The organism is Longimicrobium sp., from assembly GCF_048594345.1.
In the GTDB taxonomy this organism is placed as follows: Bacteria; Gemmatimonadota; Gemmatimonadetes; order Longimicrobiales; family Longimicrobiaceae; genus Longimicrobium.
Genome location: NZ_JBMDXM010000047.1, coordinates 1 through 41,591, shown reverse-complemented (window position 1 = coordinate 41,591; position 41,591 = coordinate 1). Strand labels below are relative to the sequence as shown.

Below are 41,591 nucleotides of genomic sequence, written 5' to 3'. Positions count from 1 at the left end.
TGCCGTACCAGGTGTCGACCAGCAACCCCGAGGCGCCGCTGTTCGTGGGGCCGTACGAGGAACGGCTGGAGAAGGTGCTGAGCCGCTACCCCGACCGGCAGGCGGCGCTGCTTCCCGCGCTGCACCTTGCCCACGAGCTGCGCGGCTTCCTGTCCCCGCAGACCATGGACGAGGTGGCGGCCAAGCTGCAGCTGCCGCCCGCGTACGTGCGGGGCGTGGCCAGCTTTTACACCATGTACAACCTGGCCCCGGTGGGGAAGTACCTCATCCAGGTGTGCACCAACATCTCGTGCAACCTGTGCGGGGGCGACGCGGTGCTGGAATCGTTCCTCAAGCACACGGGGACGGAGCCGGGCGAGATGAGCGCCAACGGGCTGTGGACGGTGATGGAAGTGGAGTGCCTGGGCGCCTGTGGATTTCCCACGGCGGTCCAGATCAACGAGCGATACTACGAGAACGTGCGGCCGGACGACGTGCCCGCGATTCTCGAGCGGCTGACCTGAGGGCGCCATGGCGTATCCGTATCGTCACGACAGCGAAGTCCGCCTGCTTTCCGAGCACTTTGGCAATCCGCGGGCGCGGACGCTGGAGGGCTGGCTGGAACTGGGCGGCTACCAGGCCCTGCGCAAGACGCTGGGGATGGACCGCGCCGAGGTGGTCAACGTCGTAAAGGCCAGCGGCCTGCGCGGCCGCGGCGGCGCGGGCTTCCCCACGGGGATGAAGTGGAGCTTCATGCCCAAGAAGGAGCCGGGCAAGCCGCACTTCCTGGTCTGCAACGCCGACGAGAGCGAGCCCGGGACCTTCAAGGACCGCGAGCTGATGCGCTGGACGCCGCACGCCCTGATCGAGGGCTGCCTGGTGGGCGCGTACGCCATCCACGCCGAGCACGCCTACATCTACATCCGCGGCGAGTTCTTCGAGGCGGCGCAGATCATGGCGCGGGCGATCGAAGAAGCGTACGCCGCGGGGTACATCGGCAAGAACATCTTCGGCAGCGGCATCGACCTCGACATCACGCTGCACATCGGGGCGGGCGCGTACATCTGCGGCGAGGAGACGGGGCTGCTCAACTCGCTGGAAGGCCGCCGCGGCGAGCCGCGCGTAAAGCCGCCCTATCCGGCCATCGCGGGCGCGTTCCGCTTTCCCACGGCCGTGAACAACGTGGAGTCGCTGATCGCGGCCGCGCAGGTGGTGCAGAACGGTGCCGAGTGGTACCGGCAGTGGGGTACGGAGAAGTCGGTCGGCACCAAGCTGTTCTGCGTTTCCGGGCACGTGGCGCGACCCGGCAACTACGAGGTGCCGCTGGGCTTCAACTTCAAGGAGTTCATCTACGACATCTGTGGAGGAACTCCGTCCGGCAAGGCGATCAAGGCGGTGATCCCCGGCGGCTCGTCGGTGCCCATCCTGACGGCCGACGAGCTGGACATCGGGATGGACTACGAGTCGATGGCGGCGGCGGGGACCATGCTGGGCTGCGGGTCGGTGATCGTGATGGACGAGGGGACCAACGTCGTCAAGCAGGTGCGGCGGATGGTGGACTTCTACGCCCACGAGAGCTGCGGCCAGTGCACGCCCTGCCGCGAGGGAACGGCGTGGAGCGCCCGGATCCTCAAGCGCATCGAGATGGGTCGCGGTACGCCGGACGACCTTGAGACGCTGCTGGACATCAGCGACAAGATGACGGGCAAGACCATCTGCGTGCTGAGCGACGCGGCGGCGGCCCCCATTGTTTCCAGCATCCAGAAGTTCCGCGGCGACTACCTGGCCCTCATGGAGGCCGGGGACTTCGCCATGGCCGGCGCGCGCTGACGCGCGTACCGGAACGCATCCGAGAAAGACGGCCATGGCCGACGAAACGACTGCCGCGGTAGAGACCGCCACCGTCACCATCGACGGGATGGCGCTGAGCGTGCCCAAGGGAACGCGCCTGCTGGACGCCTGCGCCCAGGCCGGCGTGGACGTTCCCCACTACTGCTACCACCCGGGGATGAGCGCCCCCGCCCAGTGCCGCATGTGCCTGGTGGAGGTGGAAAAGAGCCCCAAGCTGGTGCCCGCCTGCGTGGGCACGGTGACCGACGGCATGGTGGTGAACACCGGGAGCGAGGCCGCGCTCAAGGCCCGCGAGGGCGTGCTTGAGTTCTACCTGGTGAACCACCCGCTGGACTGCCCCGTCTGCGACCAGAGCGGCGAGTGCAAGCTCCAGGACTACGTGGCGGCCGAGGGGCCGGCCATGGGGCGCACCAAGGAGCCCAAGCGGGTGCTGGGCCGCGACGACTTTGGCGGCGACGTGCTGTTCTACGCCGACCGCTGCGTGATGTGCACCCGGTGCGTGCGCTTCATGCGCGAGGTCGCGCAGGACGAGCGGCTGACGGTGGTGCAGCGCGGCCACCGCGCGGTGATCGACACCTTCTTCGACGAGGGGCTCACGGGAAGCCTGTGGGCCGACAACATCGTCGACATCTGCCCGGTGGGCGCGCTGGTCAGCAAGGACTTTCTGCACAAGGCGCGCGCCTGGGACCTGGACCGCACGCCGTCGGTCTGCCCCAACTGCACGCAGGGGTGCAACATCCGGCTGGAGACGCGCGACAACCAGGTGATGCGCATCAAGCCGCGCCCCAACCCCGAGGTGAACTCGCACTGGATGTGCGACTTCGGGCGGCTGAACTACCAGTGGATCAACCGGGTGGACCGTGTCGAGGCGCCGCTGGTGCGCGACGCCGGCGGCCGCCACGTGCCCATGTCGTGGAGCGACGCGCTGCTTCGGCTGGCGGACGCGCTGCGCGGCCATTCGGGTGGCGCGCACGCGGTGGTCAGCCCCTTCGCGGCGAACGAGGACATCGGCGCGCTGCGGCGGGTGATGGAGGCGATCGGCGGCGGCGGCGGCGTGTTCCGCTGCGAGCAGGGGGAGCAGGTGGTGCTTCCCGGCTTCCCCGACCTGGCGCTGCGGACGGACCGCGCGGCCAACGTCGCCGGTGCGGAATTGTTCGGCTTCGCCCGCACGGGCGGGGCGGACGGCAAGGGCGGGCTTGAGGCGGCGGCGGCGCACACGGGCGTCCTCTTTGTCCTGGGCGACGAGCTGGCCGACGCGCCGGCGGACTTTGGCGCCAACGCGTCGCTGTTCGTCTACGTGGGGCAGCAGCTGAGCCCCGCGGCGCGCAACGCCCACTTTGTCCTGCCGTCGACCACGTTCGCGGAGATGGAAGGGACGTTCACCAACGTGCAGCGCCGCGTGCAGCGCTTCTGGCCGGCGCTGCGGGCGCCGGGGATGTCGCGCCCGGCGTGGCAGATCCTGGGCGTGCTGCTGGCCGGAATCGGCGACGCGGGCGCGCCGGGGACGGCGGCCGACGCCTTCATGGGGCTGGCGGCGGTGCGGCCGGAGTTTGGCCTGCTGTCCTGGGGCGACCTGGGCGCGCAGGGCGCCGCGCTCCCCGAAGCGGTGGGGCAGGCGGGGGACTGAGGGACGGAAGTGCGAGAGTGCGAAAGTAACGGCACGGCACGGCGCTTTCGCGGACGGATAGAGGAGCCAGGAACTACGAGCGTGGCGCGAGCCGCGCTTTCCATCCACGCGGGCCAAACGGACCGGGCGCGAGATGCAAGCAGGAGATGCGGTAGGAAACCTGAGGGAGCTGTCGGCGAACGCCTACCTGTGGACGTCCGTCGTAAAGCTGCTGATCGTCTTCGTGGCGGTGCTGGTGATCGTGGCCATGCTCACGCTGCTGGAGCGCAAGATCAGCGCGTGGATGCAGGACCGCATCGGCCCCAACCGCGTGGGCCCCGGCGGTCTGCTGCAGCCCGCGGCCGACGGGCTCAAGAACATCCTCAAGGAAGAAAGCAACCCGGGCGAGGCGCACGCGGTGTTCTTTACCCTGGCGCCCATGCTGTCCATCATCCCGGCGATGGTGACGTTCGCGGTGATCCCGTTCGCGGCGCCGCTCCCCACGCCGTGGGGGGTGATGCCCATGATGATCGCCGACCTGCCGGTGGGGATCCTGTTCCTGATGGCGTTCAGCTCGCTGGGCGTGTACGGCATCGTGATGGCGGGGTGGGCCAGCAGCAACAAGTACGCGCTGCTGGGCGGGCTGCGGGCCGGCGCGCAGATGATCAGCTACGAGATCTCGCTGGGCCTGTCGCTGATGTCCATCTTTTTCCTGGTGGGCAACGTGGGGCTGGACGAGGTGGTGTACACGCAGCAGAAGATGAACCTGTGGTTCGCGCTGCCGCTTTCGGCCTCGTTCTTCTTCTTCTGGATCAGCGCGTTCGCCGAGACCAACCGCCTGCCGTTCGACCTGCCCGAGGCGGAGAGCGAGCTGGTGACCGGGTACCACACCGAGTACAGCGCGATGAAGTTCAGCATGTTCTTTATCGCCGAGTACTCGCACGTGCTCACGCAGAGCATGCTGCTGGCCACGCTGTTCCTGGGCGGCTGGGACATTCCGGGGCTGGGCCGCGACGACATGCTGGGCTTTGTGGACGGCACCTGGGTGGGCACGCAGCCGGCGGTGTGGGTGACCCTGCTCACGCTGGTGGCGTTCGGGCTCAAGACCTTCTTCTTCATCATGGTCTTCATGCTGGTGCGCTGGACCGTGCCCCGGTTCCGCTACGACCAGGTGATGGACCTGGGTTGGAAGATCATGCTCCCCGTGGCCCTGGGGGTGGTGGTGGTGACGGCGGCCACGGTGCTGGCGCTGGACTCGATGGGCGCCCCGTTCGTGGAGATTCGCCCCAACGGCAGCCGAGGCTACTTTACCCTGGCGGGCGGCCTGGTGCTTACGGCGGTGAACGGGGTGATGCTGTTCGTGGTGCTGTGGCTGATGGACAAGGGCAACACGCTCGAAGGCACCGGCTCGATGGAAGACAAGCGCACGGTCGCCCGTGAGCGCGCCCGCAAGCGCGCCGAGGCCATGCGCGTCGCGCTGACCACCCCGCGCGCGGGGGCAAGGTAAGGATCATGGCGGCCAACGTCGTAGTGATGAAGCGCCCGGTACGGAAGTCCTCGTACATCCGGGCCACGCTCAAGGGGATGGCGCTCACCTTCCGGCACATGGCGAAAAGCGCCGGTGACCGCAGCGACGTCACCATCCAGTACCCCGAGCAGAAAAAGCAGCTGAGCCCGCGCTGGCGGGGCACGCACGTAATGGAGACGCACGACGACGGACGTCCCAAGTGCGTGGCCTGCGGCCTGTGCCCCACCATCTGTCCGGCCAACTGCATCAAGCTGGTGCCGGGCGAGGACGACCAGGGGAACCGCTACCCCATCGTCTACGAGATCGACGAGTTCCGCTGCATCTTCTGCGGGATGTGCCAGGAAGTGTGCCCGGTCGAGGCGATCCACGTGGGCAACCACTACGAGAACGCCGAGTACACGCGCAACAACTTCGTGTACGACCTGGACCGGCTGATGAAGCAGACGCACGCCAGCACGCTGCTGTGGGACCCGGCGGATCCGGCGGGGGAGTAGGTGAACGGGTGGCGGGGTGAACGGGTGTGGTGGTGTGATGGTGTGATGGTGTGATGGTGTGATGGTGTGATGGTGTGGCGAGACTGACCTCGTCCGGGCGACATACTGTCATTTCGAGGAAGCGCCGCGCCGGACCCGGCGGACTCGCATCTCACCCGGTGCGCGACTGAGGAATCTGCTCTCGGTCTGCTGCTGGCTGGCTGAGACACCGAAGGGCCGCGGCAACGTTGTCCGCGAAGGCGGACAGCGTGAGGTTGTTGCCGCGATTTCAATCGCTCTCGCGAGCCTGGCGGCTCCGGAGTGATGCACGACGGAGGAAGCAGTGCCTGCGGGGGAGTCTGTGCCACCGTAAGGACTTCGTGTTTTCGGCGCCGGACCAACGGCGCCCGGCGGGCCGGCTGCAAGGCCCCAAACGACGATCGAACCGCGATCGAATGGTAACCCAGGTCCTGTTCTTCATCTTCGCGGCGTGCGCCGGCGGCAGCGCGCTGGCCATGATCACGCGCAAGAGCCCGGTGGCCAGCGCCATGTGGCTCATCGGCACCTTCTTTTCGCTGGCCGCCATCTACACCCTGCTGGGTGCCTTCTTCATCGGCATCATCCAGATCCTGGTGTACGCGGGCGCCATCATGGTGCTGTTCCTGTTCGTCATCATGCTGCTCAACCTGGGCAACGACCTGGAGGCCGACATCCGCGGCACGGGGTGGAAGGTGATGGCGGGCGGCGGCGGGCTGGTGATGCTGGCGCTGCTGGCGCGCGTGTTCGCCGGCGACATGCCCATGCCGCTGGGGAATGAGGCGGGCGCCGCGGCGCTGGCCGCCAACCAGGCGCAGAACGGCACGGTGGGCATTATCGCCATGCCGCTGTACCAGGAGTTCGTGGTGCCGCTGCAGGCCACCGCCATCCTGCTGCTGATCGCGGTGGTGGGCGCCGTGATGCTGGCCAAGAGAAAGGTGTAAGGGGCCATGGAAAGCGTGCCGCTTCAGTACACGCTGGGCCTGAGCGCCCTGCTGTTCAGCATCGGCGTGGCGGGGGTCATCGTCCGCCGCAACGCCATCATCCTGTTCATGTGCATCGAGCTCATGCTCAACGCCGTGAACCTGGCGTTCGTGGCCCTTAGCCCCAGCGCCGGGGTGAACGGCCAGGTGTTCGTGTTCTTCGTGATCGCCGTCGCCGCCGCCGAGGCCGCGGTGGGGCTGGCCATCATCATCGCGGTCTTCCGGCACAGCGAGTCGGTGGACGTAAAGAACTTCAGCCTGCTCAGGTGGTAGGGGTGATGCTCCTCCTTCAAGCCGCCGAACACGGGGCCCCGGCCGCCGCGCACGGTGCGGCCGCGGCCTCGCACGGCGCCGCCGAAGCGGCCGCCCACGGCGCCGCCTTTCACCCGGTGATGCCCTGGCTGATCCTGGGCCTGCCGCTGCTCGGCTTTCTGATCAACGGCCTGGCCGCCCTGCTGGCCGCGCGCCGCGCGCTGCCCAAGGTGCCGCCGGTGGGCGATCCGTACTGGGACACGCACGGGCACGACGCGCACGCCGTTCACGCCGCCCCGGCCCTGGCGCACGCCCACGCGGGCGCGCCCAGCGAGCAGGAAGGCCTGGACGTCGGCGTCCGCCCCAATCCCGTGGACGCCGCCGCGGCCGACCACGCCCACGACGCGCATCACCACGGCTCGCACAACGCGCACGCCCACGACGCGCACGGGCACGACGCCCATGGCCATGACGCGCACGACGCGCACGACCATCCGTCGGGGCCCAAGCCGTGGACGCACACGCTGCCGTCGCTGGTGGCGCCGGGCGCCATCCTGGGCGCGTTCATCATCGCGGTGATGAACTGGCTGGCCATGCGGGGGACGGGGAGCTTCCCCGTGTCGCGCGGGTGGAGCTGGATGCCCGCGGGCGAGCTGCAGGTGGACTTCAGCCTGCTGCTGGACCCGCTGTCGATGGTGATGACGCTCATCATCACCGGCGTGGGCTTCCTGATCCACATCTTCTCCATCGGCTACATGAAGGAGGATCCCGGGTACCCGCGCTTCATGGCGTACCTGAACCTCTTCGTGTTCTTCATGCTCATCCTGGTCCTGGGCGCTTCCTATCCCGTGATGTTCGTGGGCTGGGAGGGCGTGGGCCTGTGCAGCTATCTGCTGATCGGTTTCTGGTTCAAGGAAAAGGCGAACGCCGACGCGGGGAAGAAGGCGTTCATCGTCAACCGCATCGGCGACTTCGGGTTCCTGATCGCCATGTTCCTGCTGTTCACCCACGCCGGCACGCTGGACTTTGGCGGCGTGACGGAGTGGGCCGTGGCGGAGGGCACCAGCCCGTACGGCGGCCTGTTTGGCGGGGCGGTGGTCACGGCGATCTGCCTGTTCTTCTTTCTGGGCGCGGCCGGCAAGAGCGCGCAGCTGCCGCTGTACGTCTGGCTGCCGGACGCCATGGCCGGCCCCACGCCGGTTTCCGCGCTGATCCACGCGGCGACGATGGTTACGGCGGGCGTCTACCTGGTCGTCCGCTCGTCGGTGCTTTTCGCCATGGCGCCGGTGGCGTCGCTGGTGGTCGCCATCGTGGGAACGCTGACGGCGTTGTTCGCGGCCAGCATCGGCCTGAAGCAGTGGGACATCAAGAAGGTGCTGGCCTACAGCACCGTGTCGCAGCTGGGCTTCATGTTCGCGGCGGTGGGGATGGGCGCGTACGCGGCGGGCGTCTTTCACCTGATGACGCACGCCTTCTTCAAGGCCTGCCTGTTCCTGGGCTCGGGCGCGGTGATCCATTCCATGCACCACGCCTTCCACGCCACGCACAACACCGCCGACGCGCAGGACATGCGCAACATGGGCGGGCTGCGCAAGCCGCTGTTCTGGACCTTTGTCACCATGGCGGTGGCCACGCTGGCCATCGCGGGCGTGCCGCCGTTCGCCGGGTTCTTTTCCAAGGACGAGATCATCGGCGCGGCGTGGCTGGGGATGGAGGGGCACAACCCGCTGGCGCAGGGGCTGGCCAGCGTGGGGATCGACCCGTGGTTCTGGATGCTGGCCATCGGCGTGATCCTTACGCTGACGGCGTTCATGACGGCCTTTTACATGGGCCGCATGATGATCTACACCTTCTTTGGCCAGTTCCGCGGCAGCGAGACGGAGCGCCAGCACCTGCACCAGGGTGACTGGACGCTGACGATGCCGCTGATCGTGCTGGCCGTGCTGTCGACCATCGGCGGCCTGCTGAACGTGGAAAAGGCGGTGTTCGACCACGTGCCGGTGATCGGGCCCCTGTTCAACGCCATCGCCATCGGCGGCGACGCGGCGCTGCACCACTGGCTGCACCCGGTGATCTCGGGCGCCGAAGAGGTGATGCGCAACAACGTGGCCGAGGCCGGCGAGGCCACGCACGCGGCGTGGCCCATCTTCCTGGCCATCGTGATCGGCCTGGGCGGCCTGGCGCTGGCACACCTGCGGGTGTCGCCGCGCAACAAGCGGCTGCGCACCGCCGACCAGGAGCCGGCGTACCGCGGCACCCTGCAGAAGTGGCTGTACAACAAGTGGTTCGTGGACGAGCTGTACGACCTGTTCGTGGTGCGCACGGTGAACGTGGCGTCGCGGGCGCAGTGGGGCTTTGACCGGATCATCGACGGCACGGTCGACTTCTTTGGCCGCATGGCGCAGGCGCTGGGGCTGTGGACCGGCCGGGCGCAGACGGGACAGCTGAACACCTACGCCTTCCTGCTGGTGGTGGGCGCGCTGGTGGTGCTGGGCAGCTTCGTGGCCTTCTGACCGCACAACGCAAATGCAGAGCTTCTATCAGAGCCACGGCATCCTTACGCTGCTGATCGTCCTTCCCCTGCTGGGCGCCGTGGCGGCGTACCTGTCGGGCGAGCGCAACGCCAAGCACGTGGCGCTGTGGGTGGGCGTGGCGGAGTTCGTGATCTCCATCCCCCTGTTCGTGTTCTTCGACCCGCGGGCCACCTGCAGCGTGGGGCTGCGGGGGGGCACGTCGGTGCCCATGAGCAACTGCGTGAGTGTGTCGTGGTTCCCCGACTGGGGGATCCGCTACCAGCTGGCGATGGACGGCATCAGCCTGTTCATGGTGCTGCTGACCACGCTGCTGCTGCCGCTGATGGTGCTGGGCTCGTGGACGTACATCCGCGAGCGCGAGCGCGGCTTCTACGCCAGCCTGCTGGCGCTTACCAGCGGCGTGGTGGGCGTGTTCGTGGCCGTGGACATGTTCCTGTTCTACGTGTTCTGGGAGATGATGCTGATCCCCATGTACTTCCTGATCGGCCTGTGGGGCGGCAAGGAACGGGTGTACGCGGCGGTCAAGTTCTTCCTGTACACGGCCGTGGGCTCGCTGCTCATGCTGGTGGCCATCCTGTACCTGTGGTACAAGGCCCAGGCGGGCGGGCCGGTGGCGATGGGCGGCGCGGCCACCTTCAGCTACTTCGACTTCCTGCAGCTGCAGCTTACGGGGCGCGAGCAGTTCTTCCTGTTCCTGGCCTTTGCGCTGGCGTTCGCGGTGAAGGTGCCCATGTTCCCGTTCCACACCTGGCTGCCGCACGCGCACGTGCAGGCGCCCACGGCGGGTTCGGTGATCCTGGCGGGCGTGCTGCTCAAGATGGGCACCTACGGCTTCATCCGCTTTGCCCTGCCGCTGTTCCCCAACGCGGCCAGCGACAGCCGCACGGTCACCTGGGCCATGGTGCTGGGGATCATCGGCATCCTGTACGCGGCCATGGTGGCGGCGGTGCAGCCGAATGCAAAGAAGCTGGTGGCGTACACCTCGGTGGCGCACCTGGGCTTCGTGATCCTGGGCATCTTCGCCTTCAACCTGGTGGGGCTGCAGGGCGCGCTGCTGGTGATGATCGGCCACGGCCTGTCCACGCCCATGCTGTTCTTTCTGCTGGGCATGCTGTACGAGCGGCGCCACAGCTACGAGATCGACGACTTTGGCGGGCTGGCGGCGTCGATCCCCGTCTTTGCCACGCTGCTGGTGTTCGCGGCCATGGCCAGCATCGGGCTGCCGGGGACGGCGGGGTTCGCCTCGGAGTTCCTGGTGCTGGTAGGGGCCTTTCTGTCCCGTCCGTGGATGGCGCTGGTGGCCGCGCTGGGGGTGATCTTTGCCGCGTACTACATGCTGCCCATGGTGCAGCGGATGCTCTTCAACCCGCTGTCGCGGGCGGAGAACCGCGGCATCCCCGACCTGAACGCGCGTGAGATCGGCCTGCTGGCCCCGCTGGTGATCCTCATCATCCTGCTGGGCTTTTACCCCAAGCCGGTGCTGGACCGCATGGAGCCGGCGGCGGCGCGCGTGCTGGAGCTGAGCCGGACGTCGCGCCTGGCCCCCGAGTTTGGCCCCGGCGGCCCGGTGGCCGCCGCGTCCGACAACCGATAAGGACCCCCGACCGATGGATCGTACGCTGGAGCTGGTAAGCAGCCAGGGCGACTACCTCTGGGCGCTGCTTCCCGAGATCGTCCTTACCCTGGGCGCCATGGCGGTGCTGCTGGGCGACGTGCTGCAGAAGGGAAGCGCGTCGCGCCCCTCGGCCCGCTGGGTGCCCTGGGCGTCCATCGTGGTGCTGGTGGCCACGTTCATCGCCAACCTTCCGCTGGTGGCGATGACGATGGGGGCGGATCCGCTGCGCGACGTGGAGAACGGGATGGTGGCGGTGGACGCGTTCCGCGGCCTGACCAACTGCCTGTTCCTGCTGTCGGGGGTGATGACCATCCTCATCTCCATCGGCTACCTGGACCGCCGGGGGATCAACCGCGGCGAGTTCTACGCGCTGGTGCTGTTCGCGGTGCTGGGGATGATGCTGATGGCCGGCGCCAGCGACCTGATGATGATCTTCATCGGGCTGGAGGTGATGTCGGTGGCCATCTACGTGCTGGTGGGCTTCGACCGGCTGGACCCGCGCAGCACGGAAGGCGCGCTCAAGTACTTTCTGCTGGGTGCCTTCAGCAGCGCGTTCTTTCTGTACGGCATCGCGCTGGTGTTCGGCGCCACGGGCACCACCAACATCCGCACCTTCTTTCCGCTCCTGCTTTCCGGCGAGCGGCACGACACCATGCTGCTGGCCGGCATGGCGCTGGTGCTGATCGGGTTCGGCTTCAAGGTGGCGGCCATCCCCTTCCACATGTGGACGCCCGACGCGTACGAGGGCGCGCCCACGCCGGTGACGGCGCTGATGGCGACGGGCGTAAAGGCGGCGGCGTTCGCCTCGCTGATCCGCGTGTTCCTGGTGGGCTTTGGCGGCAACTTTGGCGACTGGGCGCGGCCGGTGTACCTGCTGGCGGCCATCACCATGGTGGCGGGGAACCTGCTGGCGCTTACGCAGGGCTCGCTCAAGCGCATGCTGGCGTACTCGTCCATCGCGCACGCCGGCTACCTGCTGGCGGCGGTGCTGGCGGGGTTCACGGGCGGCACCTCGGCGTTCCTGTTCTACCTCCTCATCTACACGCTGATGACGGCGGGCGCGTTCGGCATCGTGATCGCCAACGCGCGGGGAGCGGAGGAGCGGGTCACGCTCGAGGACTACGCCGGGCTCGCTTCGCAAAAGCCGTGGCTGGCGGGGATGCTTTCCATCTTCCTGCTGTCGCTGGCGGGCTTTCCGCTTACGGCGGGGTTCCTGGGCAAGCTGTACATCCTGCGGGCCCTGGTGCGGATGAACGTGCCGTCGCTGGCGGTGGTGCTGGTGCTGGCCTCGCTGGTGTCGTACTTCTACTACCTGCGGGTGATCGTGGTGATGTACATGCGCCCGGCCCGCGGCCCCGACGAGCACGCCGAGGCGCGGCTTTCGCGCCCGGCGTTCGCGGGGGTGGCCACGGCGGCGGTGCTGGTGGTGCTGCTGTTCTTTGTCAGCGGCATGAAGTTTGGGCGCGACCGCGACCCCAGCGAGGCCGGGGACACGCGGTGGAGCGTGATCGGCCTGGCCGAGCGGGGCGAGCGGTCGCTGTTCGCCTGGGCGCAGCAGGGGCTGGTTCAGCCGCAAGGGCAGGCCGCCGAGGTGCAGGCGCAGCGCTGACGGCGGGCGCTGGCGGGGGGTAGATGGACGGAAGGACGGCCCGGCGCGCTCGCCGGGCTTTTCCGTTTGCACGAGGATTGCACGATGGCTTCAATGGACGGCGGAACGGACGAAAGGGTGACGGGGATGGCGGACCACGACGAGGGGCCGAGGGACGAGGAAAAGGGCAAGAAGCCGCTGGTGACGCCGCGTCGCGCCGCCGCCGGCCTGGGCGCGGCCGCGGCCGCCGCATACGCCATGTACGTGTTTGGCGCGCGGCGCGCGCGGCGGCGTCCGGTGACGGAGCTGCCCAACGCGCTGGGGCTTCCCATCCAGTACCAGAAGTGGGGCGACGTCCACTACGCCTACTACGTGCGCGAGGGCACGGGACGGCCGGTGGTGTTCCTGCACTCCATCAACGCCGTGGCCAGCGCGCACGAGATGCGGCCGCTGGTGCGCGCCTTTCGCAAGCACTCGGAGCGGCCGATCTACGCCCTGGAGTGGATCGGGTTTGGCCACAGCGACCGGCCGGAGCTGGCGTACGATCCGGGGCTGATGGAAGACCAGCTGCAGCACTTTCTGGAGCGCGTGGTGCGCCCCGCCGGTGGCGCCGACGTGATCGGCCTGTCGCTGGGCGCGGCGTACGCGGCCGAGGTGGCGCGGCGGCGGCCGGACCTGGTGCACGCGCTGGCGGCCATCGAGCCCACGGGGCTGGGCAAGGACCCGCCCGCCATCCCCCGCATCTGGTCGCGGCTGCTGTTCACGCTTCCCGGCGTGCAGCGCGCCTTTTACGACCGGCTTACGACGCCCGAGGCGCTGTACCGGTTCGCGGAGGAGAACCTGTTCACCCCGGAGTTCGGGGTGCCCGAGGAGTTTGTGGAGTTCGGGGCGGAGACGTCGCGGATGGACGGCGCGGCGTTCCCGCTTGACGATTTTCTGAGCGGCCGCATGTTCCCGCGCGACGCGGGCGACACCTTCCGCCGCCTGCGGCAGCCGGTGCTGGTGGTGCACGGCACGGTGGAAAGCCGCCGCCAGGAAAGCTACGACCGCCTGCCTGAGCTGGACGGCCGCCTCAACGTGCAGGTGGTGGGGCTCCCCACCGGCGGGCTGCCCCACTGGGAGCGCGCCGCCGAGGTGTGGGAGCGCGTCCGCGACTTTCTGGAGGGCGACGGGCCACGCGCCTGACGCCCGCTCGCCCGAGATCTCGATCTTTTTTCCTGGCTCACACAGTTCGGAGTGCAACCATGCCGAAGCCGATCCTGCGCCGTTTGTTGCCCGTGTTTCTGCCGGCCGCCTGCCTGGTGCTGGCGGCGTGTCCGGGGCGTGGCGGCGGCGGTGAGCGCGGGGCCGTGAAGATGGATACGGCCAACACGCAGTGGGAGGACGGGATGTCGGCGCAGCAGGTGGAAACTGAGGCCAAGGCGCTCTCGCCCGAGGAAGCGGCGCGCATGGGGATCATCGTGGACACCACGATCCACCTGGAGCAGCTGGACTCGCGCGACACGGCGTCCGGCGGCGGCGCGGCGCCCACTCCGGCCCCGGCCACGAGCGGCGCCACCGCACCGGACAGCGTGCCCTCCGCCACCGCCGCTCCGCCCGCCGGCGCGCAGCCGCAGAAGGCGCCGTAGGCCCTCACCCGCTCGCCTAGGCTCGCACCCTCTCCCGCAAGCGGGAGAGGGTGTAAACGTCTCAACGACTCGCGGTGTGTTTCCTCGGCTCCATCCTCTCCGCAGCCCCCCGGCGTGTGATCCTGAGGCCCGGGCAACACCGAAGTCTGTTCTCGCGCAGCAGGTCGGCAGGGTCGAAGGATCTACGTGCCGCGTGCTCGAACCGGGACGCGGCAGCCCACCTCGCCCCTGCGGCAACGGCGTAGCCGGACAAAGCCTGTTCGGGTGATGCGCGGCGTGGTCTGCCCACCCGCGACACAACCGCGGATCCGCTGGCTGACGCGCGTCCGCCCTCCAAGAGCGAATGAAATTCGCCGCTGGAAAGGCGCGAAGTCCGCCTGCGCGGACTGTGGCCGCGAGTGCGTAGGCGCGACTCAAAGCCACGAGAACTCCAACGGTAGATTTCTCAGTCGCGCGCCGGGGTCGAGGCATCGGCGGGTGCGGCGCGGCGCTCCTTCGAAATGACAGTTCTTCGCGTGGGGCGGGATCACCGATGCACACCGCCACACCATCACACCATCACACCATCACACCATCACACCATCACACCATCACACCATCACACCATTTCTCTCGCACTCCCGCACTCCCCCCAAACGCGATCGCCGCCGGAGAGTCCGTCTCTCCCGCGGCGATCATGGTTACGAATGCTCCCGCCGGGGCGGGGGGTGCGGCTCAGGCCGCCACGCTCAGGCGACCTCCGCGGGGGCCATCACGCCCAGCACGCGCTCCATGGCCATGGTGTGGCTGCAGGTGTGGTGGTGCTTGAAGTAATCGCAGTCGCAATGCCAGTGGCCTTCCTGAAACCCCACGTTGTGGTTGCCGTTGCGCCCGTCGAACTCCACTTCCAGCTTCTGGAAGTGAATGCGCTCCGGTTCCGAGGCGTAGTCCTTGGCCTTCTGGATCTTGTTGATCATCCCGGAATCGAGCATGTCACCCTCCTGCGAAGACGGGAAACGAAAAACGCCCGTGCAGCATGCGTGCTGCAAGGGCGTTCCGAATGCGGAGCGTCGCGGGCGGGGTCCCGAACGAGGTTACAAATCTTCAAGAGCCCAACCTCCTTTCCAGACCGCCGGGCACGGAGCAGTCCGCCTGTCGGACTGCCCGTTTGCGCGGCTCCACGTTCGGAAGCTATGCGTGGTGAACGGGTCGCGCAACACCCTTGTCGCGGGCGCGTCACCGGTTCGCATCGCACGCAAGATCGATGCTCTCCGGGAAGTGGTGGATCGCCATCGAGCAGGTGGGGGAAGATCCTGTATCCCATTGCCGGAACGAGTTTTGCGCCGTGTGGCGGCTTGGGGACGGGATGAGGAAATTGCTCGCAGGCACCTGATCAGGAGAGGGACGATGTCCGACCTCAAGACCACGCACCAGCACCCCGGCGGCGTCACCAGCGGCGACACGCCCGAGGGCACGCAGGGCGAGAACAACTCGGGCGCGGAGTTTGGCGCCAGCGACCGCGCCACCCGCGGCACCGACCGCGACCTGGACACCAGCGGCGAATCCAAAAACCAGGGCCACGGCCACCCGCGCGAGGAGCGGGGAGACAGCTAGGTCCACCCGCGGCCGGCGTTCGGCGACCTGACGCCATCGGTGGAGGCCGTGGCCTGATAATGAAACTGCAGAAGCCCCGTTCCGGTGCCGCTCACGCGTCGCCGAACGGGGCTTCTCCCTTGCCTGTTTCTCCCGCTTCGCATCGCCGATTTCAGCCTCGTGCGCACCTCGTGCGAATCGTATCAAACCGCATAAATACCGAAACCGAATGGGTGTTGAGGTGTATCATCGCTGGCGGAAAACGGTGCACATCCTTGATCGGGAGCGGCGACGATGGCGATGATCGAGATCGACGTGGAGGCGGCGGGTGGCGTGGAGGCGGGACGGCTGGAACGGTGCCTGGGGCTTGAGGTGGAGTGCATCGCCCCCGGCCAGTACCTGGTCACCGGTGGCGACGAACCGCACTGGGTGGACCTGCGCGAGCGCCTGCTCACCCGGTGCGATTGCGGGGACCACCTGTGGCGCGAACGGATCTGCAAACACATTCTCGCGGCGATGCTGCGCGAGGGTGACGAGCGCGTGATCCGCGAAGTGGGCGGGCTGGTGAATACGCTCCGTGATCTGCTGGCCCGTAACGATCCGCCAAAGCGCCGGCGCAAGCGGAAGGGCGAGGAGTCCGCTGCTGCGGCGCTGGATACGGCAGGGGCATCTGGCGGCTGACGTTTTCAACGTCATGGCGCTTTCCCGCCGTGCCGGGAACGTACCAGGCCAAGGCCCACGCACCGGCCGAGCCCGCCACGGCGGAAGTCCGATCATCCACCGTCACCGGTGCTCCGTCACGCCCACCTGGCGGCAGTACGCGAGCACCGGGCAGATGCTGCACTTCGGCAGGCGGCCCGTGCACACGTGCTTGCCGAAGGGGACCAGCAGCCGGTTGATCTCCACCCAGTAGCGCTTCGGAAGCACCTCCATCAGCGCGGCCATCGTCGCCTCGGGCGTGGGCGCGGCCACGTAGCCCCAGCGGTTGGTGACGCGGTGCACGTGGATGTCCACGCCGATCCGTGCCTCATCGCACGCCACGCCCATCACCAGGTTGGTGCACTTGGGGCCGACGCCGCGAAAGGAGAGCATCAGCGCCTCGTCGCATCCCAGCTCGCCGCCGTGCTCCGCCACCAGCCGCTCCGCGATCTCGTGGATCTGCCCCGCTTTGCCGTAGTGAAAGGCGCAGGTGCGGATGAGCGCGTCGATCTCGTCCACGCTCATCCGCGCGACCCCGGCGGGCGTGGAGGCGTGCGCGAAAAGGTTGATGGCGGTGGGGAGCATCACCTCGTCCGTGGTGCGGATGGAGATGATGCACGCCACCAGTTGCTGGAACGGCGTGCGGAAGCCGCGGTCCGCCAGCTCGAACATCGCCGCCTTGGGAAACGGCTCCACCGCCTTGCGGATGCGCCGGATGACGGCATTAATGTCGAACGGGAGCTTGTCGTCAGGCACGTATGGCCGGGGCCGAAGTGCGCGGAGTGAACTGCGTCGGGACAGGTTACGGTGGTAGTGGGGCGAGGGACAAGAGGATCGAGCCGCTACGACCGGACCTGTCCGGGAGCGAGTAAGCTCGCCGCAACAAAAGCGGAAGCCCCGCAAACTGCGCGGGGCTTCGCGTGGTCAGGGGTCGGAGCGCCGGTAGGCGCCCTCTATTCCCTATTCCCTGTTCCCTATTCCCTGGCCCTCAGTCCGGCCGGGTGCCGCCGACGGCGGGATCGCCCTTGCTCTCGCCGCCGCGCTCGTGGATGACGGCGTTGCCGCTGTCGGGGCGCTGCTCGCTGGGCGAGTTGACGATGCGCTGCCGGTCCTCGGGAACACCGGCCACCTTTTGGCCGTGGCCGCCGGGGCGCTTGTCGTCTTCTTCCATCCCGGGCGCGGAAAAGGCGGGTCCGCCGTTCGGCCCGTCTTCAAAGCCGCCTTCGGCGAACATCTGCTCGCCGAGCGGGTCGTCGTTCTCGATCTCTTCCGGGTCGAACGCCGGATCCTGGTTACGCTTGGGCATGTGCAACTTCCCTTCGGGTTGTGAGTAGGTGCTGCGAAATCATCGCCGCGGCAGCCGCGGCCGGATGGTGTGCTCCACGTCGTAGCCGCGCTGGCGCGCCCACTCGCGCAGGGCGCGGTCGCCGCCGCGGCCGTACAGCGGGCTCTGGCGGGGCGGTACGCCGCGTTGCTGGGCGTCGTACCCGCGCGGCGGTCCGAAATCGCGCTCGTAGCCGGGGCGCCGGTAGTCACCGCCGTATCCACGGGCGGTGTTGCCGCGGTAGTACTCGTGGTCGTAGCGCTGGTAGTCCGCCTCCAGCCCGTACGACCATTGGCGCGGCGTGTCCTGGTAGGGAACGAGGCCCATGAGCGGGTCCCATCCCGCCCAGCGCATCATGGGATCCCAGCCCAATGGCGTGAACGCCCCCGGTCCGCGGCCCATCATCCCCGGCTCGCGACCGTACGCCACGTCCTCGTTCCAGCCGCGGTCGTATCCACCGCGCATCCCCGCGTCGTAGCGTCCTCCGCGGCCAGGCGCCTCGCGGCGCGCGCCGTACTCGCGTCCGTAGCCGCGGCCCTCCATCCACCCGCGGTCGTAGCGGTTGCCTGCCATGGCCTCCTCCTTTCGGCATCGCGTTCCAGACCCTCCGTAGCAAGCTCCGTGCGTGCGCGGGGGGTACGACGGTTGCACAGACGTTTGCCACGGCCACTCTTCAGGCCGCGGCGGGTGGTGCAACGGAGGTCGGTGGCCGTGACGATCACAACGGTGGTGACGATGGCGATAACGATGGCGGTGCTGCTGGGCGCAAGCTGGCTGGCGGCGAACTACCTGTGGAGCCTGCCCTACGCGCCGGAGTGCCCCACCTGTAAACGCATGACCTCCCAAACCACGCGCACCAGCCACGTAGACCGCCTGCTCGCGCGCGCATCCTCCGTGAGCGTTCGCCACTGCCTCCGCTGCGGCTGGTCCGGCCGGATGCGGTGGCGCCTGGCGGCGGAGCGGGTAACGCGGAAGTAGGGCTGCGCGACCCTTGGGCCCTCTCCCCCGACCGGCCTTTCGCTCGTTCCTTGCGACGGCGGTCGACCCCTCCCCCAACTTCGGGGGAGGGGTTGTTTGCGCGTACGGCTGTCGTTGTGGCGAATCCCGAAATTGCGAGGGGAGAGGGCGTTGGCGCGTACGGACGTCGAGGTAGCGACTGTTATGGGGATGGTCCGGGCGCGCGCTTCGAGACAGAGTGGGTTGGGCGGGAGGGTGTGAGGGCTGCGCGACCCGCGGGCCCTCACCCCCGACCGGCCGTTTGCTCGTTCCTCGCAACGGCGGTCGACCCCTCCCCCAACTTCGGGGGAGGGGTTGTTTGCGCGCACGGCTGTCGTCGTGGCGGATCCCCAAATTGCGAGCGGGAGAGGGCGTTGGCGCGTACGGCTTGCGTCGCGGCGAATCCCCAAATATCGCGGGAGAAAGGTCATTCGCGCGCACAGTCGTTGAGGAAACGACCAACCCCTCCCCCGAAGTTGGGGGAGGGGTCGCCGCGAGCCGCGAGGAACGAGCGGCGAAGTCGGCGGGGGAGAGGGCCCCCGAGGGTCGCGCCACACTTACCTTTCACCCGTCACCCGCCACCCGCCACCCGTTCACCCGTTCACCCGTTCACCCGTTCACCCGTTCACCCGTTCACCCCGCCACCCGTTGCCAACTTGCGGCCCGTCGAACCCCGGTCTATGTTCTCCCACCAGCCGAAATCGCCTATTTGCAGCCTTTGGAGCCCGTTGTCCATGAGCAGGAACGCCGCGCTTTCCGATACCGGACAGGCATACGTAGAACGCCGCCGCACGCGCATCTGCGCGGGGCTGCAGCGCCCGGCGACGGTGGTGGCGGCGGACGCGGAGCCCCTGTCGGCCGAGCGGCTGGAGTTCATCCGCCGCGAAGCCGAAGAGCTGTACTGGAACGAGCTTTCCTGGGAAGAGCTGACCGACGAGGAGCTCATCCCCGGCGGCCACCTGACCGAGATGGTGTTCCCCGCCGTCCTTGCCTACATCGAGGGGCTACTGGTGGAACGCGTGCCGGCCGATGCGCTGGCCCCCGCGCGGCCGCATCCGGACGCGGTGGAGGAGATCCTCGTCTTTCTGGGTGAGCGCTTTGCCGAGGCGTCGGCGGAGATCGAGGCCGGCGCCGACTCGCAACAACTGGTGTGGGCGCGCCACATGACGGCGCGGCTGATCGATCTGGCGCTGTACCGGCTGTACGGCCTGACCCCGGCCGAGCAGGAGCGGCTGGAAGCCGCGGCCTGACCGCGGCGCCCCGGTGCGCCTTCCCCGCATCTCCCTCCGTGGCGGCGCCCGCCCGGGCCATCGGTACCTGGCCGGCGCCCCCCTGCTGATCGCCCATCGCGGCGGATCGCTTCTCGCCCCCGAAAATACGCTCTTCGCCTTTCGGCGCGCCCTGGACTGGTGGCGCGCCGACCTGCTGGAGATCGACGTCCATCCCACCCGCGACGGCGACTGTGTGGTCATCCACGATGGCACCGTCGATCGTACGACCGATGGCCTAGGCCCCGTCGCCAGTTTCACCGTCGACGAGCTGCGGCGGCTGGACGCGGGGTATCGCTTCACCCCGGACGGCGGCGCCACGCACCCCTTCCGCGGCCGCGGCATCCATCTCTCCACCCTGCACGAAGTTCTCGAAGCGCTTCCCGACGCGCGGGTGAACGTGGAGGTCAAGGACGGCCGCGCGCAGCAGGCGGTGCGCCGGACCATCCAGGACGCCAGGGCCGAGCACCGCGTGCTGGTGGCCGCGGGGGACAGCCGCAACCGCGCCCTCTTCCACGACTATCCAGGGCCCACCAGCGCCGGCGCGCAGGACCTGTACGCCTTTTACGCGCTGCACCTTACGGGGACCACGCGGATGTACCGTCCGCCGGTGGATGCCTTCCAGATGCCGGAACGCAGCGGCGGGAGGCAGGTGCTCAACCCGAAGTGGGTGGCGCAGGCGCACGCGCACAACGTGGCCATCCACGTCTGGACGGTGGATGAGGAGGCGGACATGCGGCGGCTGCTGGACTGGGGGGTGGACGGCATCATCAGCGACCGGCCGGACCGGCTGGCGCGGGTCCTTCACCAGCGCGTGGGCCGCCCGCTGCCGCCCGGCCCGCCGGCGGACGAGGTGCAGCCGTGGCTGGAACGGTTGTTGCGGCCCTGACGCCGCCTTGCGGGAGGGGTGGATGACGATGTCCGCCGCCCGCTTGTTCCGTTCGGCACACTCCGGCTCAACACTGGGAGGATCGATGGCCCGCTACGACCAGGATCGCGGACGCGCAGGCGCGTGGCCCCCGTACGCCCGTGACTTTGGCCGCGGTCCCGCCCCGCGCGGCGGCCCGTATGGCGGCGACTTTCGCCCGCACACCGGGTTTGGCGGCGGCGGGCCGGAGGTGACGTACGGACGCGGCGCCGAGCCGTACGGCGGCGGCCTTCCGGACGACTTTGACGGCGGCGAATGGGAGACGGGGCCGGTATACGGGCCCGCGCGCTACGGCCTGGGCCCCTACCACCACCGCCTTCGCACCCGCCGCCGCCCGGACGAGGAGGTGCGCAAGGACGTGGAGGACGCGCTGTTCTACGACACCTGGGTGGACGCGGAATCCATCGCGGTGGAGGTAAAGGAGGGCGTGGTGACGCTCAAGGGCGAGCTTCCCGACTACCACGAGGTTCGCTACGCCACCGACGACACCTGGGACGTGGAAGGGGTGCGCGGCGTGCACTGCCAGCTCACGGTGAACCCCGGCAAGCGCCCGCCGGTGGATGGCGTGCCCCGGGGACAGGGCGGCAACAGCCGGTCCGCCTGACCCATTGCTCGCCGCCCACCCGGGCGGCGAGTTTGCTTGGGGATGGGGATGGATTCGATCCGCTGCGACAGGGTGGGTGCGGGATGGTGAGCCGCCCCCCTCCCCAGCCCTCCCCCACAAACTGCGTGGGGGAGGGAGCACGGCGGAGAGCCCATCGCGCGGGATCGAAGTTGATCCCTCTCCCGCGTGCGGGAGAGGGTGCGAGCCTGAGCGAGCGGGTGAGGGCCCCCGCGGGCGCAGTTCGATGCCGCTCGTTCCGCTATCGAAGTTCTCCCCTCTCCGTGAGGAACGAACGGGGAGGGGCCGGGGGAGGGGCACCCCGGCGGGCGCAGTTCGATGCCTTTCGACGAGCGTCGTCGCGCCCCGGCCCGCGCGCACAAACGAACACCGCGCCCCGCGTGTCCATCCATCCACGCGCCGTTGATCCCCCCTCATGCCCCCACGCCCGCAGCGCCCCACCTTCATCGACCGCTTCCGCGGCAGCCTGGACGCGCTGGGGGTGCGAGGGACGGATGCGCACGTGCTGGTGGCGGTGTCGGGGGGATGCGATTCCACCTCGCTGCTCCACCTGCTGCGCTTTGCGGCGGATGACGCGGGATTGCGGGTGGCGGCGGCGCACTTTGACCATGGAATGCGGGCGGGAAGCGAAGGCGACGCGGCGTGGGTGCGCGGCGTCTGCGGCGCGTGGGGCGTGCCGCTGATCGTGGAGCGGGCGGAGACGGCGCCGCGCACGGAGGAGGAGGCGCGCGACGCGCGCTACGCATTCCTCCGCCGCGCGCAGGCGGAGACGAGTGCCACGCACCTGGCTACCGCGCACCACGCGGACGACCAGGCGGAAACCGTGCTCTTTCGCGTCCTGCGGGGCACCGGGCTTTCCGGGCTGGCGGGGATTCCGCCGGCGGGAGAGGGTGGGCTGGTACGGCCGCTGCTGCCGTTCTGGCGCGCGGAGATCGTGCGGTACGCTCGGGCGGCGGGGCTGGCGTGGCGGGAGGATGCCACCAACGCGCGGGTAGACCCGGCGCGAAACCGCATCCGCCTGCGGCTGCTTCCCCAGATCGAGCGGCACCTCGCGCCCGGAGCGCGGCGCAGCCTGGCGCGGCTGGCCGAGCTGGCGCGCGACGACGCGGCGGCGTGGGACGCGGTGCTGGCGCCGTCGCTGGACACGGTGCTGCGCGAGGAAGACGGCGCGCTAGTGCTTGTCCGCGAACGCCTTGCGGATTATGATTGGCGGGTTGCCGCGCGGGTGCTGCGGGTGGCGCTGCGCCGGGTGGGCGCCACCCCCGACCGGGCGGGAACCCGCATGGCGCTTGAGTTTATCAGCCATGCACCCAGCGGCCGGACCTTCACGCTCCCCGGCGGCGTACGCATCACCACCGAGTTTGGCACGGCGCGCCTGGAGCGCGCCGCCGGCCCGGCGCCCCACGCGCCGCCGGACCAATCGCTGGTGATCGGGCGCGCGGAACCGGGTGAAGCGAGCTTCCGCATTGGCGGGGTGGAGTGGACCGCCCGCTGGCGCGTGGAAGGGGAGGTCGGGGTGGACGACGAGCGGACGATGCGCATGGCCATCGACCGCGTGCGCTTTCCGCTCACGCTGCGGGCGCGCCTTCCGGGCGACCGGGTGCGCACCCGCGCGGGCACTCGCCCGCTCAAAAAGCTGCTGGGCGAGGCGCGCGTGCCGCTGCGAGTACGCGGCACGCTCCCCGTGCTGGCGGATGCCGAAGGCACCGTGCTGTGGGTGCCCGGCGTGGCCCGCGCGGAGGGAACCGCCCCCGCGCCGGGAGAGCCGTCCATTACCCTTTCCGTGCATTGATGCCGACCACCGCAGAGACCCTGGCCCGCACCGGCGGGCAGCCCCTCTCGCGCATCCTCTTCAGCGAGGAGCAGATCGCCGCGCGCGTGGCCGAGCTTGGCGAGCAGATCGCCCGCGACATCCCCGAGGGCGAGGACATCCTGGTGCTGGGGCTGCTCAAGGGATCCTTCATCTTTCTCAGCGACCTGGTGCGCGAGATCCGGCGCCCCATCGAGGTCGACTTTCTGATCGCCTCCAGCTACGGCGACGGAACGGAGTCGTCGGGCGAGGTAAAGCTGCTGTACGCCCGGCAGGCCAGCATCGAGGGCAAGCACGTCATCCTGGTGGAAGACATCGTCGACAGCGGAACCACGCTCAACCGGCTGATCCCCATCCTGGAAAAGCGGAACCCCAAGTCGCTGGACATCTGCGCGCTGCTGCACAAGCACATCGCGAAGGACGTGGTAAAGGACGCGCGCTGGGTGGGGTTCGACTGCCCCCAGGAGTTCGTGATCGGGTACGGGCTGGACCATTCCGAGAAGTACCGCAACCTTCCGTTCGTGGGCGTGATCGAGCCCTGACCGGCGTTCGCGGTTCGACCTAATCTTGACGCGGGCCCCCCAGCCCGCGGGCAGAAGGAAGTCCATGGCAGACGAAGAAAAGGGTGGCACGCCCAAGCCCCAGCCGCCGCGCATGGGGAAGGTGACGCGTACCGCGGGGTTCTGGCTGCTGCTGGTGATGGTGAGCATCCTGGCCGTCCAGGTGACCAGCAGCCGCGCCCAGCCGGTGCGCGAGATCGACTATTCCGACTTTCGCGCCCAGGTGGCCTCCCGCAACGTGCAGGAGGTGACCATCATCAACGGCGTAAAGATCACGGGACGCGTAAAGACGCCGTGGCGCAACGAGCAGCGCAAGCTGACCGTTCACGCGTTCAGCACGCGCGCGCCCGACGGTCTGGAAGAAGAGATGGTCAAGCAGCTGGAGGCCTCTGGCGTCCGCATCAAGGCCAAGGAGCCGCAGGTGGGCTGGGGCGAGGTGCTGGTGCGCGCGCTTCCCTGGCTGCTCATCATCGGCCTGTGGGTGTTCTTTTTCCGGCAGATGCAGGCCAGCGGCAACAAGGCCTTTCAGTTTGGCAAGAGCAAGGCGCGGCTGCTGACCGGCGACACCCCCAAGGTGACGTTCGACGACGTGGCCGGCGCCGAAGAGGCCAAGGCCGAGCTGCAGGAGATCGTCGAGTTCCTCAAGGACCCCAAGAAGTTCGGCCGGCTGGGCGGGCGCATCCCCAAGGGCGCGCTGCTGGTGGGCCCCCCGGGCACCGGCAAGACGCTGCTGGCGCGCGCCGTGGCGGGCGAGGCGGGGCGGCCGTTCTTCAGCATGTCGGGCTCCGACTTCGTGGAGATGTTCGTGGGCGTGGGCGCCAGCCGCGTGCGCGACCTGTTCGAGCAGGGCAAGAGCCACGCGCCCTGCATCATCTTCATCGACGAGATCGACGCGGTGGGGCGCCACCGCGGCGCCGGGCTGGGCGGCGGGCACGACGAGCGCGAGCAGACGCTCAACCAGCTTCTCGTCGAGATGGACGGGTTCGAGGGCAACGACGGGGTGATCCTGATCGCCGCCACTAACCGGCCGGACGTGCTGGACCCTGCGCTGCTGCGCCCCGGCCGCTTTGACCGGCAGATCGTGGTGGATGCGCCGGACCTGCGCGGCCGCGAGGGGATCCTCAAGGTGCACACTCGCAAGATCCCGCTGGCCGAGGACGTGAAGATCACCGTGCTGGCCCGCGGCACGCCCGGTATGGCCGGCGCCGACCTGGCCAACCTGGTGAACGAGGCGGCGCTGCTGGCCGCCCGTCGGGGGCGCGACAAGGTCTACATGACCGACCTCGAGGAGGCCAAGGACAAGGTGATGCTGGGCGCCGAGCGCCGCTCCTTCGTGATGAAGGAGGAGGAGCGCAGGCTTACGGCGTACCACGAGGCCGGCCACGCCGTCTGCGCGATGACCGTCCCGGGGAACGACCCGCTGCACAAGGTGACCATCGTGCCCCGCGGGCGGGCGCTGGGGCTGGCGTTCACGCTTCCCGAGGACGACCGCGTTTCCATCACCCGGCAGCAGGTTGAGGCCAAGCTGGTGATGACGTACGGCGGCCGCGCGGCCGAGGAGCTGGTGTTTGGCCGCGACCGGGTGACCACGGGCGCCAGCAGCGACATTTCGCAGGCCACCAGCCTGGCGCGCCGCTACGTGACGCAGTGGGGCCTGTCCGACGCGGTGGGACCCGTGGCGATCGCGGAAAGCGAGCAAGAGGTCTTCCTTGGCCGCGACCTGGGGCACCGCCGCGAGGTGTCGGAAAAGACGGCGGAGCTGGTGGACGCCGAGGTGGCGCGCGTGTTGAACGAGGCGCTGGTGCGCGCCCGCGACACCCTGCGCGAGCAGGAGCCGCTGCTGCACGCGGTGGCCACCAACCTGCTGGAGCGCGAGACGCTCTCCCGCGAAGAGGTGGACCTGCTGATGGCGGGCCAGGCGCTGCCCCCCATCAAGTCGGTGGAGATCGGACCGCCCGCGATCGAAGAGGTCGCGACGCCCGCCCCCGAGCGGGTAAAGCCGCCCACACCGGAGCTGAAGCCGCGGCTGGCGTAAGGGGGTACGAGGGTACGAAGGTACGGGGTACGACGGTACGTACTTCGGTGCATGCGGGGCGCGAGGGTGAGCGATGGCTTGCCTTCGCGCTTTTGCTTGCGATAGCATCCATAGCCTCTGCACCGGGCAGCACGGCCGGGCTCGAGCCGCGGCCTCTCCAGAAACTCCACGGGCACCATCTCTCCGCTTTCCTCCTTCCGGATGACCCGCACCGACCCCGCCGTTGCTTCGCCGTCGGCTCCGCCGGCGGGGCGCGCCGCGTTCGACGCGTTTCTCTCCTACAGCCACTCGGCGGATGGGCAGCTGGCGCCGCGGGTGCAGGAGGGGCTGCAGCGGCTGGCGCGCCACCCGCTGCGTCCCCGCGCCCTGCGCGTGTTCCGCGACAAGACGGGGCTTGCCGCCACCCCCGAGCTGTGGCCCGACATCCAGCGCGCGCTGGACCAGTCGCGCTACTTCATCCTCATGGCGTCTCCGCAGGCGGCGGCTTCGGAATGGGTGGGAAAGGAGATCGACCACTGGCTCACCCGGTCGCCCGCGGCTGCGCGGGGGGACGCGGCCAAGCGCATCCTGATCGTCCAGACCGAGGGGGAAATCCATTGGGATGATGAGACGGACGCGTTCAACGCGACGCTCAGCACGGCCCTTCCCGCGCGCCTGCACGGCGGCGTGTTCCCGACAGAGCCGCTGTGGGTGGACCTGCGTGACGCCCGCTCGCGCGAGGACCTTTCCCTGCGCAACGCCTACTTTCGCGGCAAGGTTGCGGACCTGGCGGCGCCGATTCACGGAAAAAGCAAGGACGAGCTGATCGGCGAAGACGTGCGCATCGCGCGCCGCAACGTGCGGGTGGCCTGGGCGGTGGCGGTTCTGCTGCTGGTGCTCGCCACCACCGCGTCGTGGATGGCCCTTCAGGCGGTGCGGCAGCGCGACCGTGCCCGCTCGCGCGAGTGGGCGGCGCGCGCCGTGGCGATGCTGGACGTCGATCCGCGCCAGAGCCTGCGGCTGGCCGTGGAGGCGGTGGGGATCGACCGCACGCCCGAGGCGGTGGCGGCCCTCCGCGAATCGTTGATCCACTCCACCCTTCGCGCCGAGCTGGTGCCGGATTCGGGCGGCATCATCCTTTCCGGCGCCCTTTCTCCCGACGGTGCGCGGGTGCTTGCCGCGGTGCAAGCGAAGAACGGGGGGCGGTATCTGCAGCTGTGGGACGCCGCTTCAGGCCGGCCCGGATGCCGGATCGGCGGCGCGGAGGAGGGTGGCTTTACCGCGGGGGGCGAGCACGTGGTGACGGCCTCCGGTCCGCCGGTGGACGTGCGTACCTGCCAGCCGGACGCGGCTCATCCGCGTGAGGTGGCGCCCGGGGATGCGCCGGTTCGGGTGGTGGGCGAGTGGTGGCGGGCGCAGGAGGTCCGCGACGCACGGAGCGGCGCCCTGCTGGTGGCCATGCCGGAGGGGGCGGATCCCCTCGCGGGGGCGGTCCTCAGCCCGGGAGGCGGGTGGCTGGTAACCTGGGCGGACAAGGCCGCGTACGGCGGAAGCGGGGGTGGGCTCACGGACGTGGCGGAGAAGTTCGCCCGGGTGTGGCGTCTGGAGAAGCCCGGGCTTCCCGTCATCCTTTCCGGACATCTGCGTGCCGTCAACGCGGCGGTGTTCAGCCCCGGCCCCACCCTGGTCGTTACGGGCAGCGACGATCGCACCGCCCGCGTGTGGTCGCCGACGGGCGACGAACTCGCCGTGCTGCGGGGACACGCCGCGGCGGTGCGGCGGGTGGCCATAAGCCGCGACGGCGCACGCGTGCTGACCGTGGCGGCGGACGGACGGGCGCGGGTGTGGGAGCCGGGGATGCGCAACGCGGATGTTTCCGTTTCTCCCGGCGACCTGTTCCGCTTGCGCTACGGGGCCCCCCTCCCCGAACTGCAGGGAGGCGAGCAGCCCAGGGGCATGCCCGTGCGAAGCCGGGACGGAACGCTGCTGGTGGCGCGGCTGGGACCGGCGCGGCTGGGCGTGTGGGATGCCGCGGGCCGCCGCGTTGGCGGGGCGGACCTGGCGCCGCTGGTTTCGCACCCGTCCGCGGGATTGACCGAAGACCTGGAGGCGCGCCTCACGTCCGACGGGCTGCACCTGCTGGTACCGCCGGGGGACCGTGGTGCGGCGGCGGGTGGTCCGGCGACCCTGGTCGTCCAGACCACCACGGGCCGTGTCGTGGGCCGGTACGACCACCGGGCGGGAACCGAGTACACCGCGGCCTACAGTCCGGACGGAAAGCAGGTTGCCACGGGCGGCGACGGCGGCACGGTGGTGCTGTTCGACGTGGCGGTGCCTGCTCGCGGCAGGGTGCTGGCGGCGGGCGATGCGCGGGTCTTTCACGTGGCGTTCAGCCCCGACGGCTCCCGCCTGGTCACCGCGAGCCGTGACGCGGCGGTCCGGGTGTGGAACGTGCGCACGGGAGCCATGGAGCTGGAGCTGTTCGGCCACGAGGCGGGCGTGCTCCGCGCGTTCTTCTCCCCCGACGGGGCGCTGGTGGTCAGCATCGGGCTGGCCGACGGCGTGCGCGTGTGGGACGCCGCCTCGGGGCGCATGCTGGGGCGGTACGCGGGCCGTGGAGCAGAGCCCGCGTTCCTGACCCCGGACTGCGGGACGCTGGTGGTGGGGGAGGCGGGTCCGGAGACGGGCTGGGCGCACCTGCACCCCTTTGGTGCGTGCGGCAGCGTGGACGCCATGGCGGCGCTTGCAAGGCGCCGCATGTGACCGGAGGATCGGGTGTGCGCGGCGCGAGGGTGAGCCATGGCTTGCCTTCGCGCTTTTGCTTTCGGTAGGTTGGCGGTATGGAGACGACGAGTGCCCAGGTTCAAGGTCCCAGTGCCCAGAGGGATGTGACGGAAGGTGCGTCGCAATCCGATGGGGCACATGGTGCTGGGCACTGGGCACTTCGCCGTGGCGCGCTGCCGCTGGACCGCCCGGTCGTGATGGGGATCCTGAACGTCACGCCGGACAGCTTCAGCGACGGGGGGCGCTTCTTCGACCCCGCGGACGCGATCGCGCGGGCGCGGCGGATGGCGGAGGAGGGGGCGGACCTGGTGGACGTGGGCGGCGAGTCCACGCGCCCCGGGGCGCCCGCGGTCACGGCGGACGAGGAGGCGGCGCGGGTGGTGCCCGTGGTGCGGGCCCTCCGCGCCGCGCTGGACCTTCCCGTCTCGGTGGATACGCGCAAGGCGGCGGTGGCGCGCGAAGCGCTGGCGGCGGGGGCGGACGTGGTCAACGACGTTTCCGGGCTGGCGGATCCCGGGATGGCGTCCGTCGTGGCCCCCTCCGGCGCGGGGCTGGTGCTGATGCACATGCGCGGCACGCCGGAGACCATGCAGGGGCTGACGGACTACGGGGACGTGGTGGACGACGTGGCGGCGGAGCTGGCGGGATCCCTGGCCCGCGCGGACGCGGCGGGGATCGCGCGCGAGCGGGTGGTGCTGGACCCCGGGATCGGCTTCGCCAAGACGGCGGAGCAGAACCTGGCGCTGATCGCGTCGCTCGATCGCATCCAGGCGCGGCTGGGGCGGCCGCTGCTGCTGGGCGTGTCGCGCAAGTCGTTCATCGGGTCGCTGCTGGGCGGCGTGCCGGCGGAGGCGCGCGACGCGGGGACGACCGGCGCGTGCGTGGCCGGGCTGGCCCGCGGCGCCCGCCTGTTCCGCGTGCACGACGTGCGCGCCGCGCGGCAGGCGCTGGACGTGGCCTGGACGATCCTGCGGAACCCGGCGAGGTCGCGGTGAACGGGCTGGTGGAGCGCTTCGGGTTCCTGGCGCCGGACTGGAAGGACCTGCTGGAGATCCTGATCGTCGCCGCCGTCATCTACCGGGTCCTGCTGGTGCTGGCGGGGACGCGGGCGATCCAGATGCTCCTGGGCCTGTTCGTGGTCGTGGCGATCTACGCCGGGGCGCGGGTGCTGGACCTGTCGCTGGTGGAGTACCTGCTGGAGACCGTCTTTCAGTTTGGCGTGATCGCGGCGCTGGTCGTCTTTCAGCCGGAGCTGCGCAGCGCGCTGGCGCAGCTGGGGCAGAACCGGCTGCTGCGCTTCTTCTCACGCCTGGAGCAGACGGCGGTGGCGGAAGAGGTGGTGCAGGCGGTGGAGGAGATGTCGCGCGGCAAGGTCGGCGCGATCATCGCCATCGAGCGCAAGCTGGGGCTGGGCGAGTACCTGGAGAGCGGCACGCAGCTGCAGGCCCGCGTGAGCGACGCGCTGCTGATGAACATCTTTACCCCCTACTCCCTGCTGCACGACGGCGCCGCCGTGATCCGCGGCGACGACATCGTGGCGGCGGGCGTCATCCTGCCCCTGACGCAGCAGCCCGTCACCGACCGCTCGCTGGGCACCCGCCACCGCGCGGCGCTGGGCCTTTCGGAAGAGACGGACGCGCTGGTCGTGGTCGTCTCCGAGGAGACGGGCTTCATCACCCTGGCCCACGGCGGCCGCCTGTTCCGCAACCTGACCCCCGACCAGCTGAAGGAGATGCTGATCGAGGGTCCGCCCCCCGTCGCCACCTCCGACGGCCGCGGCGCGCCGGGGAGTTGACGCCGGGACCGGAAAGCATCACGCGGAGGACGTGGAGAAACAACGAAAGGGCGCGAATGACGGGGATCATCCGGGCCCTTTCGTCGTGCCTCCACTGGCTGTGCGGGGGCCGATCAGGGCGTAACGGTCAGCGTGACGGGAAAGCCCAGCGCCTCCAGTTCTTCCGTGAAGTAGGCGCGGTTGTTGTCATTCGCGTCGTCGATCCACACGAAGTCGATGCGCCATTCGCCGGTTTCGCGGCCCGGACCGACCGCGAAGCGGCAGGGGATCACGGTTGTCCCCGGTTGCGGCGACGGACCGTACCGGTAGCAGGTGACCCGCTGCCCCGAGGGGCTGACGAAGTCGGTCTGCACCCGCTCGGCGCCTGAGCCGTGGTCGGTGATCTCCACGACGACCGTCACGGAGTCAAGCCCGTTGGCCGCCACCGTGCGGGGAGAAAAGGTGAAGCCGGTGAGCGCGGGCCGCGTGGTGTCGGCGGGAGGACCGGACACGCGCAGCGTCGTAGCATAGCCCGCCGCGGCAAGCTCCGCGGTATACAGGCGGCGAAAGTTGCCGGTGGCGTCGTACGTTTCCACGGACTCCAGGGTCCAGGTGCCGGGCTCGGTGCCGGCGGGCACGGCCAGCCGGCAGCGAAAGACACCCGCCGCCGGGGTGCCGGTGAACGGCGTGCCGGAGTCGCAGCTTGCCAGCGCGCCCGCCGGGGCGCGGAACGCGGCCAGGGCGTACGTGACCCCCGAGCCGGCGTCCTGCATCTCCATGCTTACCGTCACCGAATCCAGGCCATTGGCTTCGATGCTGTCCGGCGTGAACGCCACGCTGGTGAACGTGGGCGGCAGCACGTCCGGTGTGGGGCTGCGGACGTACACTGCCCTGGAGACGCCACCCCAGATCGTTGCGAGCGTTCCCATCCCCCACAGCGTGCGGGAGTTCTGCACCCGGTCGACCACCGAGAGCTGGGTTACGTGCCACACGCCGCCCTCCGCGTGGGGCGGAATGGCCGCGCGGCAGGTAAAGGTGCCGTCGGCGCGGGTTCCGGTGGTGGGTTCCACGCTGTAGCAGTTGGCGAAGTGGATGCCCGAGGGACTGGCGGCGTGCAGGTAGATGTAGCGCGTTCCCGATCCCTTGTCCGTCAGGCGCACGGACAGGGTGAGGGAATCCAGCCCGTCCGCCGCCACGTGGACCGGTGAGATGGTGAGTTCATGCGCGGTGGGCGGTAACACGTCGCCGGCGGTGGAAGACACGCGCACCTGCACCAGCCCCGTTCGCGCGCCGTTCGTGGCGAAGACGAACGTCTCTCCCGGGGCCACGCCGGTCACGGTGCCGTCCGCCGCGACCCGCGCCACCGTGCTGTCCGCGCTGCTCCACGTGGTGGTTCCAGCGGGGATCGGCCGTCCGGTCACGTCGTGGGGGTGTGCGTGAAGCGGCATCGACTCGCCCACCGCAAGGCTGGGAAAGAACGGTTCCATGCGCAGCCACCCGGATTCGTGCGGAACCAGCGCGGACACGTACACGCCGAACTGGAACGATGATACGGTGGGAGGCACGCTGAAGCGCCACTGCATCGGCGTGGTGGTGTCGCCGGGCGCAAGCAGCCCCGGGTACTGGAAGTACTTCTGTCCGGCCGCGGTGAAGAACGCCTCGCCCGTTGCGTTGGCCACCTCGACGGCTCCCGTGGCCGAGGTGGGTCCGTTGGCGAAAAAGACGCGGATGCCCTGGTAATAGGGGGAATGCGCGTCGTGGGTGCCCAGTGCCTGCCTCGTGAGGTTCTCCACCGTCACGTCCACCCGGAACGTGTCCACGCCGTCGTAGGACAGGTTGCTGCTGCGCAGGCGGACGTCGATCCCCTGGCCGGCCAGGATGACGGCCGACGCGCCACCCGCGCCGGCGGGCGGGGCGCACTCCAGCGTTCCCGCGCGTACGTCGGCGTGGCAGACCAGCGCGGCCGCCGGGCCGGACGCATCTGGCGGCGGCGCGAGCTGCGGCCCCGTCGCGACGTCGTCCACGCACGCGGCCGCCAGGCTGAGCGCCAGTGCGCCCGCGGCCGCGCGCAGGCGGGTGAGGGGGTGTGCCGCGCGGGCGGCGGTACGGTGTGAAGTTCCGGTCTGCATTCCATCTCCTTCATGAAGATCCGCACCGCGGGGGGGCCGCCGGTGCGCTGTTCCCGATGATCCGGCTCTCCACATCCTTTCGCACCGTGTGTTCCCCCGTGGCCTTCTTCATAACTCATTGAAGGACAAGGGAATCCGCCCAGGACCAGGGAGGCGGAGGTGAGGCGCACCGGCCCCATCTGGCGCACGCGTGTCTCGAAAGTACTTACCGAAAAGGCGTCAAGTGGGCGATGGCTGCGCGGCGTCGGCGTCGGCGTCGGCGTCGGCGTGGGCATGGGGTGGGCGTGGGCGTGGGCGTGGGCGTGGGCGAGGGCGAGGGCGAGGGCGAGGGCGAGGGCCGGAGGCCTGCGGGGTCAACGAATGAAACAGCATTGTCGAGACACGGAGGACGCGGATGGAGAACTCATCCGCGTCCTCGTTCTTCGCCCCCGCTGCCTCGCGTCATCGTCACGCCGAATCCGGCTGAACACCCGGTGTACGCGGCTGCCTGCCACACACGGAGGGCGCGGAAGACACGGAGAGATTCTCCGCGCCTCCGCGCCCTCCGCGTCTCCGCGTGAGCTCTTCGGTCTTTCGGGATTCGAGGGATCAGGCGGACGTCACTGGCCGAAGCCGGACGTCACCACGTAGCGATGTTCGGAGAGGTTGCAGTATTCCCGGAATCCGCCGCCGCCCAGCTCCTCCCGCGAGCACGCCTGGGGAAAGCCACCTTCGTCCACACGCGTGGTGAGCGGGACGATGGAGCGGGCCACGTACTCCGTGCCGTCCACGGCGGTAATGCGCACGTCGAAGCGGTACTCGCTCCCCAGCGGCGACAGCGTTCCCGACCCGTAGACGAACGACTGGTTGAACGTGTAGCCGTACTCCTGCTCCGCGCCGTCCATCCACATGCGCGTGTGCGCATAGCTGTGGTACGTCACGGTGCCGGCGTAGCGCTCGTACGTGAAAGCCGTCTCCTCCCACAGGCCGCCGTAGTAGGATTTCGAGCACCCGTAGAACGAGACGCCTCCTTCCTTGACCGACGTGCACCAGTCCGCGCCGGTCCCGGCCGTCCACCGCGCGGCGTGCAGGGTGGCGCCGCCGGACGACTGTGACACGTCGATCCGCACCGGGCCGGAGATGCGGGTGGGCATGTACCCGCTCATCGTCCCGATCTGCAGCGCCCGGTCGCGCCGGCTCTCGTACGTGTCTTCGCCGTGCCCCGTGGCGTCGGCCCAGCGGTTGACGGACGCCTGCCGCTCGAAGCCCACCGTCTGCTCCACGTACGCGTTCGATTCGATTGCCGGCGTGCGCTCGGTCACCGCCACGCTGGCGGTGGCGGCGTTGTTCGCATCATCCCAGTCCGCGGGTCGCGTGGCGGCGGCGCGCACCTCCACCGTGTAGGTGCCGGCGGCGGGAAAGGTGTGGGTGAAGGTGCAGCTTACCGCGTCGCCCGCATCCACCCACACGTCCGGCGACTGGTCCACCCGCACGCCGTCCACGCGCAGCTCGCAGTCGGCGCTGGCGCCCACGTCGCCGTTCTCCTCCGCCACGACGGCGGTGATGTTCACCGGGGTGCCGGGGTGCACGCCCTGAGGCGCGGAGAGGGTGACGGACAGGTCGGGGCGCAGCTTGACCGTTTCGGTGACCGTCACCACCCCCGTCCGGTGCGGGTCGGCGCCGCGCACGTGGGCCTGCACCCGCAGCGGGCTTCCGCGTCCCAGGCCGGGGAGCGGGATCGGCGCGTCCAGCCCGGCGTGATGGTTGGTGGCGAAGCCGGTGGTGCCCTCGAGTCCGATGCGCTTTACCTGCGCGTGCGTGACAAAGGCGCCCGCGGCGCCGTCCACCTGCCCGGCGCGCAGTTCCAGCGCGGTGGTGCCGTCGCGGCCCAGCAGCGCCAGGGCGTCCAGCGTGGCGGACCCCGCGCGCCCGTGCGCGGGCTTGCCGCCGGCGTCGCGGTAGCGGACGGCGTTGGGGATGAGCGCGGGGTTCGTCGATTCGCTGCGCCCAGGCGCGTCCGCGCCGGCGATACGCGCGGCGGTGGGTGCGGTCGACGCGTCGGAGCAGGCGCCCAGGGCCAGTGCGAGCGCGGCGGCGGCCAGGGCCCGCGATGCCGGAAAAGTCATTGGATGACCTGTGTGCGTAAGAAGGGGAAGTCCGCCTGCCTGGTGCGGCGGGAGGACGGTGCCGCGGGTGGCGCGGCGCCGCACGTTAAAATGCGCCACGATTTTCTCTAAGGGTCGATTGACCCATACGCGAAGGCCCGCCCCCTCCCGGGGCGGGCATCTGCGCCGACCGGCGACGGTGCGAAGAGGATCCTGCCACGGCCGCGGGCGTGAGGGCACGGTCACCGCGGCGTTCCACCGTCCCCTCGCACGCGCGCGTGCGGCTTGCTCGTGCCTGCGGCCCGGCGTACGTTCCTGCGCTATGAACGTGGATGAGCTGCGGGCGCGGGTGGCGGAGGTACGCGAGCGGATCGAGAGCGCGCGGGCACGGGCCGGACGCACGGACGAGGTCACGCTGGTGGCCGTGACCAAGACGCATCCGGCCGACGTCGTCCGCGCCGCGCTCGGCGCCGGCGTGGCCGACGTGGGCGAGAACCGCGTACAGGAGATGGACGAAAAGGTGGCGGAGATCGGCCGCGACGCCGTGCGCTGGCACCTGATCGGCCACCTGCAGCGCAACAAGGCCGCGCGCGCCGTCGCCATCGCCCACCTGGTGCACTCGCTGGATTCCGTGCGCCTGGCCGAAGCGCTCTCCGCGGAGGCCGTCAAGGCGGGCGTCGCGGTCCGCGCGCTGGTGCAGGTGAACACCTCCGGCGAGGCGAGCAAGTTCGGCCTGGCGCCGGACGAGGCGGTCGACGCCATCGGGCGGATGGCGGGGCTGCCGGGGCTGCGGCTGGAGGGGCTGATGACGATGGCGCCCTACACCGACGACCAGGCCGTCATCCGCCGCACCTTCGCGGGCGCACGCGCGCTGCGCGACGACGCGGCGCGGCAGGTGCCGGCGTTCACCGGGCGGCACCTTTCCATGGGAATGAGCAACGACTTCGAGGCCGCGGTGGAGGAGGGAAGCACCCTCGTCCGGGTGGGCTCCACCCTGTTTGGAGAACGCGGACCATGATCGACCTTACGCCGCTGGACGTAAAGAAGAAGAAGGGCGACTTTCGGCGCGCCGTGCGCGGCTACGACCCCGCCGCGGTGGACGACTTTCTGGACACCGTAAGCGCGCGCATGGAAGAACTGGTGCGCGAGAACGTGATGGGCGCCGCGCGGCTGGAGTCGATGACGGAGTCCATCGGCAACTACCGCGAGCGCGAGCGGGCCATGAACGAGGCGCTGGTGAGTGCCCAGCAGCTGCGCGAGGAGATGCGCGAGCAGGCCGCCCGCGAAGCCGACCTGGTGCTGCGCGAGGCCCGGGCCGAAGCCGAGCGCATCGTGGGCGAGGCGCGCCGGCAGGCCACCAGCGCGGCCGAGGCGCTGCGCCGCATCCAGGGGCAGCGCGTGCGCTTTCTTCGCCTGTTTCGCACACTGGTGGAGCGACAGCTCCAGGAGATCGAGTCGGAGGAGGACCGCAGCGCCGTTCTGGGCGGCGGCGACACGGAAGATTCCATCCCGGCGGAAGGGCAGGGGGGCTGATGGCGGAGGCGAGCCTGATGGAACGGATCGGGGCCGCGGCGGCGGCCATCCGCCAGCGGTCGGCGGCGGAGCCGCACATCGGCATCATCCTGGGGACGGGGCTGGGCGGGCTGGCCGCGCGCATCCAGGTGGAGGCGGAGATCCCGTACGAGGAGATCCCCGGCTTCCCCCTCTCCACCGTGGAAACGCACCGGGGGCGGCTGCTGCTGGGCACGCTGGCCGGCAAGCCGGTGGTGGCCATGCAGGGCCGCTTTCACCTGTACGAAGGCTACACGCTTCAGCAGGTGACCTTTCCCGTGCGGGTGATGCGGGCGCTGGGGGTGGATACACTGCTGGTCTCCAACGCGTGCGGGGGGATGCACCCGTTCTGGGGCCCCGGCGACCTGGTGCTGATCGCCGACCACATCAACCTGCTGGGCGACAACCCGCTTATCGGGCCCAACGCGGACGAGCTGGGCCCGCGCTTTCCCGACATGTCGCAGCCGTACGACCTGCAGCTGCAGAAGCTGGCCGTCGACGTGGCGCTGGAGCGGAAGATCACGCTGCGGCGCGGGGTGTACGTTGCCGTCCCCGGGCCCAACCTGGAAACGCGCGCGGAGTACCGCATGCTGCGGGTGATGGGCGCGGACGTGGTGGGGATGTCGACGGTGCCGGAGGTGATCGTGGCCATCCACGGGGGGATGCGGGTGATGGGCGTTTCCATCATCACCGACCAGTGCCTTCCCGATGCGCTGGAGCCCGCCAACATCGAGCACATCATCGCCACCGCCGGCCGCGCGGAGCCCCACCTGACGGCGCTGGTGGAGGGCGTGGTCGAGCGGCTGTGATCCGCCGGTTGACGCAGTCCGGAACACGCAAGCCGCCGCGCGAATCTCCTCGCGCGGCGGTTTCGTCATCCGCGGGTACGGCGCCAGGGACAGGCGCCCCTCCAGGCTCGCACGGCTCGCCCGCCGCCAACCTTCGGAGTTCGCTGATGCTCTCGCAGACGACGCTGGATCACGTGGACGGCTACTGGGCCGCGTTTCTCGGTGTGCCGCGCGGGCGGCTGCGCCCCGCGAAGCCGCTGCTCGTGGCGCACACCGGCGATCTGGACGATTACGGGGGGATGTACGCGCAGTCGTTCGGGGCGCCGGTGGTCTCGCTTCCCGCGTGGGCGCTGGAGCGATACGGGCGGGCGGCGGCGGAGGCAGCGGGGGCGGGTCTGGTGCATGACGGGCGATGGCACCGCGTCTTCGGCGGCCTGCTGGACGTGGTGATCGGGCCCGCGCACGTCCTCTACGCCGATGCGGGGACGCTCCGGCTCCATCCGGCGGACGCGCGCGTCCGGACGCTGGACGAGGCGGACCGGCCGGCGGTGGAGCGGCTGAAGGCCGCGTGTGGCACGACGGAGTGGGAGCACGGCGGCAGCGACCCGGGACGCGACACGGTGATCGGCGCGTTCGTGGAGGGGGCGCTCGCGGCGGTGGCGGGATACGAGGTGTGGGGCGGCCGGATCGCGCACCTTGCCATCGTTACGCACCCGGCGCATCGCGGGTGCGGGCTGGGCACGCGCGCCGTGGAGGGCGCCTTGCGCGCGGCGCTGTGGGTGGGGCTGGTGCCGCAGTACCGCGCCCTGGCCGACAACGCGCCCTCGCTGCGCATCGCGGAGCGGCTGGGATTCGTCCCGCACTCCACCAGTCTGGCGGTGCGGCTGCGGGCGCCGTCCGGCGCGACGGAATCGGACTTGTGATACCATCTCCCGGATTTCGATGCGCAGTGAGGGGAACGATTTTCACGCGGAGGCGCGGAGAAAACAGAAGAGGCGCGGAAGGAACGCCCAAAACGCCTCCGCGCCTCATCCGTTCCTCCGCGCCTCCGCGTGATGCTCTTCCGTCGTTCCTCTGATTGCACAACGAACTGCGAGAAATGGCATCAGTGCGTGAGTGCGTCGTGGCGCCGCGTTCCGGGCCTGCGCCCGCGCAACCGCGAGATCACCGGATTCGTGCGAGGAATCGACGTGCGCACGAGATCCGCCCCCGGGACCGGCGATCGACATCGGCAGAAAAGCCTCACGCGGAGCCGCGGAACGCGGACAACAGATACTCGTTCCGCTCCCCCTGCCGTGTTCCGCGTCTCCGCGTCCTCCGCGCCTCCGCGCCTCCGCGCCTCCGCGCCTCCGCGTGAGCTTTTGTCTCGCGGGATCCGCCCATGTTCCGCAGTCGTTGCGTGCCCCAGGAGGCCGGACTGCGCCGGGCCTGAGGATCAGTCTTGCCTGAACGGCGGTTTTGGAGCAAATTGTTCCGGCGCCGCAGCCAACCCTGGTGAACGCCGGCGCCGTCCCACCCCGGTTCGTCCCCGCGTCCGCGCGGTGCCGTCGTTTTTCCCTCCTGCAGATCACCGACAAGATGCGAATCGCCGTATCCCGCCCGGGCCGCCGCGCCCGGACCGCGATCCTGGTTTGCGGTGCCGCCGTCCTGGGCGCCTGCGCCGACCGCCAGGGTCCCACCACGCCGCTCACGCTGCCGGACATTCCCGACCGCGCCACGCTGCTGCGGTGCACGGCGAACGTCGCCCAGGCCACCATGGAGTGCGTGGGCGTGCCCAAGGCCGGCGCGCAGGCGTCGGTGTCGCCCGGCGGGCCGTCGAAGGACGAGCGCATCGTGGGCAACCAGGGGTACTACGTGCGCCTTACGTCGTCGGACCTGGCGTACGCCGGCGGCATCTTCTCGCTGAACGTGACGGTGCAGAACCTCACGAACCTGGCCATGGCCACGGCCGACGGGGCCACGCGCCACGCCAACGGCCTGCGTGTGTTCCTGATCCAGGACCCGGTCGGCGTGGGGGGCACGGTGAGCGTGGCCAACGCCACGGGGCAGGCGTTCTTTACCGCCGCCAATCAGGATTACTTTCAGTACGGCGGCAGCATCGGCGGCACCGACCAGGGCGAGCTGGGCGCCGACGGCGTGCTGGCTTCGGCCGAGGTTTCGGGCGCCAAGCAGTGGCAGTTCAACGTGCCCGGCGGCACGACCTCGTTCAGCTTTTCCGTGTACGTGAGCAGCGAGACGCCCACGGGTGCCATGGCGACGGTGGCGCCGCAGGTGACCTCCATCTCCCCCGCCACCCTGGTTCCGGGCGCCACGGCCACCCTGACGGGGATGAACTTCAGCGCGACCCCGGGCAACAACACGGTGCGCGTGGGCGGCGTAACGGCGACGGTGACGAGCGCCAGCGCCACGCAGCTGCAGGTCACGGTGCCGTGCGTGGCCTCGGGCAGCGTGGGCGTGCAGGTGACGCAGGCGGCCATGACGGGCGTGCCGGTGGCGGCGCCGCTGCAGGTGGCGCAGCGCACGCTGAACGTGGGCCAGTCGGCCGTCGTGGCCAACGCGGCCGACGTGGGGTGCAACGAGCTTCCCGCGACGGGTGGCGACGCGCGCTACCTGGTGGCCGTCTACAACACCAGCGACGACCCCGACTTTACCACCGGCTTTCAGATCGCGGGCGATCCCGCCGCGGCGGCGGCGCCGGCTCCGGTGGCGCTGCGGTCCGGGCCGCGGCTGTCGACGCAGGCGGGCGAGCCCGACCGGCACGGGCAGCTGCTGGAGATGAACCGCCAGGCCGGCGAGCGGCTGGCCGCCCGGTTCCGCAACGACGCGCGCATGCGCCCGCGGATGAACGTGTCGCGTGACCCGGTGGAGCCGCCGCTTACGCGCACCATCCGCGTGGCCAACATCAACAGCAACAGCTTCTGCAACAGCTACTACGAGGTCACCGCCACGCGGGTGTACTACGCGGGCAAACTGGCCATCTACGAGGACGACGCCACGCCGGCGGCGCTGCGTGCCTCCGCCAACGCGGCGATGGCCACGTACTACCAGAAGATCGGCGACGAGTTCAACGCCGACATGGAGCCGGTCATCCGCAACAACTTCGGTGACCCGCTGGCCCGCGACGCCAGCACCGACAACAACGGCGTGGTGGTGGCGCTGTTCACGCCGGTCATCAACAACAACTTCAACGGGGTGGCCGGGTTTGTGGTGAGCTGCGACCAGTACCCCAACGCGGCCGGCAACCTGTCCAGCAACTTTGGCGAGGTGTTCTACGCGTACCAGCCCACGGACCCGGGCACCGGGTACAACACGTTCACGCCCGACAGCTGGTACCGCAGCATCCGCGCGACGTTTATCCACGAGACCAAGCACGTGGCCTCGTACGTGGCGCGCGTGGTGAACGGCACGGGCAACTGGGAGGCCGGCTGGCTGGAGGAGGGAACCGCGCGCCACTCCGAGGAGCTGTGGGCCCGCAACGCCATCTACAACGTGGCGTGGAAGGGGAACACGGGGTACGGCAGCGCCGCCGCGCCCAACTCCATCTACTGCGACGTGCGGCCCACCAGTTCGGCGTGCGCGGCCAGCAACCCGCGGCGCCCGTCGCTGAACATGCAGCGGCACTTCTCCGCGCTGTACACGTTCCTGGGCTATCCCAACCTGCTTTCGCCCTTTGGCCCCACGCCGTACGACGGGTCCTTCTACTACGCCACCTCGTGGTCGCTCAACCGCTACGCCATCGACCGGTACGCGGCGTCGGACGCGGCGTTCCTGACGGCGCTTACGCAGAGCAACCTGGTGGGGACGGCCAACTTCAACGCACGCACCGGGGTGCCGCTGGCCGAGGTGATGGGCGGATGGGCGCTGTCGCTGTTCATGGACGACTACGCCGGCGTCGCGGTCGATCCGTCGATGCAGATGCCCACCTGGGACTTTACCAACATCTACGCGGGCCTCAAGGCCGACTTCCCCAGCACCTACACCCGTGCCCGCCGCATCGAGCCGACGCAGGTGGCGCTGGGGAGCTTTGCCCCGCTCGCTGCGAGCGAGCTGTACGGCGGCGGCGTCATCTACCTGGAGCTGAGCGGCACGCACACGCAGGCGCAGCTGATCAACCTGACGGGCACGGGTGGCGGCGCGCTGAACGGCAACCTGCGCGTAGCCATCGCGCGGATTCAGTAATTGCCTGAGTGCGTGAGTGCGGTCCCGCGGAGGTGATGCGGGGCCGGATCTCGGGATGCGGGGCCGCCGCGCGAAATGGAGTTTCGCGCGGCGGTTCTGTTTGGATGGCTGGCGGTACGTTGGTGAGGTGCTACGGGCGGTTTATCGCATATCTGATCCGCAAATACACCCCGTATGCCCCAACCGCAGGTTCTCACGCAGAGGGAACCGAGGAAGCAGAGTTCCTTCCTGCAGTTTTCTGCTTCCTCCGTTTCCTCTGCGTGCCGGTGTTTTTGCGGATTCGGTGTCATCGTCATACCATCTCCCGGATTTCGATGTGCAGTGAGGGGAACGATTTTCACGCGGAGGCGCGGAGAAAACAGAAGAGGCGCGGAGGGAACGCCCAAAACGCCTCCGCGCCTCATCCGTTCCTCCGCGCCTCCGCGTGATGCTTTTC

General features: G+C 69.8%; 35 protein-coding genes. 29 read left to right on the top strand and 6 right to left on the bottom strand.

Going from position 1 to position 41,591, the window contains the following annotated elements; translation table 11 throughout:
- From ACOJUJ_RS05460 to ACOJUJ_RS05405, 12 genes are all read left to right on the top strand, one after another.
- Positions 1–503 (top strand): NAD(P)H-dependent oxidoreductase subunit E (locus tag ACOJUJ_RS05460; protein ID WP_420125840.1); only part of this gene is annotated, 503 nt, incomplete at its 5' end.
- A gap of 7 nt (positions 504–510) precedes the next feature.
- Positions 511–1,809 (top strand): NADH-quinone oxidoreductase subunit NuoF, encoded by a 1,299-nt coding sequence (nuoF, locus tag ACOJUJ_RS05455; RefSeq protein ID WP_420125839.1) that lies wholly within the window; start codon positions 511–513, stop codon positions 1,807–1,809.
- 34 nt (positions 1,810–1,843) lie between these two features.
- Complete coding sequence (locus ACOJUJ_RS05450) at positions 1,844–3,457, top strand: molybdopterin-dependent oxidoreductase (RefSeq protein WP_420125838.1); 1,614 nt, start codon at positions 1,844–1,846, stop codon at positions 3,455–3,457.
- Positions 3,458–3,590: 133 nt separating this feature from the next.
- Positions 3,591–4,943, top strand: coding sequence for an NADH-quinone oxidoreductase subunit NuoH (gene nuoH / locus ACOJUJ_RS05445; RefSeq protein ID WP_420125837.1), 1,353 nt, complete (start codon positions 3,591–3,593; stop codon positions 4,941–4,943).
- A 5-nt stretch (positions 4,944–4,948) separates the two neighbouring features.
- Positions 4,949–5,458: a NuoI/complex I 23 kDa subunit family protein gene (locus ACOJUJ_RS05440; protein WP_420125836.1), complete on the top strand. Its 510-nt coding sequence runs from the start codon at positions 4,949–4,951 to the stop codon at positions 5,456–5,458.
- A 434-nt stretch (positions 5,459–5,892) separates the two neighbouring features.
- Complete coding sequence (locus ACOJUJ_RS05435; RefSeq protein WP_420125835.1) at positions 5,893–6,417, top strand: NADH-quinone oxidoreductase subunit J; 525 nt, start codon at positions 5,893–5,895, stop codon at positions 6,415–6,417.
- 6 nt (positions 6,418–6,423) lie between these two features.
- Positions 6,424–6,729, top strand: coding sequence for an NADH-quinone oxidoreductase subunit NuoK (gene nuoK, locus ACOJUJ_RS05430; protein ID WP_420125834.1), 306 nt, complete (start codon positions 6,424–6,426; stop codon positions 6,727–6,729).
- Between the two features lie 5 nt (positions 6,730–6,734).
- On the top strand, positions 6,735–9,221 hold the full coding sequence (nuoL, locus tag ACOJUJ_RS05425; RefSeq protein WP_420125833.1) for an NADH-quinone oxidoreductase subunit L: 2,487 nt from the start codon (positions 6,735–6,737) through the stop codon (positions 9,219–9,221).
- Positions 9,222–9,234: 13 nt separating this feature from the next.
- Entirely contained in the window at positions 9,235–10,836 is a 1,602-nt protein-coding gene (locus ACOJUJ_RS05420) for a complex I subunit 4 family protein (protein ID WP_420125832.1), read from the top strand.
- A 13-nt stretch (positions 10,837–10,849) separates the two neighbouring features.
- On the top strand, positions 10,850–12,466 hold the full coding sequence (locus ACOJUJ_RS05415) for an NADH-quinone oxidoreductase subunit N (RefSeq protein WP_420125831.1): 1,617 nt from the start codon (positions 10,850–10,852) through the stop codon (positions 12,464–12,466).
- A gap of 84 nt (positions 12,467–12,550) precedes the next feature.
- The gene (locus ACOJUJ_RS05410; protein WP_420125830.1) at positions 12,551–13,630 is read left to right on the top strand and encodes an alpha/beta fold hydrolase; all 1,080 of its coding nucleotides are present in this window, start codon (positions 12,551–12,553) and stop codon (positions 13,628–13,630) included.
- 59 nt (positions 13,631–13,689) lie between these two features.
- Positions 13,690–14,073: a hypothetical protein gene (locus ACOJUJ_RS05405; protein ID WP_420125829.1), complete on the top strand. Its 384-nt coding sequence runs from the start codon at positions 13,690–13,692 to the stop codon at positions 14,071–14,073.
- A 728-nt stretch (positions 14,074–14,801) separates the two neighbouring features.
- On the opposite strand, the gene ACOJUJ_RS05400 is transcribed toward ACOJUJ_RS05405, so the two are convergent.
- Positions 14,802–15,044, bottom strand: coding sequence for a hypothetical protein (locus tag ACOJUJ_RS05400; RefSeq protein WP_420125828.1), 243 nt, complete (start codon positions 15,042–15,044; stop codon positions 14,802–14,804).
- 415 nt (positions 15,045–15,459) lie between these two features.
- Here ACOJUJ_RS05400 and ACOJUJ_RS05395 point away from each other — a divergent pair, with 415 nt between their 5' ends.
- Together ACOJUJ_RS05395 and ACOJUJ_RS05390 are read left to right on the top strand one after the other, a co-directional pair.
- Positions 15,460–15,666, top strand: coding sequence for a hypothetical protein (locus ACOJUJ_RS05395; RefSeq protein ID WP_420125827.1), 207 nt, complete (start codon positions 15,460–15,462; stop codon positions 15,664–15,666).
- A gap of 273 nt (positions 15,667–15,939) precedes the next feature.
- Positions 15,940–16,326 (top strand): SWIM zinc finger family protein, encoded by a 387-nt coding sequence (locus ACOJUJ_RS05390; protein WP_420125826.1) that lies wholly within the window; start codon positions 15,940–15,942, stop codon positions 16,324–16,326.
- A gap of 102 nt (positions 16,327–16,428) precedes the next feature.
- On the opposite strand, the gene ACOJUJ_RS05385 is transcribed toward ACOJUJ_RS05390, so the two are convergent.
- From ACOJUJ_RS05385 to ACOJUJ_RS05375, 3 genes are all read right to left on the bottom strand, one after another.
- Complete coding sequence (locus ACOJUJ_RS05385) at positions 16,429–17,100, bottom strand: endonuclease III domain-containing protein (RefSeq protein ID WP_420125825.1); 672 nt, start codon at positions 17,098–17,100, stop codon at positions 16,429–16,431.
- Between the two features lie 232 nt (positions 17,101–17,332).
- A complete protein-coding gene (locus ACOJUJ_RS05380) occupies positions 17,333–17,650 on the bottom strand; it encodes a hypothetical protein (RefSeq protein WP_420125824.1) in 318 nt (105 codons plus the stop codon).
- A gap of 39 nt (positions 17,651–17,689) precedes the next feature.
- Positions 17,690–18,241, bottom strand: coding sequence for a hypothetical protein (locus tag ACOJUJ_RS05375; RefSeq protein ID WP_420125823.1), 552 nt, complete (start codon positions 18,239–18,241; stop codon positions 17,690–17,692).
- Between the two features lie 138 nt (positions 18,242–18,379).
- Here ACOJUJ_RS05375 and ACOJUJ_RS05370 point away from each other — a divergent pair, with 138 nt between their 5' ends.
- From ACOJUJ_RS05370 to cdaA, 10 genes are all read left to right on the top strand, one after another.
- Entirely contained in the window at positions 18,380–18,646 is a 267-nt protein-coding gene (locus ACOJUJ_RS05370) for a hypothetical protein (protein ID WP_420125822.1), read from the top strand.
- Between the two features lie 752 nt (positions 18,647–19,398).
- The gene (locus tag ACOJUJ_RS05365) at positions 19,399–19,914 is read left to right on the top strand and encodes a hypothetical protein (protein ID WP_420125821.1); all 516 of its coding nucleotides are present in this window, start codon (positions 19,399–19,401) and stop codon (positions 19,912–19,914) included.
- A 13-nt stretch (positions 19,915–19,927) separates the two neighbouring features.
- Positions 19,928–20,821, top strand: coding sequence for a glycerophosphodiester phosphodiesterase (locus ACOJUJ_RS05360; protein ID WP_420125820.1), 894 nt, complete (start codon positions 19,928–19,930; stop codon positions 20,819–20,821).
- An 85-nt stretch (positions 20,822–20,906) separates the two neighbouring features.
- A complete protein-coding gene (locus ACOJUJ_RS05355; RefSeq protein WP_420125819.1) occupies positions 20,907–21,464 on the top strand; it encodes a BON domain-containing protein in 558 nt (185 codons plus the stop codon).
- A 433-nt stretch (positions 21,465–21,897) separates the two neighbouring features.
- On the top strand, positions 21,898–23,274 hold the full coding sequence (gene tilS, locus ACOJUJ_RS05350; protein ID WP_420125818.1) for a tRNA lysidine(34) synthetase TilS: 1,377 nt from the start codon (positions 21,898–21,900) through the stop codon (positions 23,272–23,274).
- Positions 23,274–23,834 (top strand): hypoxanthine phosphoribosyltransferase, encoded by a 561-nt coding sequence (gene hpt / locus ACOJUJ_RS05345; RefSeq protein WP_420125817.1) that lies wholly within the window; start codon positions 23,274–23,276, stop codon positions 23,832–23,834. The genes tilS and hpt overlap by 1 nt, the downstream gene beginning before the upstream one ends.
- A gap of 64 nt (positions 23,835–23,898) precedes the next feature.
- Positions 23,899–25,887 carry an ATP-dependent zinc metalloprotease FtsH gene (ftsH, locus tag ACOJUJ_RS05340; RefSeq protein WP_420125816.1) on the top strand — a complete coding sequence of 663 codons (1,989 nt, stop codon included), beginning with the start codon at positions 23,899–23,901 and terminating at the stop codon, positions 25,885–25,887.
- Between the two features lie 201 nt (positions 25,888–26,088).
- Positions 26,089–28,629, top strand: coding sequence for a hypothetical protein (locus ACOJUJ_RS05335; protein ID WP_420125815.1), 2,541 nt, complete (start codon positions 26,089–26,091; stop codon positions 28,627–28,629).
- 218 nt (positions 28,630–28,847) lie between these two features.
- Positions 28,848–29,645 carry a dihydropteroate synthase gene (gene folP / locus ACOJUJ_RS05330; RefSeq protein WP_420125814.1) on the top strand — a complete coding sequence of 266 codons (798 nt, stop codon included), beginning with the start codon at positions 28,848–28,850 and terminating at the stop codon, positions 29,643–29,645.
- Positions 29,642–30,445, top strand: a complete 804-nt coding sequence (cdaA, locus tag ACOJUJ_RS05325) for a diadenylate cyclase CdaA (protein ID WP_420125813.1) — start codon at positions 29,642–29,644, stop codon at positions 30,443–30,445. Before folP ends, cdaA begins: the two co-directional genes overlap by 4 nt.
- A 113-nt stretch (positions 30,446–30,558) precedes the next feature.
- On the opposite strand, the gene ACOJUJ_RS05320 is transcribed toward cdaA, so the two are convergent.
- The gene (locus ACOJUJ_RS05320; RefSeq protein WP_420125812.1) at positions 30,559–32,553 is read right to left on the bottom strand and encodes an Ig-like domain-containing protein; all 1,995 of its coding nucleotides are present in this window, start codon (positions 32,551–32,553) and stop codon (positions 30,559–30,561) included.
- Positions 32,554–33,152: 599 nt separating this feature from the next.
- The gene (locus ACOJUJ_RS05315) at positions 33,153–34,658 is read right to left on the bottom strand and encodes a PKD domain-containing protein (protein ID WP_420125811.1); all 1,506 of its coding nucleotides are present in this window, start codon (positions 34,656–34,658) and stop codon (positions 33,153–33,155) included.
- Positions 34,659–34,959: 301 nt separating this feature from the next.
- Here ACOJUJ_RS05315 and ACOJUJ_RS05310 point away from each other — a divergent pair, with 301 nt between their 5' ends.
- The 5 genes from ACOJUJ_RS05310 (at position 34,960) to ACOJUJ_RS05290 (ending at position 41,155) form a co-directional block, all read left to right on the top strand.
- A complete protein-coding gene (locus ACOJUJ_RS05310; protein WP_420125810.1) occupies positions 34,960–35,655 on the top strand; it encodes a YggS family pyridoxal phosphate-dependent enzyme in 696 nt (231 codons plus the stop codon).
- A complete protein-coding gene (locus tag ACOJUJ_RS05305; protein ID WP_420125809.1) occupies positions 35,652–36,170 on the top strand; it encodes a DivIVA domain-containing protein in 519 nt (172 codons plus the stop codon). Before ACOJUJ_RS05310 ends, ACOJUJ_RS05305 begins: the two co-directional genes overlap by 4 nt.
- Before the next feature lie 17 nt (positions 36,171–36,187).
- The gene (locus ACOJUJ_RS05300) at positions 36,188–36,997 is read left to right on the top strand and encodes a purine-nucleoside phosphorylase (RefSeq protein ID WP_420125808.1); all 810 of its coding nucleotides are present in this window, start codon (positions 36,188–36,190) and stop codon (positions 36,995–36,997) included.
- A gap of 146 nt (positions 36,998–37,143) precedes the next feature.
- Positions 37,144–37,899 (top strand): GNAT family N-acetyltransferase, encoded by a 756-nt coding sequence (locus tag ACOJUJ_RS05295; RefSeq protein WP_420125807.1) that lies wholly within the window; start codon positions 37,144–37,146, stop codon positions 37,897–37,899.
- A gap of 655 nt (positions 37,900–38,554) precedes the next feature.
- Positions 38,555–41,155 (top strand): IPT/TIG domain-containing protein, encoded by a 2,601-nt coding sequence (locus ACOJUJ_RS05290; protein ID WP_420125806.1) that lies wholly within the window; start codon positions 38,555–38,557, stop codon positions 41,153–41,155.
- The last annotated feature ends 436 nt before the right edge of the window (positions 41,156–41,591 follow it).

Excerpts from the sequence above, each read along its gene's own strand:
- nuoF (WP_420125839.1), top strand. The coding sequence starts at position 511 with ATGGCGTATCCGTATCGTCACGACAGCGAAGTCCGCCTGCTTTCCGAG.
- ACOJUJ_RS05450 (WP_420125838.1), top strand. The coding sequence starts at position 1,844 with ATGGCCGACGAAACGACTGCCGCGGTAGAGACCGCCACCGTCACCATC.
- nuoH (WP_420125837.1), top strand. The coding sequence starts at position 3,591 with ATGCAAGCAGGAGATGCGGTAGGAAACCTGAGGGAGCTGTCGGCGAAC.
- ACOJUJ_RS05440 (WP_420125836.1), top strand. The coding sequence starts at position 4,949 with ATGGCGGCCAACGTCGTAGTGATGAAGCGCCCGGTACGGAAGTCCTCG.
- ACOJUJ_RS05435 (WP_420125835.1), top strand. The coding sequence starts at position 5,893 with ATGGTAACCCAGGTCCTGTTCTTCATCTTCGCGGCGTGCGCCGGCGGC.
- nuoK (WP_420125834.1), top strand. The coding sequence starts at position 6,424 with ATGGAAAGCGTGCCGCTTCAGTACACGCTGGGCCTGAGCGCCCTGCTG.
- nuoL (WP_420125833.1), top strand. The coding sequence starts at position 6,735 with ATGCTCCTCCTTCAAGCCGCCGAACACGGGGCCCCGGCCGCCGCGCAC.
- ACOJUJ_RS05420 (WP_420125832.1), top strand. The coding sequence starts at position 9,235 with ATGCAGAGCTTCTATCAGAGCCACGGCATCCTTACGCTGCTGATCGTC.
- ACOJUJ_RS05415 (WP_420125831.1), top strand. The coding sequence starts at position 10,850 with ATGGATCGTACGCTGGAGCTGGTAAGCAGCCAGGGCGACTACCTCTGG.
- ACOJUJ_RS05410 (WP_420125830.1), top strand. The coding sequence starts at position 12,551 with ATGGCTTCAATGGACGGCGGAACGGACGAAAGGGTGACGGGGATGGCG.
- ACOJUJ_RS05405 (WP_420125829.1), top strand. The coding sequence starts at position 13,690 with ATGCCGAAGCCGATCCTGCGCCGTTTGTTGCCCGTGTTTCTGCCGGCC.
- ACOJUJ_RS05400 (WP_420125828.1), bottom strand. The coding sequence starts at position 15,044 with ATGCTCGATTCCGGGATGATCAACAAGATCCAGAAGGCCAAGGACTAC.
- ACOJUJ_RS05395 (WP_420125827.1), top strand. The coding sequence starts at position 15,460 with ATGTCCGACCTCAAGACCACGCACCAGCACCCCGGCGGCGTCACCAGC.
- ACOJUJ_RS05390 (WP_420125826.1), top strand. The coding sequence starts at position 15,940 with ATGGCGATGATCGAGATCGACGTGGAGGCGGCGGGTGGCGTGGAGGCG.
- ACOJUJ_RS05380 (WP_420125824.1), bottom strand. The coding sequence starts at position 17,650 with ATGCCCAAGCGTAACCAGGATCCGGCGTTCGACCCGGAAGAGATCGAG.
- ACOJUJ_RS05375 (WP_420125823.1), bottom strand. The coding sequence starts at position 18,241 with ATGGCAGGCAACCGCTACGACCGCGGGTGGATGGAGGGCCGCGGCTAC.
- ACOJUJ_RS05365 (WP_420125821.1), top strand. The coding sequence starts at position 19,399 with ATGAGCAGGAACGCCGCGCTTTCCGATACCGGACAGGCATACGTAGAA.
- ACOJUJ_RS05355 (WP_420125819.1), top strand. The coding sequence starts at position 20,907 with ATGGCCCGCTACGACCAGGATCGCGGACGCGCAGGCGCGTGGCCCCCG.
- tilS (WP_420125818.1), top strand. The coding sequence starts at position 21,898 with ATGCCCCCACGCCCGCAGCGCCCCACCTTCATCGACCGCTTCCGCGGC.
- hpt (WP_420125817.1), top strand. The coding sequence starts at position 23,274 with ATGCCGACCACCGCAGAGACCCTGGCCCGCACCGGCGGGCAGCCCCTC.
- ftsH (WP_420125816.1), top strand. The coding sequence starts at position 23,899 with ATGGCAGACGAAGAAAAGGGTGGCACGCCCAAGCCCCAGCCGCCGCGC.
- ACOJUJ_RS05335 (WP_420125815.1), top strand. The coding sequence starts at position 26,089 with ATGACCCGCACCGACCCCGCCGTTGCTTCGCCGTCGGCTCCGCCGGCG.
- folP (WP_420125814.1), top strand. The coding sequence starts at position 28,848 with ATGGGGATCCTGAACGTCACGCCGGACAGCTTCAGCGACGGGGGGCGC.
- ACOJUJ_RS05320 (WP_420125812.1), bottom strand. The coding sequence starts at position 32,553 with ATGCAGACCGGAACTTCACACCGTACCGCCGCCCGCGCGGCACACCCC.
- ACOJUJ_RS05315 (WP_420125811.1), bottom strand. The coding sequence starts at position 34,658 with ATGACTTTTCCGGCATCGCGGGCCCTGGCCGCCGCCGCGCTCGCACTG.
- ACOJUJ_RS05310 (WP_420125810.1), top strand. The coding sequence starts at position 34,960 with ATGAACGTGGATGAGCTGCGGGCGCGGGTGGCGGAGGTACGCGAGCGG.
- ACOJUJ_RS05305 (WP_420125809.1), top strand. The coding sequence starts at position 35,652 with ATGATCGACCTTACGCCGCTGGACGTAAAGAAGAAGAAGGGCGACTTT.
- ACOJUJ_RS05300 (WP_420125808.1), top strand. The coding sequence starts at position 36,188 with ATGGAACGGATCGGGGCCGCGGCGGCGGCCATCCGCCAGCGGTCGGCG.
- ACOJUJ_RS05295 (WP_420125807.1), top strand. The coding sequence starts at position 37,144 with ATGCTCTCGCAGACGACGCTGGATCACGTGGACGGCTACTGGGCCGCG.
- ACOJUJ_RS05290 (WP_420125806.1), top strand. The coding sequence starts at position 38,555 with ATGCGAATCGCCGTATCCCGCCCGGGCCGCCGCGCCCGGACCGCGATC.